At 41.0% G+C, this 57,671-nt stretch carries 55 protein-coding genes and 1 other annotated feature (2 of these 56 running past the window's edge); of the genes, 9 read left to right on the top strand and 46 right to left on the bottom strand.

Annotated features, from left to right (window positions below; translation table 11 throughout):
- Positions 1-188, top strand: the final stretch of a protein-coding gene (locus IW510_RS09880; RefSeq protein ID WP_202059126.1) for a tyrosine-type recombinase/integrase. The gene continues 943 nt to the left of window position 1, outside the view; the window shows 188 of its 1,131 coding nt (coding positions 944-1,131); the start codon falls outside the window, past its left edge; it ends in the stop codon at positions 186-188.
- Between the two features lie 85 nt (positions 189-273).
- Here IW510_RS09880 and IW510_RS09885 read toward each other — a convergent pair whose 3' ends face one another.
- The 6 genes from IW510_RS09885 to IW510_RS09910 all read right to left on the bottom strand — a co-directional run bounded on the left by IW510_RS09885 (position 274) and on the right by IW510_RS09910 (position 5,158).
- Positions 274-1,275: a MucBP domain-containing protein gene (locus tag IW510_RS09885; protein ID WP_202059128.1), complete on the bottom strand. Its 1,002-nt coding sequence runs from the start codon at positions 1,273-1,275 to the stop codon at positions 274-276.
- Between the two features lie 228 nt (positions 1,276-1,503).
- Positions 1,504-2,397, bottom strand: a complete 894-nt coding sequence (locus IW510_RS09890) for a ParB/RepB/Spo0J family partition protein (protein ID WP_202059130.1) — start codon at positions 2,395-2,397, stop codon at positions 1,504-1,506.
- Positions 2,390-3,151, bottom strand: a complete 762-nt coding sequence (locus IW510_RS09895) for a ParA family protein (protein WP_202059132.1) — start codon at positions 3,149-3,151, stop codon at positions 2,390-2,392. Before IW510_RS09895 ends, IW510_RS09890 begins: the two co-directional genes overlap by 8 nt.
- 18 nt (positions 3,152-3,169) lie before the next feature.
- Positions 3,170-3,886, bottom strand: a complete 717-nt coding sequence (gene rsmG / locus IW510_RS09900) for a 16S rRNA (guanine(527)-N(7))-methyltransferase RsmG (protein ID WP_202059135.1) — start codon at positions 3,884-3,886, stop codon at positions 3,170-3,172.
- Positions 3,887-4,136: 250 nt separating this feature from the next.
- Complete coding sequence (locus IW510_RS09905) at positions 4,137-4,571, bottom strand: GNAT family N-acetyltransferase (protein ID WP_202059137.1); 435 nt, start codon at positions 4,569-4,571, stop codon at positions 4,137-4,139.
- 20 nt (positions 4,572-4,591) lie between these two features.
- Complete coding sequence (locus tag IW510_RS09910) at positions 4,592-5,158, bottom strand: hypothetical protein (RefSeq protein ID WP_202059326.1); 567 nt, start codon at positions 5,156-5,158, stop codon at positions 4,592-4,594.
- A 162-nt stretch (positions 5,159-5,320) separates the two neighbouring features.
- Here IW510_RS09910 and IW510_RS09915 point away from each other — a divergent pair, with 162 nt between their 5' ends.
- Positions 5,321-5,662: a PadR family transcriptional regulator gene (locus IW510_RS09915; protein ID WP_202059139.1), complete on the top strand. Its 342-nt coding sequence runs from the start codon at positions 5,321-5,323 to the stop codon at positions 5,660-5,662.
- A complete protein-coding gene (locus IW510_RS09920; protein ID WP_202059141.1) occupies positions 5,662-6,228 on the top strand; it encodes a DUF1700 domain-containing protein in 567 nt (188 codons plus the stop codon). The genes IW510_RS09915 and IW510_RS09920 overlap by 1 nt, the downstream gene beginning before the upstream one ends.
- 330 nt (positions 6,229-6,558) lie before the next feature.
- Here the strand turns inward: IW510_RS09920 and IW510_RS09925 are convergent, their stop codons facing one another.
- Positions 6,559-7,530 carry a ribose-phosphate diphosphokinase gene (locus IW510_RS09925; protein ID WP_202059143.1) on the bottom strand — a complete coding sequence of 324 codons (972 nt, stop codon included), beginning with the start codon at positions 7,528-7,530 and terminating at the stop codon, positions 6,559-6,561.
- A 297-nt stretch (positions 7,531-7,827) separates the two neighbouring features.
- Between IW510_RS09925 and IW510_RS09930 the strand changes: the two genes are divergently transcribed.
- Positions 7,828-9,600, top strand: a complete 1,773-nt coding sequence (locus tag IW510_RS09930; protein WP_202059328.1) for an oleate hydratase — start codon at positions 7,828-7,830, stop codon at positions 9,598-9,600.
- A 120-nt stretch (positions 9,601-9,720) separates the two neighbouring features.
- Here the strand turns inward: IW510_RS09930 and IW510_RS09935 are convergent, their stop codons facing one another.
- From IW510_RS09935 to IW510_RS09945, 3 genes are read right to left on the bottom strand one after another with little or no spacing between them, the layout of a single operon-like run.
- Positions 9,721-10,668, bottom strand: a complete 948-nt coding sequence (locus IW510_RS09935; protein ID WP_202059145.1) for a metal ABC transporter substrate-binding protein — start codon at positions 10,666-10,668, stop codon at positions 9,721-9,723.
- The gene (locus tag IW510_RS09940) at positions 10,658-11,512 is read right to left on the bottom strand and encodes a metal ABC transporter permease (protein ID WP_202059146.1); all 855 of its coding nucleotides are present in this window, start codon (positions 11,510-11,512) and stop codon (positions 10,658-10,660) included. Before IW510_RS09940 ends, IW510_RS09935 begins: the two co-directional genes overlap by 11 nt.
- On the bottom strand, positions 11,505-12,254 hold the full coding sequence (locus IW510_RS09945; RefSeq protein WP_202059148.1) for a metal ABC transporter ATP-binding protein: 750 nt from the start codon (positions 12,252-12,254) through the stop codon (positions 11,505-11,507). The genes IW510_RS09940 and IW510_RS09945 overlap by 8 nt, the downstream gene beginning before the upstream one ends.
- A 408-nt stretch (positions 12,255-12,662) precedes the next feature.
- On the opposite strand from IW510_RS09945, the gene IW510_RS09950 reads away from it, so the two are divergent.
- Positions 12,663-16,349: a 5'-nucleotidase C-terminal domain-containing protein gene (locus tag IW510_RS09950; RefSeq protein WP_442896410.1), complete on the top strand. Its 3,687-nt coding sequence runs from the start codon at positions 12,663-12,665 to the stop codon at positions 16,347-16,349.
- A 227-nt stretch (positions 16,350-16,576) separates the two neighbouring features.
- Here the strand turns inward: IW510_RS09950 and IW510_RS09955 are convergent, their stop codons facing one another.
- From IW510_RS09955 to IW510_RS10090, 28 genes are all read right to left on the bottom strand, one after another.
- Positions 16,577-17,377, bottom strand: coding sequence for a hypothetical protein (locus IW510_RS09955; protein ID WP_202059150.1), 801 nt, complete (start codon positions 17,375-17,377; stop codon positions 16,577-16,579).
- A 33-nt stretch (positions 17,378-17,410) separates the two neighbouring features.
- Positions 17,411-18,781: a hypothetical protein gene (locus IW510_RS09960; protein ID WP_202059152.1), complete on the bottom strand. Its 1,371-nt coding sequence runs from the start codon at positions 18,779-18,781 to the stop codon at positions 17,411-17,413.
- 167 nt (positions 18,782-18,948) lie between these two features.
- A complete protein-coding gene (glmU, locus tag IW510_RS09965; RefSeq protein WP_202059154.1) occupies positions 18,949-20,334 on the bottom strand; it encodes a bifunctional UDP-N-acetylglucosamine diphosphorylase/glucosamine-1-phosphate N-acetyltransferase GlmU in 1,386 nt (461 codons plus the stop codon).
- 449 nt (positions 20,335-20,783) lie between these two features.
- Entirely contained in the window at positions 20,784-21,869 is a 1,086-nt protein-coding gene (locus tag IW510_RS09970; protein WP_202059156.1) for a DUF916 and DUF3324 domain-containing protein, read from the bottom strand.
- Between the two features lie 247 nt (positions 21,870-22,116).
- A complete protein-coding gene (locus IW510_RS09975; protein WP_202059158.1) occupies positions 22,117-22,692 on the bottom strand; it encodes a hypothetical protein in 576 nt (191 codons plus the stop codon).
- A 40-nt stretch (positions 22,693-22,732) separates the two neighbouring features.
- Positions 22,733-23,293, bottom strand: a complete 561-nt coding sequence (locus IW510_RS09980; RefSeq protein ID WP_202059160.1) for a WxL domain-containing protein — start codon at positions 23,291-23,293, stop codon at positions 22,733-22,735.
- Complete coding sequence (locus tag IW510_RS09985) at positions 23,277-23,585, bottom strand: LPXTG cell wall anchor domain-containing protein (protein ID WP_202059162.1); 309 nt, start codon at positions 23,583-23,585, stop codon at positions 23,277-23,279. The genes IW510_RS09980 and IW510_RS09985 overlap by 17 nt, the downstream gene beginning before the upstream one ends.
- A 20-nt stretch (positions 23,586-23,605) precedes the next feature.
- Complete coding sequence (locus IW510_RS09990) at positions 23,606-25,768, bottom strand: lectin-like domain-containing protein (RefSeq protein ID WP_236674697.1); 2,163 nt, start codon at positions 25,766-25,768, stop codon at positions 23,606-23,608.
- A 404-nt stretch (positions 25,769-26,172) separates the two neighbouring features.
- Positions 26,173-26,991, bottom strand: a complete 819-nt coding sequence (gene purR, locus IW510_RS09995; RefSeq protein WP_202059331.1) for a pur operon repressor — start codon at positions 26,989-26,991, stop codon at positions 26,173-26,175.
- A gap of 155 nt (positions 26,992-27,146) precedes the next feature.
- Complete coding sequence (locus IW510_RS10000; RefSeq protein WP_202059165.1) at positions 27,147-27,983, bottom strand: metal ABC transporter permease; 837 nt, start codon at positions 27,981-27,983, stop codon at positions 27,147-27,149.
- Entirely contained in the window at positions 27,956-28,636 is a 681-nt protein-coding gene (locus tag IW510_RS10005) for a metal ABC transporter ATP-binding protein (RefSeq protein WP_202059167.1), read from the bottom strand. Before IW510_RS10005 ends, IW510_RS10000 begins: the two co-directional genes overlap by 28 nt.
- 93 nt (positions 28,637-28,729) lie before the next feature.
- Positions 28,730-29,689 (bottom strand): metal ABC transporter substrate-binding protein, encoded by a 960-nt coding sequence (locus tag IW510_RS10010; RefSeq protein WP_202059169.1) that lies wholly within the window; start codon positions 29,687-29,689, stop codon positions 28,730-28,732.
- A 238-nt stretch (positions 29,690-29,927) separates the two neighbouring features.
- Entirely contained in the window at positions 29,928-30,779 is an 852-nt protein-coding gene (gene ispE / locus IW510_RS10015; RefSeq protein ID WP_202059171.1) for a 4-(cytidine 5'-diphospho)-2-C-methyl-D-erythritol kinase, read from the bottom strand.
- Between the two features lie 322 nt (positions 30,780-31,101).
- A complete protein-coding gene (locus tag IW510_RS10020; RefSeq protein WP_086348407.1) occupies positions 31,102-31,347 on the bottom strand; it encodes a Veg family protein in 246 nt (81 codons plus the stop codon).
- 123 nt (positions 31,348-31,470) lie between these two features.
- Positions 31,471-32,031: a sigma-70 family RNA polymerase sigma factor gene (locus tag IW510_RS10025; protein WP_202059173.1), complete on the bottom strand. Its 561-nt coding sequence runs from the start codon at positions 32,029-32,031 to the stop codon at positions 31,471-31,473.
- Between the two features lie 161 nt (positions 32,032-32,192).
- Positions 32,193-32,720 (bottom strand): NYN domain-containing protein, encoded by a 528-nt coding sequence (locus tag IW510_RS10030; protein WP_202059175.1) that lies wholly within the window; start codon positions 32,718-32,720, stop codon positions 32,193-32,195.
- A gap of 13 nt (positions 32,721-32,733) precedes the next feature.
- Entirely contained in the window at positions 32,734-33,585 is an 852-nt protein-coding gene (gene rlmB, locus IW510_RS10035; protein ID WP_202059177.1) for a 23S rRNA (guanosine(2251)-2'-O)-methyltransferase RlmB, read from the bottom strand.
- Positions 33,566-33,973, bottom strand: coding sequence for a Mini-ribonuclease 3 (locus tag IW510_RS10040; protein WP_202059179.1), 408 nt, complete (start codon positions 33,971-33,973; stop codon positions 33,566-33,568). The genes rlmB and IW510_RS10040 overlap by 20 nt, the downstream gene beginning before the upstream one ends.
- Positions 33,970-35,385 (bottom strand): cysteine--tRNA ligase, encoded by a 1,416-nt coding sequence (cysS, locus tag IW510_RS10045; RefSeq protein ID WP_202059181.1) that lies wholly within the window; start codon positions 35,383-35,385, stop codon positions 33,970-33,972. The genes IW510_RS10040 and cysS overlap by 4 nt, the downstream gene beginning before the upstream one ends.
- Positions 35,382-35,918, bottom strand: coding sequence for a serine O-acetyltransferase EpsC (gene epsC / locus IW510_RS10050; protein WP_202059183.1), 537 nt, complete (start codon positions 35,916-35,918; stop codon positions 35,382-35,384). Before epsC ends, cysS begins: the two co-directional genes overlap by 4 nt.
- A gap of 167 nt (positions 35,919-36,085) precedes the next feature.
- Positions 36,086-36,295 (bottom strand) — a binding site (T-box leader).
- A 13-nt stretch (positions 36,296-36,308) separates the two neighbouring features.
- The gene (gene gltX / locus IW510_RS10055) at positions 36,309-37,766 is read right to left on the bottom strand and encodes a glutamate--tRNA ligase (protein WP_202059185.1); all 1,458 of its coding nucleotides are present in this window, start codon (positions 37,764-37,766) and stop codon (positions 36,309-36,311) included.
- Between the two features lie 15 nt (positions 37,767-37,781).
- Positions 37,782-38,255 (bottom strand): 2-C-methyl-D-erythritol 2,4-cyclodiphosphate synthase, encoded by a 474-nt coding sequence (gene ispF, locus IW510_RS10060; RefSeq protein ID WP_202059187.1) that lies wholly within the window; start codon positions 38,253-38,255, stop codon positions 37,782-37,784.
- Between the two features lie 5 nt (positions 38,256-38,260).
- A complete protein-coding gene (ispD, locus tag IW510_RS10065; protein WP_202059189.1) occupies positions 38,261-38,959 on the bottom strand; it encodes a 2-C-methyl-D-erythritol 4-phosphate cytidylyltransferase in 699 nt (232 codons plus the stop codon).
- Between the two features lie 3 nt (positions 38,960-38,962).
- Positions 38,963-40,108, bottom strand: a complete 1,146-nt coding sequence (locus tag IW510_RS10070; RefSeq protein ID WP_202059191.1) for a PIN/TRAM domain-containing protein — start codon at positions 40,106-40,108, stop codon at positions 38,963-38,965.
- Positions 40,109-40,327: 219 nt separating this feature from the next.
- Positions 40,328-41,698 (bottom strand): DNA repair protein RadA, encoded by a 1,371-nt coding sequence (radA, locus tag IW510_RS10075; RefSeq protein ID WP_202059193.1) that lies wholly within the window; start codon positions 41,696-41,698, stop codon positions 40,328-40,330.
- Positions 41,699-41,909: 211 nt separating this feature from the next.
- Positions 41,910-42,386, bottom strand: coding sequence for a dUTP diphosphatase (locus tag IW510_RS10080; protein WP_202059195.1), 477 nt, complete (start codon positions 42,384-42,386; stop codon positions 41,910-41,912).
- A gap of 168 nt (positions 42,387-42,554) precedes the next feature.
- Positions 42,555-43,937, bottom strand: coding sequence for a hypothetical protein (locus IW510_RS10085; protein ID WP_202059197.1), 1,383 nt, complete (start codon positions 43,935-43,937; stop codon positions 42,555-42,557).
- A gap of 344 nt (positions 43,938-44,281) precedes the next feature.
- On the bottom strand, positions 44,282-44,761 hold the full coding sequence (locus tag IW510_RS10090; protein WP_202059199.1) for an ArpU family phage packaging/lysis transcriptional regulator: 480 nt from the start codon (positions 44,759-44,761) through the stop codon (positions 44,282-44,284).
- A gap of 358 nt (positions 44,762-45,119) precedes the next feature.
- Between IW510_RS10090 and IW510_RS10095 the strand changes: the two genes are divergently transcribed.
- Positions 45,120-46,232, top strand: coding sequence for a peptidoglycan amidohydrolase family protein (locus tag IW510_RS10095; protein ID WP_202059201.1), 1,113 nt, complete (start codon positions 45,120-45,122; stop codon positions 46,230-46,232).
- A 303-nt stretch (positions 46,233-46,535) separates the two neighbouring features.
- On the top strand, positions 46,536-46,967 hold the full coding sequence (locus IW510_RS10100; RefSeq protein WP_202059203.1) for a hypothetical protein: 432 nt from the start codon (positions 46,536-46,538) through the stop codon (positions 46,965-46,967).
- 91 nt (positions 46,968-47,058) lie between these two features.
- Here the strand turns inward: IW510_RS10100 and IW510_RS10105 are convergent, their stop codons facing one another.
- A complete protein-coding gene (locus tag IW510_RS10105) occupies positions 47,059-47,952 on the bottom strand; it encodes an aldo/keto reductase (RefSeq protein ID WP_202059205.1) in 894 nt (297 codons plus the stop codon).
- A 171-nt stretch (positions 47,953-48,123) separates the two neighbouring features.
- On the opposite strand from IW510_RS10105, the gene IW510_RS10110 reads away from it, so the two are divergent.
- Positions 48,124-48,462, top strand: coding sequence for a winged helix-turn-helix transcriptional regulator (locus tag IW510_RS10110; RefSeq protein ID WP_202059207.1), 339 nt, complete (start codon positions 48,124-48,126; stop codon positions 48,460-48,462).
- 341 nt (positions 48,463-48,803) lie between these two features.
- Here the strand turns inward: IW510_RS10110 and IW510_RS10115 are convergent, their stop codons facing one another.
- From IW510_RS10115 to mnmE, 7 genes are all read right to left on the bottom strand, one after another.
- Positions 48,804-50,063 carry an MFS transporter gene (locus IW510_RS10115; RefSeq protein ID WP_202059209.1) on the bottom strand — a complete coding sequence of 420 codons (1,260 nt, stop codon included), beginning with the start codon at positions 50,061-50,063 and terminating at the stop codon, positions 48,804-48,806.
- Between the two features lie 397 nt (positions 50,064-50,460).
- A complete protein-coding gene (locus IW510_RS10120) occupies positions 50,461-50,895 on the bottom strand; it encodes a TetR/AcrR family transcriptional regulator (protein WP_202059211.1) in 435 nt (144 codons plus the stop codon).
- Between the two features lie 14 nt (positions 50,896-50,909).
- The gene (locus IW510_RS10125; protein ID WP_202059213.1) at positions 50,910-51,359 is read right to left on the bottom strand and encodes a DUF2798 domain-containing protein; all 450 of its coding nucleotides are present in this window, start codon (positions 51,357-51,359) and stop codon (positions 50,910-50,912) included.
- Positions 51,360-52,004: 645 nt separating this feature from the next.
- Positions 52,005-52,361 (bottom strand): hypothetical protein, encoded by a 357-nt coding sequence (locus tag IW510_RS10130; protein WP_202059215.1) that lies wholly within the window; start codon positions 52,359-52,361, stop codon positions 52,005-52,007.
- Between the two features lie 186 nt (positions 52,362-52,547).
- Entirely contained in the window at positions 52,548-53,372 is an 825-nt protein-coding gene (locus IW510_RS10135) for a hypothetical protein (RefSeq protein ID WP_202059217.1), read from the bottom strand.
- Positions 53,373-53,802: 430 nt separating this feature from the next.
- On the bottom strand, positions 53,803-55,710 hold the full coding sequence (gene mnmG, locus IW510_RS10140) for a tRNA uridine-5-carboxymethylaminomethyl(34) synthesis enzyme MnmG (RefSeq protein WP_202059219.1): 1,908 nt from the start codon (positions 55,708-55,710) through the stop codon (positions 53,803-53,805).
- A gap of 19 nt (positions 55,711-55,729) precedes the next feature.
- Entirely contained in the window at positions 55,730-57,127 is a 1,398-nt protein-coding gene (gene mnmE, locus IW510_RS10145; RefSeq protein WP_202059221.1) for a tRNA uridine-5-carboxymethylaminomethyl(34) synthesis GTPase MnmE, read from the bottom strand.
- 335 nt (positions 57,128-57,462) lie between these two features.
- Here mnmE and IW510_RS10150 point away from each other — a divergent pair, with 335 nt between their 5' ends.
- Positions 57,463-57,671 carry the 5' portion of a heavy metal-binding domain-containing protein gene (locus IW510_RS10150; protein WP_202059223.1) on the top strand. It continues 139 nt past the right edge of the window, so only the first 209 of its 348 coding nucleotides appear in the window; its start codon is at positions 57,463-57,465; its stop codon lies off the right edge, out of view.

Consider the following 57,671-nt stretch of genomic DNA (forward strand, 5'->3'; position numbering starts at 1 on the left):
AACCCGTAACCAGCCATTACTTAAGGCATACACATGTATCCATTTTAGCTGAATTAAACATTCCAATAAAGGCTGTCATGGATAGGTTAGGGCATACTGATGCATCTACAACACTTGAAGTTTATACTCATGTTACAGATAAAATGAAAACAAGCTTGATAAAGAAACTGGATGATTTCAAGTATTAATTTATGCCCCTTTATAGCCCCTTTTTAATCAATTGCAAAAAAAATAAGCTATAAAAGCTTTACTCTGTATGCATTTCTATTCTTTTTAAACTAATACCATATGCTGATCCGTTTCACCCATTGATACAACGATTGGTAAATCTGCTGTTGTGAATGGCGCACCATTCATGCTGATTAATTCCAAGCCTGAGAATGATGCCGGTGTAAATTCGTATACTTCCCCAAATTTACCCGTATATGTCTCATCTGCAATCAACTGATTACCAGCTTGATCTAAATACGTAACAGTCAGTGTTGTTTCGATACGAGTATAAACAACATTGACGGTCTGTAATGTATCTGTCAATGTTACAGAAACTGTACCACCACTATATGTGTATCCAGGAATTACAGGCGGATCATAGCTAACTACGTCGCCTACTTCGCCGCCTAGCATAACACTTGGCGCTCCTGCTACTGCATTACCTGCTTCATCAACAAAGTTGATTTGTGCATCACCTGATGCGTTGAAAGCTCTCATTGTTACAGTGAAATCTGCTGATGCTGAAGTAACTTCTCCAACGAGTACAGGATTGTTGCTGGCATCTAATTCAACACTGAATCCTGATCCTACAGGCGTGTCCACAACAAAGTAGCCATTTGTTGGTAACGCAATTACAACTGTTGTTCCTTCTTCTTGAGCTATTGTTGATGACCCGATAAGCACACCTGTTGTTTCATCAACAAAGGATACTGTGAAATTCATGATTGCGCGAGCTGACATTTCCGCTGCGCCTTCAACAGTGTCTGCTGATTCCTCAGCTTCTGTACTTTCAACTGTTTCTTCTGTTACATCTGTTTCCTCAACTACAGTCTCCTCTGTAGTATCTGTTGTCTCCTCCGTTACTTCCGGAGCTTCTTCTGAAACCTCAGGCTCAGAGACAGCTGGCAGTTCTTCCGGTCCACCCTCTGGCAATTGATCCTCAAGTCCTACTGTTTCACTTGTCGGAGTAGGCTCTCCGGCAGCTTCCTCAGCAAATACCTGTTGAGTATTCAACATAATTGGACAACACAAAGATAACAACGCAACATAAACTTTTTTCTTCATTAAATGTTCCTCCCTTTTTTTGTTACTCTTTAATTTTAACATAACAAGTGTTTCAATCAACATCTTTTTCTATTTAAAGAATGAAAACCCTTAATTTAAGAATAAATTAAGCAATTATAAGCATTTCTTAAAAAGAATCATTCTTTCAAAAAATAAATTACACATGTTGTTAAATAACAAAAAAATGACACAGATTAACTAAATAATCTGCATCACCAAAACTTAATATCACTCTTCGTCAAATTGTATGTTTAGTATGTCCAATATTCTTGCCAAGTCGGAATCGGATAGATATTCTATCTCAATCTTCCCTTTCCCTTCCTTTTCCTGAATAACGACGGTTGTACCAAATTTATCCATCAAGCGATCTTCACTCTCACGAATGTAGTAAGGCTTTTCTTTTGCTGCTTTTTTCACTTTTTTCACAGCTTTTTTGCCTTCATTTTCATTTATCTCAGTAACTAGCTGCTCTAGTTGGCGGACGGTTAATCCTTCTTTGACTGCACGATTAGCTAAAGAAAGAATGGTTTTCTTATCCTTCAATCCTAACAGTGTTCTTGCCTGTCCCATTGACAATGTTTCTTGTTGGACCAAGTCTTTAACAAGGCTTGGTAATGTCAGCAAGCGTAGATAATTGGCGATATACGGGCGGCTTTTCCCTAATCGCTCAGCAACCTCTGCCTGTGTCAGCTTAAGATTTTTCATCAGCATATCATAGGCTTCGGCTTCTTCAAGTGCATTCAAGTCTTCCCGTTGCAGATTCTCCAATACTGCAATCTGCATCATTGCTTCTTCATCAAACTCTCTGACGATTGCAGGAATCGTTTCCTTTTCTGCAAGCTTGGAAGCGCGGAAGCGTCGTTCTCCGGCGATAATCTCGTAGCCCTTTACAGAAGACTTACGAACGATAATCGGCTGAAAAACACCTGACTGCTTAATAGAATCCGCTAATTCACTAAGAGAGCTTTCATCAAATGTTTTTCTGGGCTGATAGGGGTTTGGACGAAGCTCGCTTAAAGAAATTTCAATGACTTCCTCTTTTTTTACGTCAACCTCTTCCAAACTGGCAAAATCTTGAAACAAGGCATCAATACCACGCCCCAGGCCTTTTCCTTTACTCATTATCCAACACTTCCTTTGCTAGAGATAAGTAGACTTCTGCACCGCGTGAACGCGGATCATAATCGATAATCGACAACCCGTGACTTGGCGCCTCCGATAATCGAACATTTCGAGGAATAATCGTATCGTAGACTTTTTCACGGAAATACTTTCGAACCTCTTCAACGACTTCAGCGCCGAGATTCGTGCGGGCATCGTACATCGTCAGTAAGACACCTTCAATTTTCAAGTCCGGATTAAAGTGCTTCTGTACAAGACGAATTGTATTCAACAGCTGACTCAAGCCTTCCAATGCGTAATACTCACACTGAACAGGAATCAAAATGGAATCACTTGAGGTAAAAGCATTAATCGTCAGATGACCTAACGAAGGCGGGCAGTCAATCAGAATAAAATCGTACTCGTCCTGTACCTCCTCCAACGCAGATTTCAGTCTGGATTCTCTGGCAATCATTGATGTCAGCTCTATTTCAGCACCAGCCAGCTGAATCGTTGCAGGCACAATATCAAGATTCTCTCTGGTTGTTTTCAAGATTACTTCTTTCAGCGGTTCTTCATTCACTAATACGTCATAAATATCATGGGCAACATCCGGTTTTCTCACTCCGACACCACTTGTTGCATTTCCCTGTGCATCAATATCGACTAACAACACCTTTTTTCCATAGTAGGCTAAACATGCACCCAAATTAACTGTGGTGGTGGTTTTTCCTACGCCGCCTTTTTGGTTTGCTACAGAAATGATTCGTACCATGTCTTTTGTTCCTCCATCTTATTTGATCGGCTGTTTGTTTGGTAGTCCGGGTTTTCTCGGATATTTTTTAGGCGTTTCCTTTTTCTTTTGTATCATAACAATATGTCTCTCGTCATTCGTGATTGGTAATTCAAACGATTTCTCCTGCTCGAATTTCCCGCCCAACACAGCAATCGCCTTCTTAGCCTCCAGAATTTCTTCTTCACTCTTAGCCGCTTTCAGTGCAAGAAAGTAGCCGTCTTTCTTTACTAATGGCAAGCACAGCTCCGACAACACGCTCAAGCGCGCCACCGCACGGGCTGTCACATAATCAAAGGCTGCTCTGAACTCTGCTTTCTGACCAAAGGTTTCTGCACGATCATGATACAGTGCAACGCCTGTCAATGCTAACTCTTCTATTAAATAAGTTAAAAACTTGATACGTTTGTTCAGTGAATCCACGATTGTAACCTCTAAATCAGGGAAAACAATCTTTAATGGGATACTTGGAAAGCCAGCACCGGAACCAACATCACAGATTTTCTTTCCAGATGAAAAGTCCTCAAAGAGAGCCAGCGAGACTGAATCATAGAAGTGTTTTAGGTACACTTCCTTTTTTTCTGTGATAGCGGTCAGATTCATCTTCTCATTCCACTCTACAAGCACTTCATAGTAACGCTCGAACTGCTGCATTTGCTGATCTGACAACACAATCCCTTTTTCCGCCAAAAACTGCTTAAATTCTTCTGGTGTCATAGTTATCCTTCCTATTCGTGAAACACTAAAATGTTTCACAGTTTGCTTTCTTTACTTTAACGTAAATACCTCATTCATGCAATGGTTTTGATGATATTTAACAGGTTTCTTAATTTGACTAAACCACCTGTCGCTTGCCAATCAAGCAAAGTGCAGACGTATAGATGATACGTAATTCCAAGTCTCTTCTTTAAACAAAAAAACAATCGATGTCGCCTATAAAAAGACGCCACCGATTGGATTTTATTTTTTATTCTCCCAACTGCATATCCACATGAGGAATATCATCCTCCAGATAAACATCAGAAATCACCTTGAAGCCAAATTTTTCATAGAAAGCAGTCGCATATTCCTGTGCACCTAAAACAACGGATTGATTCGGATAGTGCTCTCTCACTGCCTCAAGAGTTTTTTTCATCAGTAGTTCCCCATAGCCGGCGCCTCTGTATTTTTTTACGGTCAGAACTCTGCCGATATGAATAGCATCATCTTCCTCAATAATCCGTGTGTAGCCGACAAGCTCCGTTCCTTCCTGCAGCCAAGTATGCAGTGCTGTTTCGTCCAGCTCATCCGCTTCCTGATAAGGGCAATGCTGTTCCACCACAAATACAGCGATCCGTTCCTTCATGATTGCCAATAGCTCTGCCGACGTTAGTTCAGCCAATGTTTTTACCTTAAACTCCATTTTCATCCACCTTTCTTTTTTTAATCCTCACATCTATACTTCTCAATATTTTTCAAATTACAGTCAATCTCATAAAGAAATGGGCTGCTGTAAACATAAACGATATCATAGTACAGGGTTGCTTTGACTTCAGAAAGATGTGCCAGAAGTCGCCATATATATGATTCATCCTCCCAAAAAACAAAAATAAATAAATTGTTTTCATTGAAAAGAGTATAGTTTCCGCTTTGGAGCTTCTTCAATTTATTGTCATAGGCTTCTGTTAGATTAAACAAACTGTTCCAATTTGTCAGAGAAATCCCAACACGTTTCATTGTACCGTCCGGCAAAGTTAAGGTCATCCGAATCGTATCTGTGCCGTGTTCCTTCTTTAAGCGCTCAATCATTTCCTGTTCACTTTGCGAAGAAATGTAGCTTTCCCCCAAAGCATGCAGTACGCCTTCTTTTAGGGATTGTGTCACCTCTACACCGATACTTTTCAACGGATTCTGGATATCCGGTTTATCCACAAGTGCTGCTTCGCTATACTTTTCAGGGAAAACACGCTGCAAAATCTCCAATGCTCTTCGTTCATCCGGCCGTTCCATCACATTTAGTTATCCTCTCCGTCCAATTTTTACCATTATACTATATTCTTGCAATATTGATTGTGATATTTTCTACTTCTCTCAGACTTTGTACTGATTTTTATTATATATACTTGTGTTCGTTTATACTGTGTTATACACTGTACTGTGTGAGGTGCATATATGAATATCAATGACTGGAAGTCTCAGGTAAAACGAGGAACATTGGAGCTTTGTATCCTATCTCTACTAGCTAAAAGAGATTATTATGGCTATGAATTAATCGAGGTGCTAAGCAGCTGGACTATCATTGCAACAAATGAAAATACTATGTATCCTTTGCTGCGTCGCTTGACGAAAGAAGGATACCTGGAAAGCTACTGGCAGGAGAACAATGAGTTGCCACGAAGAAAATACTACCGCATCACTGATTCCGGTATGCAGTACTTGATAGAAATGACCGCTTTATGGAAAACATTAACCAAGGCGGTCAGTGATATTCAGGATTATAAGGAGGAGTTATAATGAATGAAAAAGCAACACATTACCTGCAACAGCTAAGTAAACATCTGAATCAATTGGAAACCCAGGAGAAAATCGATATTCTTGAAGAAGTGGAAAGCCATATCTTTGAAGCAGTCAGTAACGGTGCATCGATAGACCAAGTTTTACAGGCGCTTGGTGACCCTAAGAAACTAGCACAATCCTATACCAGTGAAGCATTATTAAAGAAAGACTCTTTCAATTTAAACAGCATGGCCCAGCTAGTGAAATTCTACTTTATTACCGGCTTTTCCGGTATGTTCATTATCCCGGTAGTTGGTATCCTATCGATTGCGTTTTACTTTAGTGCTTTTGTTGTAATCGTCGCTGGTATTATCAAAACGATTGGCTTGTTCTTCGGTTACTCTCTGCCAATTTCAGTCATGAATTTTGGTTTCTGGCAGGCACCGGATTTTATGGTGCTACCCATTTGCCTGATTTTCGGATTGTTGTTTTACGTTGGCAGCAAAAAAATGTGGCGCTGGCTAAAAGATTATCTATTTTCGATTTCTGTAGCCCATAGAAAAATTAAAAGTTCGAATGAATAGGAAAAGCGGAACAGGCTTGTTCAGCTCCCGAACAATAAGACAAAACTGGCATGTGGTGCTCTTTACCATAGGACATGTTGTGACTTATTGTTGAGAGGAGCTAGCCTGTGAAGCTAGACAGAAAGAAAAGCGGAACAGGCCGGGAACTTCTGAGCAATAAAGAAAATTGGCTCAATGATTTCTTTTATCATTGAAGACAATTTATCTTATTGTTGAAGAAGTTGGGCTGTGATGCTGGACAGAAGAAAAGCGGAACAGGCTTGTTTAGCTCCCCACAATAAAAAAATAACGTACCGAAAGCAGACTGCTTTCGGTACGTTTTTAATTTGATTAACGATTTTTTGTTTCAAATAGTGGGCTGACCGGTTTGTTTTCGTGGATACGTTTGATAGCATCTCCAATCAGTTCGCCAACGCTGACTTCATCAATCTTATCGATTTTGCGATCATCTGACAAGTAGATAGAGTCCGTCACAACCAAACGCTTGATTGCTGATTCTTCAATACGTTCCAAAGCCGGACCTGAAAGAACAGGGTGTGTACAAGAAGCGTAGACTTCCTTCGCACCTGCTTCTTGCAAGGCATTTGCAGCCAATGAGATAGTACCAGCTGTATCAATCATATCATCGATTAATACACAGATTTTTCCTTCAACCTGACCAATAATGTTCATGACTTCTGCTACATTCGCTTTTGGACGACGTTTGTCGATAATTGCGATTGGAGACTTCAGATATTCAGCCAGCTTACGCGCACGAGTTACTCCGCCATGGTCAGGAGATACGACAACAACATCGTCCCCTTGAATCCCATGATCCATAAAATAATCCGCAATGAGAGGCGCACCCATCAGATGGTCTACCGGAATATCAAAGAATCCCTGAATCTGCACAGCATGTAGGTCTAATGTCAACATTCTTGTTACGCCGGCTTTTTCAAGCATGTTCGCAACTAATTTTGCAGTGATTGGCTCACGAGCACGAGCTTTACGATCTTGACGAGCATAACCATAATAAGGCATCACCACGTTGATTGTTTTCGCACTTGCACGTTTCAAGGCATCAACCATAATCAACAGTTCCATCAAATTGTCGTTTACAGGACTGCTGGTTGACTGAATTAAGTAAACATGGGAACCACGGATACTTTCTTCGATGTTAATTTGAATTTCACCATCACTAAACTGACTGACAGATGACTTTCCTAATTCCACACCAACAGCTTTTGCAATTTTTTCTGCTAACGGACGATTTGAGTTAAGAGCAAAGATTTTCAATCTTGGATCAAAATAATGTTTTGACATTGGGACCTCCACTTTCTATTACTGAACAATTGCTTCCTTATAAATAGTAGTCATTTTTCTCAAATAAATCAAGTGATTTTCCTGAGGAAGCCTTATTTTATTTATTCATTATCCGTCTTTAAACCGTTTTACTATTTTTGTTTGTTTTTTTACTGATTATTCTCTCTTTTTACTACATGTTTAAGGGATTTTTAGACACTTGATTTGGGGTGTCCAATTTCCAGAGGGTAACATTTGCACAAAATTTTAGAAGCTCGGATAATGGGGATAGTACCAAAACTGGAAAGGATGATTGATATGTATCGAAGTAATGGAAATTATGAAGCATTCGCACGTCCTAAAAAACCGGAGGGCGTTGAAAATAAATCAGCGTATCTGGTCGGCGCAGGTCTTGCTTCTCTCTCTGCCGCTGCTTTTCTAATCAGAGATGGCCAAATGAAAGGGGCAAATATCCACATTTTAGAGGAGCTGCCTATTTCAGGAGGAAGCTTGGATGGTATCTTAAATCCGACACGAGGCTTTATCATTCGTGGTGGTCGGGAAATGGAAAACCATTTTGAATGTTTGTGGGACCTTTTTCGTTCTGTTCCCTCGCTTGAAGTTGAGGATGCCTCTGTTTTAGATGAGTTTTACTGGTTGAATAAAGAAGACCCGAACTATTCTAAATGTCGAGCAATTGAAAACCGCGGCGAACGAATCCCTACGGATGGAAAATTCACCTTGTCTGATGCCTCCGCACAGGAAATGGTGATACTGTTCTTGACAGCCGAAGACCAATTGCAGGACAAAAAAATCACGGATGTTTTTTCTGATGAATTTTTCGAATCAAACTTCTGGTTGTATTGGTCTTCTATGTTTGCTTTTGAAAAATGGCACAGCGCAATGGAAATGCGTCGTTATATCATGCGTTTTATCCATCATATTGACGGCCTGCCTGACCTGTCTGCCTTGAAATTCACCAAGTACAACCAATACGAATCATTGGTTCTGCCTTTGGTCAGCTATTTAGAAGACCATGGCGTTCATTTCCAATATGACACTGTTGTGAAAAATGTGTTGACTGATTCTACCGCCGGAAAAATCGTTGCCCGTACATTGGTGCTCGAAGTAGGTGGACAAGAACAACAGGTTGATTTGACTGAAAATGATTTAGTCTTTATTACAAACGGAAGTATCACAGAAAGTACAACTTACGGAGATAATGACCATCCAGCCCCTGTCAATCATGACCTAGGCGGCAGCTGGTCACTATGGAAAAACATGGCCGCTCAAAATCCTGCATTTGGGAAACCGGAAAAATTCTGTGAAAATCTGCCGGAGGAAAGCTGGTTTGTATCCGCAACAACAACGACTTTAGATGATAAGGTGGCTCCTTATATCGAAAAAATCAGTAAGCGTGATCCGTATGCCGGAAAAGTCGTTAGCGGTGGGATTGTTACCGTTAAAGATTCTAATTGGATGTTGAGCTACACCTTAAATCGGCAGCCGCACTTCAAAGCACAGCCAAAGGATCAGCTCGTTGTCTGGATCTACGGTTTGCTTTCAAACAAGCCTGGTAACTTTATCAAAAAGAGTATCACTGAATGTACAGGGAGTGAAATTGCACAAGAATGGCTGTATCATATGGGGGTACCTGTAGAAGAAATTGCAGACCTTGCCAACAATTCTTGTAGCACAATTCCATGCTATATGCCATACATTACCTCCTATTTCATGGCACGTGCAGAAGGTGACCGTCCATTGGTTGTTCCGGAAGGCTCAAAAAATCTGGCCTTCATCGGTAACTTCAGCGAAACAGAAAGAGATACTGTCTTCACAACAGAATATTCTGTCCGTACTGCTATGGAAGCTGTTTACACCCTGTTGGATGTTGATAGAGGGGTTCCGGAAGTCTTCGCTTCTGCTTATGATGCTCGAACTCTTCTGAATTCTACAGGACGGTTGCTGGATGGCAAGAAATTGAAAGATATCCGTGTGCCATGGCTAATTAAAATTCTTGAGAAAAAAGGCCTGCAAAAGCTGCAAGGTACAATGGTTCTTGAAATGCTGAAAGAGGCTGGCTTACTGTAACTGCCAGACCTCTGCTTCACTGGAAATACCACAAGCTGAAAGACCACCGCTGCTCAAATAGTAAGCAGCGGTGGTCTTTCATGTTTTTAAACAAATGTGCTGAGGGTGTAACACAGAATACTACTGGGACAGCCCTTCATGAATTTTCTCCAGATTCCATTTCATCATTGTATAATAGCTGTCTCCATCCTCACCTTTTTCAGCAACTGAATCGGTAAAAATTTTGCTATAAATAGGTAAGTCTGCTTCTTTAGAAAGCCGCTCCATGCTGCGGGCATCGACAGAAGTCTCTACAAATAACGACGGTACATCAGAGGATTTAACTGTATCGATGATGGTTTTCATCTGCTCCGGTGTCCCTTGACTTTCTGTATTAATCTCCCAAATATAAGCAGCGGTCAGACCATAGGCTTTCGAAAAGTATTTAAAAGCTCCTTCACTGGTTACCAACAGCCTCTTCTCTTCAGGTATATCCGAAAATTCTGCTTTTGCTGTTTGATCCAGCTCCTTCAGCTTCTCTGTGTATGCTTCACTATTTTCCAGGTATTTTTCCTTATTTTCAAGGTCCTTTTCAGCAAATATTCGGGCAATTTCTTCACTGTAGGCAATGCCATTAGAAATATCCAGCCATGCATGAGGGTCCTCGGTATGACTGCTTTCTTGATTGGACAAATACATAGGTGTCACTGTTCGACTGACTGCGAAGTAATCGGTATTCTCTTTTTTTCCTGCTGTGTCCATCAGCTTTTCAAACCAGCCATTACCGGTTTCCAAGTTTAGCCCGTTGTACAGCACAACATCCGCTTCACTCGCTTTTTGTATATCCTGCGGCAATGGCTCATATTCGTGAGGATCGGTTCCTACAGGAACAATACTGTGAAGGGCAATCAGCTCTCCTCCTATTTCCTTTGCCATATCTGCAATAATCGAATTTGTAGCCACAACCTGCAGCTTCTCCTCTGAACTATTTTCTCCAGATGCATCGGTTTTCGACTGACCTGAGCCGCAAGCAGCCAATAAAACCAGACTCGCAGCGGCTGCTAAAAGTATACTTAGTTTACGCTTCATGATGTATATTCCTCCTTAAATCAAAAATAAGTCCTTTCGTCGGCGAGAATAGAAAGGCTGCGATAAAAAATACGGCAGCTGCCAAAACAATCGTTGCCCCTGATGGAAGATTGTAGCTATAGCTGAAAAATAAGCCAATCACCGCACTCAGCATGCCGAACATACTTGCCAAGCCAATCATTCTAGGCAGACTGTTTGTCAGCTGATAGGCTGTTGCTGCCGGCGTAATCAACATGGCGATAACCAAAATCGTACCAACCGTCTGCAACGAAGTCACAGCCACCAAGGTTAGCAAAAACATAAGCATATAGTTAATCCCCACGACATTCATTCCATAAGATTGCGCAACCACCGGATCAAAGGAGGTCAGCTTCAATTCTTTATAGAACAGGAACACCAGCGTCAACACAATGACTCCGACAATCACCGTCAGCAGCATATCAGAATCTCGGACAGCCAATACATTTCCAAATAATATGTGGTACAAATCGGTAGAGCTTCTCGCAAAGGAAATCAAGATAATCCCCAAAGCGAAGAACGAGCTGAATACAATTCCGATTGCCGTATCATTCTTTAGCCTGCTGTTTTTGGTAACAAAGCCAATCAGGCCTGCAGAAACAATCCCAAACAGTGTTGCCCCGATAATATAGCTGGTTCCCAGCATGTAAGACATCGCTACTCCCGGAAGAACCGCATGGGAAATGGCATCCCCCATCAAGGACATTCCTCTTAAAATGATGAAAGAGCCGATGACACCTGCTACAATTCCTACAATCACTGAAGTAAACAAGGCGTTTTGCAAAAATTGGTACTTCATCAACCCATCAATGAATTCATTAATCATTTTTTCTCTCCCCCATTCGCAACATCTCAGTAATTTCTTCACCATATCCTCTTTGTAAATTTTCAGCGGTAAAGGTCTGCGCTACCTCTCCATAGGCAATCACCTGTTTGTTCAATAAGACAAGATCATCGAAATAATCGTTCACCTTATGCAAATCATGATGAACAATGACAATTGATTTTCCTTCATTGCGAAGCTGCTTCAGCAAATCAATAATCGTTCGCTCACTGGAGGCATCAATACCGACAAAGGGTTCGTCCAGAAAGAACCAGTCTGCCTCCTGCGCTAATGCTCTGGCTATGAATACCCGCTGCAGCTGACCGCCGGATAATTCCCCAATCTGTCGCTTGGCAAACTCAGTCATACCAACTTTTTCAAGGCAATGCCATGCCAGTTCCTTTTCTTTCTTTCCCGGTCTGCGAATCAATCCGACCTTAGGATATGTTCCTAAGAGAACAACACCAAACACATCAATAGGAAAAGATAAATCTGCATTCTGGCGTTGCTCAACATACGCAACGCGTTTCTGATTATTCTTCAAGGGCTGATTCAAATAAGTGACATCACCACTGCTTTTCGCAATCAAGCCTAGCGCCGCCTTCATTAAGGTCGACTTTCCCGCACCATTTGGCCCGATAATTCCGGTTAGCTTCTTCTCTCTTAACACTAAATCAACTGCTTGAATTGCTTGCTTCCCCTGATAAGCAACAGAAAGATTGTCAATCCATATATTGTTGTTCATTCTAAAACACCTCGATTTAAGTATATCTACTATTATTTTTAGGTTAACCTAACTTTTTTATAAATTATACCTTAATAGATAAAAATGTCAAATCAGACCTCTCAAAATTTAAGTTGACTGCCAATCCCCCTCACTGTTTTCGATAAGAAAAGCTAATCGAGCTTGTGAAGCTAGACAACCTCCTGATGATTCCCTGTTAGTAAAAAAACAGATATCTAAATTTCTTCAAGCAAAAATTCAAGGACAAAAAATGATTTTTATTACAAACCATTACACTCTCCAGCTAATAAGAATCTCTCCATATCACATACTTTTTTTGATAAAACAACAAAATAGTGTTTAGAAAACGCTATATTTTTGTTAAAATGACTCTGTAATGAAAAAAACTCATGAAGGAGCGTTTGTTTTGTGAAAAAGATAGGGAATAAGAAGTTCAGACACATTCTTCAATTACTCACTGCCTCGACACTGCTGCTGGGCGGAATGACAACAACAGCACTTGCTGAAGAAGGCGATTCCGTTCAAAAAACCGCTGTAAACTCTCAGACATTAACCATTCTGGGAACCTCTGATGTTCATGGTCAGCTATGGAATTGGTCCTACGAGGACGATAAGGCTGCTGCAGTCGGACTTTCTCAGGTAAGTACCGTTGTTAAAAATGTTCGGACAGAAAATCCGAATGGCACCATCTTGATCGATAATGGGGATATGGTTCAAGGAACGATTTTAACAGACGACCTGTACAACAAAGAACCGCTAATCAGCGAACCCCATCCAATGATTAAGGCGATGAATGAAATCAAATACGATGCCATGGTACTGGGGAACCATGAATTCAACTTTGGTTTGGACTTAATCAGTAAGATTAAATCCGAAGCGAATTTTCCGATTCTATCGGCAAATACGTATTTAAAAGGCACAGAAAACCGTTATGTCGGTGGAACAACGTTGAAGGAAATCGACCTTGATGGGGATAAGGTAACTGATGTTACTGTCGGTATCATTGGACTGACTACACCGCACATTCCAAAATGGGATGGTGCCAAAGTCGACAGTCTTGATTTCAAAGCCTTACAATCAGAAGCTGAAAAAGCAGTTGCTGAGCTGGAGGGTAGTGCAGATATCGTTGTTGCTTCTATCCACGCCGGAAGAGCAGACAGTGATCCAGCTGCCAGCGCAGACCAAGTAATCAACAATGTTGCAGGAATCGATGCCTATATCCTTGGACATGACCATCGTTCTTTTGCCGAACAAATCAAGAGTCCTAGTGCAAGTGGCACGACAGCTGTCGGTGCACCCAAAGATACTGGTATCGAAATGGTCCGTATCGATCTAGATATCGAAAAAGTGAATGGCGAATGGGAAGTGAAAAACAGCACACCTTCGATCATTGACACAACGAAGGTTGAAGCGGATAAAGAGTTGAAGGCGGCAACCGAAACCTACCACAATACAACACGTGAATTCATCTCTGAAACAATCGGTACTGCGACTGACAGCTTCTTACCAAAAGAAGAAGTGGCAGGAATTCCTGAAGCTCAACTGCAGCCGACAGCCATGATTTCTCTTATCAATAACGTACAGAGAAAATTCACAGGCGCTCAGCTTGCTGCTTCTGCACTTTTCAAAGCAGACAGTAAACTGGAAAAAGGAAATATCTCTTATTCAAACGTTTTTGATATTTACAAATACCCAAATACCTTAGTCAGTGTCAACATTACCGGTGCAAACCTGCTGACTTATATGGAAAATCAGGCAAAATACTACAATACGCCTGAGGCAGAAGATTTAACCATCAGCTTTAACGATTCGATTCGTGTATACAATTACGATATCTTCTCTGGTGTTGATTACAAAATCGATATCTCCAAGCCTGAAGGGGAACGAATTATCAACCCAACAATTGAGGGAAAAGCTGTTGATCCTGCCGCAAACTATACCATTGCGATGAACAACTATCGCTACGAAGGCTTGTTGGCAGCAGGTATTGTCACAGAAGAGCCAATCGTATCTACTGACCCTGAAACACTGCGTGGATTTATTGCACAGTACATCAAGGAAAAAGGCACGCTTGATCCGGAAAAAGAAATCGAGCGTAACTGGGAAGTCATTGGATATAATTTCGATGAAGACTGGCGGGCACTGGCTGTTGAGCTGGTGAACAATGGAACACTCAAAACCACTCCGTCAGCTGATGGCAGAACGCCAAACGTCAAAGCCATCACAAAACAGGATGTGAAGGATGCCGGCTTCCAACCAACAACTGTGAATATCATGCATACAAATGATATCCATGGACGTTTAGAAGCAGCGGATGGTGTGTTGGGAATGGCACGTCTAAAAACCTTTAAAGACCTGAAAAACCCTGCCCTGATGATTGATGTCGGTGACGCTTTCCAAGGTCTGCCAATCTCTAATTTCTCTGAAGGAATGGACATGGTCGAAATCATGAACGAAGTCGGCTATGATGCAATGGCTGTCGGAAATCACGAATTTGATTTTGGCTTGGAACGGACACTGGCCTACAAGGACAGCTTGAATTTCCCACTCTTATCTAACAACACTTACAAGGACGGAAAGCTTATTTTCGAACCTTATACTATTATTGAAAAAGACGGGAAAAAATTTGCCGTAATCGGGGTAACCACTCCGGAAACAGCGACGAAAACTCATCCGAACAACGTGGTTGGTGTAACCTTTGCTGACCCAATCGAAGAAACGAAAAAAGTTGTCACCGCTCTTAAAGATGGAGATGAAGCGATTGATGCCTTCATCATTGCGGGGCATCTTGGTATTGATGCAACGACACCAAACGAATGGCGCGGCGATACCTTGGCCGAAGCCATGAGTAAAGCCTTCCCAGACCTGAACATGGTCGTATTGGACGGACATTCGCACACCGCTGTTGATGGTGGAAAAATGTATGGGAATGTTCTCTATACACAAACCGGGAACTACCTAAATAATGTTGGCTTGGTAAAAATTGACTTGAATGATACAACGAAGAAATCAGCGACATTAACTAAAGCAGCGGATTTAGCTGAATTGGAAGAAAATGCAGCTGTAAAAGCCTTGGTTGATGCAGCCAAAGCGAAGTTTGATAAATGGGGATCGAAAGTCGTTATCGAAAACAATCCTTACCTGTTCAACGGCGAGCGTGAAAATGTTCGTACCAGAGAAACCAACCTTGGTAACTTGGTTGGAGATGCCATGATGAACTATGGACAAACAGGCTTCAGTGAACCAACTGACTTTGCCGTAACAAACGGCGGCGGTCTGCGTGCCAATATCGAACCAGGTGCTGTAACGTTAGGCGACATCATTGCGGTATTGCCTTTTGGAAACAGTATTTCTCAAATCAAAGTTACCGGAGCTCAAGTCAAAGAGATGTTTGAAATGTCTCTTCGCTCATTTGCTCAAAAAGACGAGAATGGCAACATCATTCTTGATGATTATGGACAGCCAAAACTTGGCGCAAATGGTGGTTTCCTTCATGTTTCCAGCTCTATTCGTGTCTACTATGACTCCACAAAACAGGGAACATTACTGGTGAAGGACGAAGGAAATGACACAGATAAAACCATTGTCGGAAACCGTGTTCTTTCTGTTGAAATACAGAACAAAGAAACAGGAAAATTCGAAGCTATCAAAGATGATGCTAGCTACAACATGGCAACCAATGATTTCCTTGCTGCAGGCGGTGACGGATACAATATGCTGGGCGGAGAAAGAGAAGAAGGACCCTCTCTTGATACTGTTCTAATCGATCACTTGCAACAAGCGGCAACAATCCGTGTGTTGGATGCTGCAACCAACATTGACCTAAGTCAATACGAAGAACAGTTCCCAGGCAAACGAATCGTTTCAATTGCTGAAGCTGACTTCAATAAGATTCCCGGCGATGGCGACGGAACAAAAGATTCCGGAACAGATGACAGCACAACCGGCAGCCAAGATAAAAATACTGACAAAACGGCCGGAGGCAACTATCCAAAGACAGGGGAACGAATCGTTTCTTACCTAGGTATCGGATTATTAGCTGCCGGAACTGCAGGCGCAGGTTTCTACCTGTATAACCAAAGAAAAGTATCTTAGGCAGCTAGAAAAACAGCCCAAGTATACTGGTTTGTATCGAAAATCACAGCGAAGCGAAAATTGTAGATACACTTTTTTCAGCAATCGTTACACATGTTCGCTGAAGACAGTTTAGTTTATCGCTGAGTGAACGGAACAGACAATCCAGTCTAATCAAAAACACCGGTGAAAATTTTCCTCTAAGGAATTTTTCACCGGTGTTTTTTTGCAATATAGCCACACAATTATCAATGACTGGCTAAAGACAGCCTTCTCTTCCAGCTCCATAAACGCCATTTTTTCCAAAGCGTTTTTTTCTGTGCCTTTTTTAACATTTCAGGAAGAAGTCTTCTGCAAAAGAACTCTTCTTTTGTCACCTCATGCAGCTTCAATACTCCATAAATCTGCTGTGCTGCCAACCGCTCCAAAACAAAGCCGTTGCGATTACCCATTAATAAAACATTGTGTATCCATACCGATATTGTATCATCTTCTAAATAACGAGAAAGATCAGGATCATGCTTTAGCAAAACAAACAGGCTCTCATAGCCATTAGGAGAATTGGCAAAATAATTATCCAGTGTTTGGAATAAGTCTGTTTGAAACATAGCCAGTCGTTCATGATTAAACAACACTTCCTCTTGCCAGGCCTTGCATTTTACAGCACCTTCTCTATCCTTTACCAGAAAATAGTAATAGTCCTCTTCGTCTGCACTTAGATATTTTTCCAGCTGGGTCAAAATTAGTACAAGCTGCTTTTGACTAAATACAGCATCGTTGAACGTCTTCATTTGCTTTACATAAACATTCCTAAATCCTTCAATAACATGCATTGTTACCTTCTTATATTCCAATTGTATTAGGCAGTACACTTGCTCAAGAAAATAAGGGGTACAGGCAATGGCAGCAAAACTTTCTTCATAAGCCAACCCTTCTATTTCTTCTCTGCTGCCTGTTTCAAGTATATCCGTAATTTTTCCCAGATAGTAGTCAACGGTCTCCAAATACAACTGATTATCCATTGCCGTTTTTTCTTGTAAATTTCCCAACTTTCCCTACTCCTTTTATTCATTTTCCATTTATTACCACTCCAGATAATCTGAGGATGTGTACGAACCCAGATTTTCTTTAGGGTCCTCAAGCATCCTGCGACCAAAAGGTGTCGTATATTCAGTTACTTGATGATTTTCAACGACCAATAACAGCTCATCCATTCCCTTATCGATAGCGATGGCATAATAGCCGTCACTCAGTCCAGAAAAATCAATGGATTCACCTAAAGCTTCATAAAATTTTTCAATGTTTTCCTCTCGCTCATCAAACTCATGATCGTCTTTAAATGGATATTGTATTGGCATAGTGGCCATAATTGTTTTAGTTGTCATCAACTGTTCGATTGTCAAGGCGGCGTAGCCGCCGAATGCTGATTTATTACTATCTGCCGCAGCTGAATTCTCCTGCGCCAGCTTTTCGATTTCTTCTGAAAGCTCCCCTTCTACTATAGATAAATAAGGAGAATCATAGGCTGTCCGAATGTCATTTTTTTCCACCGGTGTTTCGATACCGATTTCTTCTTCCAATCCACTATCGATAATTGCCTGTTCAACTGCCTGTTTAAATGCAGCAAGAAAATCCTTTGCTTCTTGGGAATGTGCCGGCACCTGCAAAATCGTTGGCACGGATTTTTCATATGTTGTCATACTGCTATCCTCCAAGACCCAGTCAGATGTTTCATCTTCACGCGTCAAGAAGCCTTTCCCATAAACCTCAACGTTCCCTTGAGTAAGCGTATAGTCCAACTGTACGCGATTTTCTGATCCATACGATTCAATGACTTTAACAGCACCTTCTGTACCAACTGCTTGCAGCTTACGCTCAATTACTTGTTCATAAATCTCGTTTTTATCATTTGTTGCATACGCAATCATCCCCAGACGTCCACCAACAGTTACAGCAATCACCGTAATCGGCAGTAACACGCCATAAAGCACAGCCTTTCCTTTCATTTTTGAAGGGAGGCTTCTCGATTCGCCAGTAGAAAGATCAACGACTCGCCAGCCTGAAACAGCAAGAAAGATTGCTGTAATCCCCACACCTATCGTACCCGGTGCTGACAGCGAAGTATAAGGAAACATTGCCGGATAGCCTATCGTAAAGCTAATCGTCAACAGCAAAAGGAAAGACACTACATACATACTCAACCAAAACTGCAGCAACTCGGATGTTTTCCTGAGTTTTCTAATAAAGCTTACAGCAACCACCACATTTAAGATAAAGGATAGAACATAAGCGATAAATACATACCCCTGAAGTACATAGGCATAGATTAAGCCATAAGGTATCCCCTCATCCATTCCAGAAATATCCAGCTTCAGCATCCCATAAATAAACGTTGCTAAAAATAACAGTACCGGAAACAACACGATACCTCTCACACTCTTTTTAAATTTCATGAATCAAACCCCTTTTTATTTTTTCAATTTCTCCATCCTATAATTGTACCGTAAAACAGCAGCCTGAAACAACCAAGCTCGCAAACAAAAAAACGAGACTATGACAATCATCAAGCTGAAAATTGTCATAGCCTCGTTTTCACTATTATATTTACCTATATATTTACCTATTCTTTTCCTTCGAAGTATGGAAAATCTTTTGCATAGCCTTCCTTGTTGACTTGTCGTGAGCGGGCAATCGCCAAATCATAGGATTGAACATCGTTTGTGATTGTTGAACCGGCGGCAATCACAGCATGCTTATCGATTGTCAACGGAGCAATCAAATTGGAGCCTGAGCCGATAAACGATTGGTCACCGATTGTCACACGATGCTTATCCTTTCCGTCATAATTGACTAGAACAACGCCACAGCCTACATTGATGTCTTTACCAAGGTCAGCATCACCAATATAAGACAGGTGTCCAACCTTCGTATCTTCATCAATTGAAGCATTTTTCACTTCAACAAAATTCCCAATGTGTGCCCGTTCGCCAATAGCTGCGTTCGGACGTAAATGTGCAAATGGACCAATGTCCGCATGACTGGCTACGGTACTTTCCTCTACAACAGAATGAGTAATCTTCACGTTGTTCTTGATGACACTATCAACAATTTCCGTTCCGGAGCCGATAAAGCAATCTTCTCCAATCACCGTTTTCCCTTTGATGCATACACCGGCTTCGATGATTGTATCTGAACCGATTACAACCCCTTCATCAATATACGTATTTTCAGGATCGACAAATGTCACTCCATTAGTCATATGCATTAAATTCAAGCGCTTGTACATAATCTTATTGGCTTTTGCCAAAGCAATACGGTCATTAATCCCCATCGCCTCATCAAAATCATCCATTCGGTATGCAGCAATCGTTGCACCATCACGCTTCAATATCTCGATAATATCTGTCAGGTAATATTCCCCTTGCGCATTATTCGTGTCTATTTTCGAAAGTGCTGAAAACAAGGCTTCATTATCAAAACAAAAAGTACCTGTATTGATTTCTTTTACTCGTGCTTCTTCTTCTGATGCATCTTTTTGTTCAACGATTTTCTCTACAATCCCCAAATGGTCACGAATGATTCGTCCATACCCTGTTGGGTTGTCAGCTTGTGCAGTAAGAATCGTCGCACTTGCATGCTTCCCTTGATGATAGTCAAAGAGGTTCGTTAGCGTGTCTGCTGTTAATAACGGTGTATCTCCTGTGATAACAAGCGTCGTTCCCTGTTTCCCTTCCAAAAGCTCAGCTGCCTGCATCACAGCGTGTCCCGTCCCCAACTGCTCCTGCTGCAACGCATAGTGCGTTCGATTGCCTAGATGTTCTTTTATAGCCTCTGCTCCGTGACCGACAACGGTTACGATTTCTGAGGGATTGGTTTGTTCTACTTGATCTACAATGTGTTCCACCATCGGTTTTCCGGCTACAGAATGAAGAACCTTATATAATTTCGATTTCATACGTGTACCTTTACCGGCAGCTAAAATAATGACATATCTGCTGTTTTCCATCTTCGACACTCCTAAAATTTGTCATATCCATCTGTATATGAATCCTGTAAAAGATTTTCTACGCAAAAAGCGACCTTTGTTTTGAGTATAGACAAAGGAATAGTCATGATAGACCCCATTCTTTCACTGAATTTATATATAGCGAATCTGTACTCTTTCTTAGTTTAGCTTACAGCACCATCTTTTTCAACCAAACCAATTTAGAAATATCATAGACCAATTAGGATATACCTGAAAACACCAGCGACAAATTGGCTCATTATTTTTAGGAAATTCGTTGTTAATAATACACACTTACTGAACTACACAGGCTGCGTTTTTCCTCGGTCTTTCAGCAAAATTTCTGAAGCATTCGGATACTCCAAATTGATGGCTATCAATACCGTCTACTTGATAGCTATTTTTTAACTGGCGATACGCCTCAGATGAAGGCGACATTGCCTTCTTACCTATTCTCTGCTGCGTTTTTTGGGTCTTTTTTTCCGTTTCTTCTGTTTCTTAAGGAGTTCCCGCTGAAGCACCAGTGCTCGCTGTCGCCGCATAAAGTAGAAGACCAAAACAATAAGAACAGCAATAGCTCCGAAAAGAATATATAAGAGGCGGTCATCCGTACTGTCAACTGAAGTTAGACCTAGCGCTGATTTATTAACCTCTTCCGCATTTTCCTTTGTGATGGTAAACGTTTCGTTGAATGACCACTCATTTCCCGCCTGATCTGAAGCAGTCAGCTCCAGCTCATATTTTCCAGCTTCCAACGCTTGATTCTCCCAAGGAATAGCATAATCAAAATTCGAGTTAGGGGCCATGGAAATTCCTTGCTTCTTCGCAGACTTCAACACCTGATTCTGGCCTTCTTTTCGAATATCCGCTTTGACAGTCAATTCTTTTATGTTGACTGGCTGCGTATTTTGTAAATTAACAGAAACCTGCGGACGGTAATTATTCAAGCTTGGAGTGACACCATTCAGTTTCATTTCAGGCTGAACATCCTCTTCTTTTTCCCGCAGTACGACACCAAGTGCATAGGAATATGTATTGTTAATCTGACCGTCTACTTTTTCAGGTGCTTCCTGACGAACATGAAATCCGCCTAGAATCAGCCCTTCAAAGGGTTCTTCTGGAACTTTCAGCTTGAAAACCGCGACTTTATTGGCGTTAGGACCAACAGTAATCGTCTCATCGTGGGTGACCAGTTCAGAGAAAGCGTGGCGCAAGGTACTATCCTTCTCCTGTTCTTTATCGGGACGTGTATAATCGATAATCCCATTATTATTGGTGACAGCTGTATTGGCCTCAAGAATAAAGGTTTGTTCCTTGTCTGACGAATTGAATATATTCACTGTCAGTTCCTGCTCCTGCCCCGGTGTAACCATTAAGTCAAAGTATGTAGCGTTGCCTTCTCTCTGATTTTCCGGAAGATTGGCACTGATTGAATAATCCACGGTACTATCTGAAGCTTGGACGATATCCAGAGAAAAAAATAAGAAAAACAGAGAAAAAAGACAGCTAAGTGTGCGTATATGTTTTTTTGTCATAACATTCCTTTCTATGAGCCTGAGACCTACTGACAGTCCCAGACCCATTCTAGCCAAATCCAAACCAACGATGGAAGCAATATTTCTATCCACTATATGTTAGCGGCACTGCGCAAAGCTACATGCGCCCACTTTCTTACTTTACCTGACTACAATACCGTAAGAATAAACGCATAAGAGCAAGAACTACTCTTTTATAATAGGTTTTCTTGCCTTCTTCACGCTTCCAACAAGCAGAGAAACTGCCTTACATTCCACTGATTAGGGTATAATCGATTGTTCCGCTATAGCTGCCCTTGATTGCTGTTTCAGCAACAGAAATCTTTGCTGCAGCTGCTGCGAAGCTGGTTTTCCCTCTTCCTACTGACGCTTGTCCTACAATGTTGGCTGTTCCTAAAATATCAACCTCATTGTTAACAATCACATGGTTTTCTGTCGCAGTTGTTGGTGTACCCAATGTCAGCTTGAAGTTTGTCGTTGGTAATACTACATCCCCTGCAGTTTTTAGTGTTGAGGCCATAGCCGTCACGCGCCAAGGCAATGAAGTATCACCATCCTCTAAACCACGTCTATCATCTACATCGACAGTGGCTGAGCTTGTTGCTGCCAGCTCATAAAGTCCATTAACCGCCTCCTGAGAAAGGTCCAGCTCACTAAACGTCATTGCACCTCCCGCAGTCATCTTGAACACAGGGGTGTTCCCGCTATTACCACCATCATCAACACCAACTGTTGTCGTTGTCTGATTGACCGCATAAGCAGAAGGTCCTGCCAATACTGCTGTTCCTAGAAATAGTGCACTTAATCCAATAATTTTTTTCATTACGTGTTCCCTCCAAAATTTAATCAGTGTGTTTATCGCTTTATATACTATCTACCAACAGCCAGGTTTTTTCTGACTGGAAGCTGCCCTGAGGTTGTTTTGGCGGTAGGTAAAGCCAAATCTCGTGAGCCTTGATTGTGTAAGTAAATATTCCTTTTTCTGTTCCTTCGCTGACTAGAACTTTTCCAAACTCCTCTTCTTCGCTACCAACAGAGGTGTATTCCTGTCCAACGATATCTTGTGCTCCGGATACCTGTCCGACTCCCAAATGATAACTGACTCCCTGAAGCTGCTCATTCTTTTCATTGGTAAATGGTGAAAGCTTCAGATTCAGCTGCCAGGGAGAATTTTCAGCTCTGGAATCTTCAATTTCAAGAACCAAATCTGTACCGGCATAATAATTATCTGCCGATTTTCTTAACACCTTTTCTCCAAAACCAACATAGCTGATATGGTTTATCCTTAAGTGGCCGGAGGACGAATTCGAATCAGTTACAGAAACCTGTGTACGCTCCTCCGCACCTTCCCCGTAAGCGGGTCCGGCGATTATCAAGCCATACACAAAAACCAGAGTTAGGAATAGTTTATGGTATTTCATCATAGCTGAATCCTCTCCTCACATAGAGTAAGCCAATGATTCCAAGTCCCAGAAGTATGTATTGCATCTGTATCTTTTCTCCTGTTTTCGGAAAAGTACCATTGGTTGTGCGATATGTCTTTTTCTCTGATGTTGAGGACTGTTCCGTATTTATGGTAGGCGCTTCTTCTTGGATTGTGATTCCTACTGTGCTTTTGCCACCAGATGCATCAACTGAAGCAACAGGCGTAACGAATAAAAACAGCAGCCAGAGCCAGAGACTTGCACTTTTCCAAAACTTGCTTCCTTTAATCATTCTTCCACATCCTTTGCCTGTCATATACCATCTTGAAGCGTCCAGTTGATAATGGCCGAGTAGCTCCCCTGAATAACCGTATCTCTGACCTGAAGTACAATTCCTTCATTTTCCTGCCACGTTTTGCTTAGTGAACCGTTTTGACGAATCGTAAGCAGCTGCTCATTGGGATAATTGTTATCTGTACTCCCCGCACCGTTTTCGGCGTTAAACAGCTTTCCGGAAAAGCTTTGTGATTTTCCCGTCGCAGTCATTGGCTGGAGCAATGTGGCCTGAAGTACCCAAGGAGAAGCGGAGGCTGACCGCAAATCAGACACCTCTACCGTCATTTGATTCCCATTTTTGCGCGGATACTCTTTCTTTCCATTCTCAATCTGATTGATTGCTATTTCTCCAAAATCGAGAATATCAGGAACGGTAACCAACGTTAAGGTGCCACGGACTGTGATATCCTTCGTAAGCTCATTGGACGTTTTTTGATTTTTATCTTGCGCCTTTACGGTCAATCGATAGCTACCCGCTGCTAGTTTTCCAAAGTTCACTTCAGCTATTCCCTGTCCAACATAATTTTCTGAAGCATCTGTTGTAAACGTTCGCTCCTGTTTGAAATCCTCTAACTGCCCTGTGCTTAAATCATTTAACGAAAAAGAAACAACACCTTCATCGAGCGCGTTCCATTCCTCCCAATCCACTTTGGCTGTAAAATCCTCCATAATTGGCAGCTGTTCAACAGCTTCCAGCTTTCGCAGCTCAGGAGCTAGATTACTATCCAGATAAAATGAACCTGCATGATAAGGTAATGTTAATGTCTCACCTACATTGTTTTGTGCAGTTACCAGCGTCTCACCGCTATCTACCAGAACTTGTAACGGCTTCCCGGGAATTTTTTCTTCCTGCTTCGTCTTCACATCAAAGGATAGCTCCAGTTGGTCTCCTTTAACCAAAGACAGTGGCTGCTTACTCGAAAAAGTCCACCATTCCTGCTGCTGTTGAATCATTCCCTCTACAGGCGAACCATTTTTAAGCAGCGTAGCATTTGCGGTATCCTGTGAAAACAGCAGGTATGAATCAAGTTTTTTCATGATTGCCAAATTATTCAGCTCACCGGTTCCTTTAATTTCCTTCAAAGCAATTTGATAGGTCAGCTTTTCCCCTCTGGCAACCACCTGATCCGTAACCGACTCGCCCGCTTCATTGACAATTTTCTCATCCACCTGAGCGAAAATCGGTCTGGGAAACTCTTCAAAGGCGACACGAGCGTCCATCTTGGCTAAGCCTGTCGACCCGGTAAAGCCCCAATAGACGATATTCGTTCCAAAGGTTGACTGAACATTCAGCGGAATCGTCTTTTCTGCTAAATTATCCAGCTTATATGTCAACTGCTGCTGCTCTGAATCCCAGTCAATCGAGAATTGGTGCCAACGGTCATCACCAAATGTCTCCACTGCTTGAGCATCCTTGTGGTACTGAGTACGATTTACACCATTTTTTCCGTAGGTGGATTCCTTTCCCGGCAAGCCCCAGGCAATATGTCCGTAAGGTTTTGTTCCATCGTTACTATTGGTTGTATCCTTATCCATACCGTTCTTATTGATATGATTATCGAATTCAATTGCCAGAGAATTCGTGATTGCCCCTTTTATGCCGCCTGTTGTATTCGCCTGAGCCCAAACGCCTAGTGACGCACCACCACCAAAAACATTATTTCCTCTGGATGATTTCGCAAAAGCATTCTTCCCCTCACGGTCTGCATGCATCACAAAAGCCATACCATCTCCGACCTTTTTCTCCTCCGGCTTAGCACCGCTTCCGGTATCTTTTCCAAAGTACAGCCACATACTGGTGGAAAAATCATAATCCAAATTCATCCGATAGCTGTCTTCTGACCAAATCGCACCATTTCCATAGCTGGTCCCTTTTTTCGTCACATTGACGATGTCATAGCCTTCTGCATTCGTTACATTGCTCACGACGCCCTGACCGGAAGTAACCGGATGAAAATAGTTGTCCAGCTTAATCAATCGATCCTTTACCTGATTAAGATCAGAAATCCCGCCTAATGCCTCTCTAGGTCTAACCAGCCCATTTTCAATAGGCGGTATTTCTTCACCAAACACGGAAACAGTGCTTGAAAACAAACAGATAAAAAAAAGAATGACCATCATCCTTTTCGATTGCTTCATTCTCAAAAAAGCAGCTCCCTCCTTTCCCAATAATTATTTTATTTTCTCGACTGACTCAATCAGTATATAGCCGTCTTTTCTAAATAACAAACCGATAAAAAAAAACAAACATCCAGATTTTTTTCTAATCAAACCATTATTTTTTAAATGTTTTTCTAATAATATAAAATGCACATTAAACAGATAATAATATATTAAGAGATTACTGTATTAACAAATGAATAGGGAATTTTTTTCTGATATGTGAGAATTCGTTCTATTTTTCACACACTGTTTTCAATCTGTTATTTAAACAAAAAAATCTCTCTCTTTTTTAAAAAAGAGAAAGATTTTTTAATTATTACGATTTAATAACCATTCTTATTTTATATATTTTTTCAATTGAATACCTACTTCAATTACTATCAATCCTTGAAGTAATTTCCGGCAACAACATTGATTGTCTTCGTCTGAGTATCAACATCTTTAACATACAGTAGTGAGGTATAATCATTGATTGCTCTTTGACCATTAAATTTGGACTCTGCAAAAACAGTGATGCCAACCAATTCAGCTTCGAATTCTTCAATCAGGCTCTTCATTCCGTTGACGGTTCCGCCACCCTTCATGAAGTCATCCACAACCAGCACTCTTGAACCACGAGCCAAGCTTCGCTTGGAAAGCTCCATTTTCTCTATTCTTTCCGATGACCCTGAGACATAGTTCACACTCACTGTTGAGCCTTCCGTAATCTTAGAATCTCTACGGACAATAACAAAAGGAACATTCAAGTAATAAGAAACAGCCTGTGCGATCGGAACACCCTTTGTCGCTACAGTCATCACCGCATCTACCTTTTTATCCAAATACATTGAAGCGATAACTCGTCCAATTTGACGGAGCAAATCCGGCTGTCCTAATAAATCTGACAGGTAGACATATCCGCCCGGCAACAAGCGATCCTGCTCTGAAAGGCGATCCCCCAGCTCCATGATGAATTGCTTCGCTTCTTCATAAGGCATCTTCGGAATGAATTGCACACCCCCGGCAGCACCCGGAACTGTTTCCAGTAATCCAGTTCCTCTTTGTTGAAATGTTTTCTTGATAATCGCAAGATCCTCACTAATTGAAGATTTCGCGGAATGATATCTTTCTGCAAAAAAAGTCAACGAGACCAATTTATGTGGATGATCCAACAAATAATGAGTCATGTCAATCAAACGTTCACTTCTGCGTATTTTCAAATTTGTCACTTCCTTTTCTCTCTATCGTTCCCTATTATAAGGGTTTAGACTAAAAAATTCGAGCATTTTAAGCAAAAAAACTAAAATAGTTCGCTATTTATAGAAAAAAAAAGAAGATAGGCAGAATAACTTTCGTTTTTCCACCTATCGATTCATTAGCGTGTATTGATTTTTCTATTTCTTAAGGTCACTGTAATCAAGTGCCGAACGATATTGATGACTAAGAAAATACCGATGAACATCAGCGTGATTGTTGCGCTTGGCGGAGTTTCCAAATAATACGAACCAGTCAACCCAACCAGCATTCCAATCAAGCCAACGATTGTACTAATCAAAATCACCGCATTGAAGCTTTTTCCAATTCGCATCCCTGTTGCGGCAGGAAGCACCATGATTGCAGAAATCAACAGCGCACCGGCAATGGGAATCATCACCGCAATCGCCACACCTGTAATCACATTAAACAGCATTGACATCCAACGAATCGGCAGACCGTCCACGTGGGCAGTATCCTCATCAAAGGTCAGCACGTACATCGGTCGTTTAAACAAGAAGAACAAAACGATCAGTACGACGAACAAAATAGCAAGAATGATGACCTGCTCCCAAGTGATAGTCACTATAGACCCAAACAAATAGGATTGAATGCTAGTGGCTGAATTCCCACTGTTCATGTTCATCAATACCAAAGCCAGAGCCAGTCCGCCTGACATCAAGATAGCAATAGATATTTCTGAATAAGTGCTATAAATGGTCCGTAAGTACTCCAGAATCACAGCAGCAATAATCACAACGACAAGCGTCATGATGCTTGGATTCAAATTGAAAAACAAGCCTAACGCGACACCCGCCAATGAAACATGCGAAAGCGTATCTGCCATTAACGACTGCCGACGAATCACCAGAAAAACACCTAACATCGGTGCAATAACTGAGATAAATCCGGCTGCGAGAAAAGCCCGTCTCATGAACTCATATGAAAACATCTCCATTGGGAATCCTCCTTTCGCACCAATCGAATCTGCCGATCAGCATATGCTTTGATATCCTCATGGTCATGAGTAATCATCAAGATTGATTTCCCATGATCGTGGGCATTATGTCTAAGCAGACGATAGAACTCATTCCGAGATTCCTCATCCATTCCAGTCGTCGGTTCATCCAATATAAATAAATCCGGATCGGTCGCAAAAATTCTTGCCAGACTGATACGCTGCTTTTGTCCCCCGGAAAGCTCACCAATTCGCTTATGTCTCATATTCCACATACCGACAGCCTTCAACGCTTTTTCAACATGAAGATTATCCTTCTCAGATAATCGCTTAAACCATTTTCCTCTTGGGTATCGTCCGGAGCGAACCAGCTCCAAAACAGTACTTGGAAAACCTGCGTTGAATGATGCAATTTGTTGAGGAATATAACCAATGCTGATTTTTTCCCCATTAGCATTTTTATCAGCTAAAGAGACTGTTCCGCTTGTTGGCTTAAGCAGTCCCATGGTACTTTTAATTAATGTTGATTTTGCAGCGCCATTTTCTCCGGTTAGAATAACAAACTCACCTGGATCAACATGATAAGAGACATCTTCCAGTACAGGTTCATCATCATAATAGAATGTCAGGTTCTTTACTTCAATATAGTGCATCTTCCTTCGCTGCCTCCTTTTTGTCATAAAAAACTACTCAAACTGTCTCTTTTCCGCTTCATTTTTTAATCGGAAAAAAGACAGTCTATTGATTTATTTGATGCTTTTTTTCAAGGCTTCCAGATTTTCCTGCATCACAGAAATATAGTCTTTCCCTGCTTTTTGCTCATCCTCTGTCAGGCTTTCCAATGTTTGAAGTACAGAGAGCTCAACACCCGTTTCTTTGGCCAGTGTCTCCGCAACTTTCGAAGAAGCTGTCGCTTCAAAGTAAATAACAGATACCTCATGCTCATCAATGAATTCTTTCAATTGGGCCAATCGACTTGGGGACGGTTCTTGATCCGGTGAAATTCCAGAGATAGATTCCTGTGTCAATCCATACTGATTCGCAAGATAACCAAACGCCGCATGCTGTGTAACAAAGGTTTTGTTTTTCGCACCTGCGAAGGCTTCTTTGTATTCCGTATCCAAGTTCTGTAATTTTTCAAGATAAGCCGCAGCATTTTTTTCAAATGCTTCTTTTTTGTCAGGATATTTTTCAATCAATCCATCACGAATTGCTTCGACCTCTTTTTGAGCTAATACAGGATCTAACCAGACATGCGGGTCAACATCGTGACTATGGTCATGACCTGCGTGGGCTTCATCGTCCTCGTGATCATGGGCATCCCCTTCCATCAGCTCAATATTTTGGCTGGCTTCAACAACCTTGACCTTTTCCTGATCGACATTTGCCAGAATATCCTCTGCCCAAGTTTCAAACTCAGTACTATTATATACGAAAACATCTGAATCCGAAATTTTAGCGATGTCCTTTGCGCTAGGTTCAAAATCATGCGCATCCGTACCCGACGGAATCAGTAATTCCACCGTTCCTTCATCCCCTACAACCTGTTCAGCAAAATTATACATAGGGTAAAATGTCGTCATGACTGTAATATCATCCGTCGTCTCCTTGTTTGATTCAGCTTGATTCCCGCAAGCAGCTAGGAAAATCGAACTCAATAAAAGAACCCCGGCGCCAACACTATATTTTAAAAATTTTCTTCTCATCTCATTTCTCCATTCCGATTTATTTTTACAAACCGTAAAAATTACGATTTAAGAGCAAGAACTACTTTATCAGAATAAAAAATGTACGTCAAGACAAAGACGAAAAAAAAATCCTTCTTTTCTATTTATTTTCCAACTAGGATAAACAATCAAGTCTACTACTGCTTCTTTCTTTCGCTTAGAGGGCAACATAAAAAAACCTGAACACCACCAAAGAATTGTTCAGGTTTTTATTCGCTTATTTCAACGTTCGAACAAGATAGACTTCTTCACAAAAGCCTTTCAATCCGTTATAAATACGCTGTGCTCTTGTTTTCTTATCGCACAAAGCAAAAACAGTAGGTCCACTTCCGCTCATCAATGCGGCATCAGCACCAAATTTCATCATGCGATCTTTGATTTGCTGAACAACAGGATGCTTTTGAATCGTTACGCTTTCTAAGGCATTTCCGATTGTCTGAGTCATCGCTTCATAGTCATTGGCATTAACCGCTGCCTTCAGACCGGGAATATCCGGATGCTGAATGCTATTGAATGACAAGCTGCCAAATATTGATCCTGTAGAAACACTCATTTTTGGTTTCACCAATACAACCCAGCATTGGGGCATCGGCGGCATTTTTTCAATCTTTTCGCCTCTCCCGGTAACGAACGCTGTACCGCCCTCGATACAGTAAGGAACATCGGAACCAATCTCACTGCCTAAGTCCGCTAATTCATGATTGGATAGACCTAGATTCCACAATCGATTCAAGCCTCTTAAGGTTGCGGCACAGTCACTGCTGCCGCCGGCAAGTCCGGCTGCTACAGGAATTCTCTTTTCTATATAAATCCGCACACCTGATGTTATCTGAAACCGTTCCTTAATTAGCTCCGCCGCAGCGAATGCATGATTCTTCTGATCCACAGGGATAAACGAGTTGTCTGTCTCAATCATGATTTGGTTCTCTGTCAGCGTCTCAAAAAAAAGACGATCTGCCAAATCAACACTAGCCATCACCATTTCCAATTCATGATAGCCGTCTTCCCTCTTATATAGCGCATCCAGCCCTAAGTTAATCTTTGCCGGTGCTTTTTCAATTATCTCCATTTCTCCACCTATTTCTATACATGCCAGTCCTTATAAACAGTCTTCTAAAATTCTAACATATGTCCTTCTGGAAGTACATACAGAATAGCATCAGTAAATATCCTAGATACACGTGCATAAAATTTTGCCATTTACACTGTAGACTATTGGTTTATTGCCAAAGAAACCCATCAATGCGACTGGATAATTAGAAAAGCTGACTATACTGACCCTTGCTGTCATTGGAGAATAATTGCAACTGAACTCTTAGTTTTATACTCCCTGTGCGCACAAAAAAAAGCTGTGTAAAACAATCGTCTTACACAGCTTGATTTGTTCATTCTTAGACAGCTTCGCCGATAAATTCAATCTCGACAGTTCGCGTCAATACATCTGAATAGCTATAAGAAACTCGTTCGAACGAATTTTCATCTGGATCCAAGTCTACAACAAAAACAGAAGGGTATGTCTCAGTCAGTACGCCTGTACGCTCTGTTTGTCGCTTTCTCCCCGTTTGCGCAGTCAATGTGATTTTACTGCCAATCCGGCATTCCAAATCTTGTTTTATTGAAGCTAAAGTTGTTGGCATTACACTCACCTCAATATACATTATACCGCATTACTAAGGAAATTACAAGTTTACCATAGCACAAATATAATTGCAACTCTGAACAATCTGATATGTTATTAATAGGAATTTTCTTTCTTTTTTTTAATCGGAAATCAATGATTTTATTTTTTTCTTGGCACGATCATACGCACTTCGAACCTTTATCAGCTGTACATCATGTGTCTCAGCAATCTCTGTAAGCTCTTTTCCATCAATATACTCTTCGAATGTGACACGCTCAAAGGATGAAAGAATATTAGGAACATCCTCCAGCCGTTCTCTGATAATTAAATAATCCAAGGCTTGTGCTTCTTCGATTTGAAATCCATCAAAGAAAGTTTCTCCTTGTGTATCAATTTTTTGATCCAGAGAAACAGCGGACATATCACCTTTTCGTTTGAACGCACATTGCTTTCGCACTAAGCTGCGTACATGATTCTCAAAGTTAAGCTTAAAAAAATTTCCAACAGTCACTTTATGCCCTTCTTTAAACTTTTCCAACGAACGAAAAAAGACAATTCTTCCCTCCTGCAGCCAGTCCTCCTGATCAAAGCCCTTTAAAAAATACTTTGTCTGCATTTTAAAAACAACTGGATGATACTGACGGTATAGTCGATCAAATGCTTCGAAATCCCCATTAACAATATCCTCAAACCGATTCACAAATACTCCCCCTTTTTATTATTCAAAAAAAGAAGAGAAAAAAAGAAGAAAATACATAAAGAACTATATTTTCTTCTTTTAGAATATTTTTTTATCTAATGATATGTTTTTTGTAATTTAACTTTTATTTTTCGTTTTTTTGCGTAGTATATAACTGTATGCTAGTCTTTCTTTGACAGCTCATCTAATGTATCCGATAATTTCGACAGCTGCTCCAAGCTCCACGGTGAATTTCTACGGAAGCTCTGGAATTGAATATCAGTCGCATGGATAGCGATTGTCCGTTCTGTCTTTCTCACCTGATCGTACAGCTCTCTGGCGGATACTCGTAGTGCTCCTTTTGAAAAGATTAACCACTGCTCTGCCAAATCACTGGTTGCTACTGTAACCTGAGTCAGCAAATCATTCTTTTCCCCGGCAGTCCGTTCAATAAAGCTGTCCGCTGTTTCATCCTCTTTTGTAAAGATAACCGTCAGCTGATATTTTTTGTAGCTTTGCTGGATTCCCGGCACAAGCTGTGCATCAAATACGACCATGATTTCAATACCTTCATATTTGGCATAGTTAGACAATCGATGAAGCAATTCTTCTCGTGCATCTGCCAGTTTATTCTGCTGCTTCAGACGAACCAGCTCCGGCCACGCACCGATCATATTGTATCCGTCTACGATCAATAATTGCTTTTTCATCGATGCTTCCTCCTCATGCTTTGGTATTTCTTCCTCTGTAGACTTCATACATCAGCAAACCGGCAGCAACACCGGCATTCAAGCTTTGAACATGCCCAACCATCGGGATTGTCAATAACTCATCCACCTCTTTATGAAGTCCTTTGCTCATTCCGCGCCCCTCATTCCCAATGATTAGTGCGATTGAGCCTTGTGTATTCCATTGACGGTAGTCGGTCCCATTCATATCTGTTCCAAAAATCCAGAAACCGGCCTTCTTCAAGTCGGCAACCGCCTGAGATAAATTGGTCACTCGAGCGATTGGAACGTGCTCTACGGCGCCTGTAGAGGCCTTCACAACGACTGAAGTTATTCCTACAGCACGATGCTTTGGAATAATGATTCCATCTACACCGGTTGCATCTGCTGTTCGCAAAATCGAACCGAAGTTATGAGGATCCTCCAAGCTATCTAAAATCAGGAAAAACGGTGTTTCTGATGTGGTTGCTTCTATCAGCTGATCCAAGGTCAGGTACTCGTAAGGTGTTGTAGCCAGTACCACTCCTTGGTGGACACCATGATCGCTCAATGTATCCAGTTTTTGCTTCGGCACCCATTTCACAGGAACCGCGTGCTCCTTAGCTGCGGCTTTCAGTTTCTCCGTTTTTTCACCTGAGCTGTCTTCCTGCAAGAATAATTTGTTTCCTCGATCATTCCCCAGTGCTTCTAATGCTGCATGGTGACCAAAGACAAACTCACTGTCTTCTGGCTGTTCTGGAACCTCAGCTTTTTGTTTTTTATTATATGGCTGAGATTTATGAGGTTGCGTTCTATCCGAGTTCTTTCCTCTTGTCTTCGAACGAGGATTATTTCTGTTTTGCTTCATTTGCTTCGCCTACCTTCTTTATACACCAATCAATCAATTCTTCCAAGCGTTCCGTCTGCTTCAGCAGGTGAAGATACCCCATCAATGCTTCAAAGCCTGTAGCAACTCTATAAGTCGTGATATCCGCATTTTTGGCGGAGGTATGACTTTTCGCATTACGACCTCTCTTATAAATCAGCTCTTCCTCTTCCGTCAACAAATTCTCAGCAAGCATGGCCTGAATCAAAGAGGCTTGCGCCTTTGCCGACACATAATTGGTTGCTGTGCGATGCAAAACATTGGGTTTTGTCTGTCCTTCAGCGACCAAATAGTCTCGAATATAAATTTCATAGATGGCATCACCGACATAAGCCAGTGCCAGCCCATTCAATTGCGTGTAATCTCTCATTCTCCGCGTCTCCATCTCGTTCCCTGTGCTGTGTCTTCCAAGATAATCCCCTGATCCTTCAGCAGGTCTCTAATCTCATCACTGCGGGCAAAATTCCGGTCTTTTCTTGCTTGATTTCGTTCAACAATCAATTGATCGATGTCATCATCTAACAGCTCATCTGTTGAAAACACAATACCGAAGATTTCCAACAGCTGTTTATATAAGGTCAAGGCTCTTGCAATAACCTTTTCTGAAACAGCTGTCTGTTCGCTGTACTGATTCATCCACTTTGCCAGCTCGTAGACAACCGTAATCCCATTGGCAGCGTTCATGTCGTCATCCATCTCTTCGATAAAGCGGGCTTCAAGCACTGCCAGCTCCGCCAACATCTCTGATTCGTTCCCTGCTGTTACAGCAGCATCTGCCTGTCTGAACGACAGATTATCAAAAGCGATTTTCAGCTTCTGGTAATTCGCAGCTGCTTCCTTCAAGGTCACCTCACTGTAACGAATTGGCCGACGATATTGAGTCGTTGCCATAAAGAAACGCAGCACCTGTGGATCAACCTCGCGAATCATCTCGTGTACAGTGATGAAATTTCCAAGTGACTTACTCATCTTTTCGTCGTCTTCACCGATTGTTACGTACCCATTGTGCATCCAATAGTTTGCAAAGGGTTTGCCTGTTTTTGCCTCACTCTGAGCAATTTCGTTCTCATGATGCGGAAACTCCAAATCCTGTCCGCCGCCATGGATATCAATGGTCTCGCCTAGATGCTTCGTTGCCATTACCGAGCATTCGATATGCCAGCCTGGCCGACCAGGTCCCCATGGTGATTCCCAAGAGATTTCTCCCTCTTTTGCTGCTTTCCACAAAGCAAAGTCCAGAGGGTCTTCCTTTTGCCGCTGCTGCTCTTCTCCTGTTCGCTGACTTGCTCCAACCTCCAGCTCGTCAATCGACTGATGACTCAGCTTACCGTAGTCTTTGAACTTTCTTGTGCGGTAGTAAACATCACCTTGGGACTCATAAGCATAGCCATTCTCTACCAAGGCTTGAATAAATTGAACGATATCAGGCAAATGATCCATCACACGAGGATTTTGCGTAGCCGGCTTCACATTCAACGCTTCGGTGTCTTCCTTGAAGGCTTGGATGAATCGATCCGCAACCTCAGAGGCTGTCACACCAAGCTCCTGTGCTGCTCGAATAATCTTATCATCCACATCAGTAAAATTGGATACATAATTTACTTCATAGCCACGGTACTCCAAATAACGGCGAATCGTATCAAAGGCAATCGCACTTCGACCATTGCCAATATGAATGTAATTGTAAACGGTCGGTCCGCAGACATACATTCGAACCTTCCCCTCTTCCAGAGGAACAAATTCTTCTTTTTTTCTGGTCAATGTATTATAGATTTTGATCAATGTTCTCCTCCCACTTTCTCTCCTTTTATTCGAACAACTTTTGCCGGAATCCCTACTGCTGTAGCATCATCCGGAATATCAATCAACACAACAGCTGCTGCACCGATTTTAGCACGTTCACCAATAGTTACCGGTCCTAAAATTTGCGCATTGGCCGAGATAATCGCTCCTTTTTTTACTGTTGGGTGTCGTTTGCCTTGGTCTTTTCCGGTACCGCCTAATGTTACGCCATGAAACAGAATAACATCCTCCTCTATTTCAGCGGTTTCACCGATAACCACGCCCATACCATGATCGATAAAGACACCTGGTGCAATTTTTGCTCCTGGGTGAATCTCAATTCCTGTGATGAACCGCCAGAACTGCGCATGCATTTTTGCAAGCAAATAAAGACGATGGTTATACAGAAAATGAGAGATTCTGTGACAAAATAATGCGTGTACCCCAGGGTAAGTAAGTAGAACTTCTGCTGTTGAACGAGCTACCGGATCGTTCTTCTTCACGGCAGCAACAGCTTGTTTTAACCAACCCATCAACTAATTCCCCCTATTTATTGCAATCTCTAACGAAACCTCCAACCGGTTTTAGCATTTCTGTCGACAGCCCTATTTCCAACAGCTCATTCTTCCCACCGATAACATTTTTTTACAAGCAGTATTCCTTTTTATATAAAAAACGCCCTTTAAATGAGTATCTTCATTTAAAAGACGTTTCCACGCGGTTCCACTTTTCTTCACAAAACAAGATTGTTTTGCCTTATTACAGGTAACGTCTGTCTACGTCTCCAGCTACTTGAACTTCGCCGGAACCACTCAAAGATGCATTTCAACGGCTTCTGCTGACTATTTCCACCAACCATAGTCTCTCTGTAAGCAAGTTGCCCTTTACTTCTTCTTATCTGCGTGTTTGTTTTTATATTCAGATTATAAAACGTTGATTAAGTGAGCCAACGCTTTTTCTTTACCTAAAAGCTCAATTGTTTCTGCTAATTCCGGACCATGCATTTGACCGGAAACAGCAACACGGATCGGCATAAACAAGTTCTTTCCTTTAACACCGGTTTCCTTTTGTACTGCCTTAATCGCTGCTTTGATTGTTGGTACATCCAATACTTCAGCACCTTCCAACTGAGCTTTGAAGGCTGTCAATACTTGAGGAACTGTTTCACCTGCAAGCACTTCCTTCGCAGCGTCATCCAATACAGGATGCTCATTGAAGAACAAATCGGATAAGTTAACAATTTCAGCTGCATAGCTCATTTGCGCTTTATACAAGCTTACCAGCTTCTTCAGCCATTCAATTTTTTCAGCAGAAGGCTCTTTCTCTACTCGACCATCCGCAATCAAGTAAGGAATACACATATCAGCCAGTACATCTAAATCCACTTGCTTCATGTATTGATTGTTGACCCATTCCAGCTTTTTGCCGTCAAAGGCTGCCGGAGACTTACTTAAGCGCTCAGGATCAAACATTTTAACCAGCTCTTCTTGTGAGAAGATTTCTTCTTCCCCAACCGGAGACCAGCCCAGCAGTGCAATGAAGTTAAACATTGCTTCCGGTAAATAGCCCAGCTCACGGTATTGTTCAATAAATTGAAGAATCGTTTCATCACGTTTACTTAGTTTTTTCCCTGTTTCAGAATTGATGATTAAGGTCATATGACCGAAGCTTGGCGGTGCCCAACCAAATGCTTCATAAATCATTAATTGTTTTGGCGTGTTGGCGATGTGATCATCACCACGTAAAACATGAGTAATCTTCATCATATGATCGTCTACAGCTACCGCAAAGTTATACGTCGGCATGCCATCACGCTTTTGAATGACAAAATCGCCACCCGTATTATCTGATTCAAAGACGATTTCCCCTTTGACCATATCTTCAAATGAATAAGACGTGTTCCGAGGGACACGGAAACGAATAACAGGCTCTAAGCCCTGTGCTTCTTTCGCCGCTTGTTCAGAAGGAGTCAAATCCGCACATTTTCCGGAATAATGAGGCATCTCTCCTCTGGCACGCTGTGCTTCACGCTCAGCTTCCAGCTCGTCTTCCGTACAGTAGCATTTATAAGCACGATTGCTGCTCAACAACTGATCAATCAGCGGTTGATAGATTTCTTTTCTTTCTGATTGGCGATAAGGGCCGTACTCACCAGGATTTTCAGGAGATTCATCCCAATCAATTCCTAGCCAAGCCAAATTTTCCAGCTGACTTTTTTCGCCGCCTTCAATATTTCTCTTTTGGTCAGTATCCTCTATACGAATAATAAATTCACCGTCATTATGACGGGCAAATAAGTAATTGAATAACGCTGTTCTTGCATTTCCAATATGCAGATGTCCTGTTGGACTTGGTGCGTAACGTACACGAACTTTTGTCATAGTCTTTTCCTCTTTCTATTTTTCAAGTAAAGCGACCGCCATCGCTCCCATACCTTCTTCACGTCCAATGAAGCCCATTTTTTCCATTGTTGTCGCTTTTAGATTGATTTGATCCTTCTCAATCTTACAGGCAGCAGCGATGTTTTCCTTCATTGCTTCCAGATAAGGCTTCATTTTCGGTTGTTCTGCTAAAATTGTACAATCAATATTGTTAATAGTAAAGCCCGCAGCCATAACTTTTTCATTCGACTGACGTAATAATTCCAATGAATCTGCGTCCTTGAAAACAGGGTCTGTATCCGGAAATAGATGTCCAATGTCACCTAACCCGGCAGCTCCCAGCAGTGCATCCGTGATTGCATGCAGCAGAATATCCGCATCAGAGTGTCCAAGCAGCCCTTTATGAAACGGAATCTCTACACCACCGATGATGAGCTTGCGGTCCTCCGCCAGCTGATGAACATCGAAGCCCTGACCAATTCTAAACATGTTTTTTAACTCCTTTTTCGTTTGACAATCGCTTCACCAATTAACATATCGTCCGGTGTCGTCAATTTAATATTCTCGTAGCTCCCCAATACCATCGTAACAGGAAGATCACTGTATCGTTCCATCAAAGAAGATTCATCTGTCCCCAAAAATTCCTCTTCTTTTGCCTTTTTATGCGCCTCCAACAAGTCCTTGCCATAAAAAGCCTGTGGTGTTTGAATCTGCCATAACGTTTCTCTTGGGATGGTTTCCTGAACCGTTCCATTAAAGACTCTCTTAATCGTATCCTTAACAGGCACACCCAAAATTGCTGTACTGGTCTCCAACACCTTCGCATGAAGTGCCTTTAGCTGAGACAAGGTAACAAACGGTCGGGCGCCATCATGAACCATGACGATATTCTCCGAATCCTTCATTTCCTGAAGACCGTTATACACGCTGTATTGTCGTTCACTGCCTCCGGCAACAAATGTGACAGGACAAGTTTTTTTGCCCTTCATCTTACGTACCGTCTCTTTCAGAAGCTCCTGCTCGTTTGCCTGAGTGACCATAATAATATGCTTACATGCCGGATCGTCATAAAAGGTTTTTAACGAATATAAGATGATGGGCTTGCCCATAAGCTGCAGTAAAATCTTATTGCGAGAAGCCTTCATCCGTTTTCCCTGCCCAGCTGCCAATAAAATAACTTCATATTCTTTCATAAATTACTTCTTTTCTTTGCCCTGATCGTGATTGCTTTTATGCTCATCAATGCCGCGACCTGAATGTGCAGGCTTGGCAAAAATCATCCGACCCGCAGCAGTCTGCAGTGCACTGGTCACCACAACCACTAGCTGTTCATTCATATAGTGCTGACCATCTTCGACAACGACCATTGTCCCGTCGTCTAAGTAAGCCACCCCTTGTTGACGTTCTGTGCCGGCCTTTACAACCATCACATTCATTGTTTCACCAGGGATAACGACTGGCTTCACTGCATTAGCCAGAGCATTGATATTCAAAACAGGGACATTCTGAAACTCAGAAACTTTGTTCAAATTATAATCATTGGTTACAACAACGCCATCTAAAAGCTTCGCTAATTTGATTAGCTTGCTGTCTACTTCTGCAATATCCTCAAAATCGCCATCATACATTTCAACAGAAATGCCAGGTTCCTTCTGTAGAGCGTTCAAGATATCCAGCCCACGACGTCCACGTACCCGCTTCAAGCTATCACCTGAATCAGCAATATACTGAAGCTCATATAAAACAAAATTAGGAATCAAAATGACGCCTTCCAAAAAGCCCGTTTTCGCAATATCATAAATACGACCATCAATAATCACACTAGTGTCCAGAATTTTATACTTATGAAAATGATCCTCAGCCTTACGATCCAAGACCTCTCCTTCATTATCAGGTGCCGGTTTCTTCTGTCTGGCTGTAAAAATTTTCTTCCACTCTTCGATTCGAGTTGTTCCCATTCGAAAACCTAAGTAGCCTAAGGTAATCATTAATAGGATTGGCAACAAGCTGTTGACAATCGGAATCTCCAGATTGTACATCGGAATAGAAATGATTACACCAATCGTCAATCCGATAATCGCACCTATACTTCCAAACAATAGATACGTCAAGCTCAATTCATTTAATGATTTCTCTACTCTTTTCACTGCTGAAACAATATATTTCGCTAACACTAAAGATAAAATAAAGAAAATAATTGCACCAATTAAACTGTTAGTAAAATTATTATTCAGCCATTTGTTATCTGCTTGCTGAGCCATCGTCCAAGCCGCCGGTAATAAAGAGATTCCCAAGCTGGCACCGATAATGACCATCAGCACAGTGATTACTCGCTTTTGCACATGTTCTCCCCCATTCTTAGGTTTTATTTTTATTGAGACTGAGGCAGTGACAACCTTAGTGAGGGTCAAAAAGCAGCCCACTTGGAGCTGAATTCATCTTCCTCAGTTCTTCACTGATACCCAGTCTCATAATTCTTATCTGTATTGTACTAATTGATACGTATAAGCGTTACGTTTCTATTCCTGCTGCTAAGATTCCAACAACAATTACGCTGCTGTCTACTGGAACACTTTCCTCAAGGTTTCCCCAATCGTCGCCACACCAATGACTTCGATATTTTTAGGAGGGGTCCAGCCGCCTAGATTATTTTTAGGAATATATACTTTCGTAAAGCCAAGCTTTTCTGCTTCCTTCACGCGTTGTTCGATACTATTCACGCGACGTACTTCACCAGTCAATCCAATTTCTCCAATGAAACATTCCGTGGGCTTTGTTCCCTTTTCTTTATAACTGGAAGCAATACTGACCGCCACAGCCAAATCAATCGCCGGCTCGTTCAGCTTTACACCGCCAGCTGCTTTCAAGTACGCATCCTGACTTTGAAGCAGTAGACTTGCCCGCTTTTCCAAAACTGCCATAATCAATGATACACGATTAAAGTCAAGCCCCGTCGTTGTTCGCTTCGCATTTCCAAACACAGTTGGTGTGACTAATGCCTGAACCTCAACCAAAATTGGTCGACTACCTTCCATTGCCACAACGATGGCGGAGCCTGTCGCTCCATCTAACCGTTCCTCCAGAAAGACCTGTGAAGGATTCGCTACCTCCTCCAGACCATGCTCACGCATTTCAAAGATACCAATCTCGTTTGTCGAACCAAATCGATTTTTTACAGCGCGCAAAATTCGAAATGTATGGTGCTTATCGCCTTCAAAATAAAGAACTGTATCCACCATATGCTCCAGCATCCTAGGCCCGGCAATCGAACCTTCCTTCGTCACATGCCCGACGATGAATATGGCAATTCCGTTCGTTTTCGCCAGCTTCAACAACTCAGCAGTTGTTTCTCTTACCTGACTGACACTCCCGGCAACACTGGTTACATCCGGCTGTGTCATTGTCTGTATTGAGTCGATGATGACATAATCCGGCTCCAGCTGCTCAATCGCACGGGTTATCTCATGCATGTCTGTTTCTGCATAAAGATAAAAATCAACATTGGCTTTACCTAATCGTTCTGCCCGCAATTTAATTTGATCGGCACTTTCCTCACCGGAAACATACAACACCTTGCCGCCAACCTCTGTCAGCTGTTGAGAAACCTGCAGCAACAGGGTGGACTTTCCGATTCCCGGATCACCGCCAATTAATACCAGCGAGCCGGGAACGACTCCGCCGCCTAGTACACGGTTTAGCTCAGGAAGCTTCGTTGCTACCCGAGGCTCCTTTTTCGGTACGATTTCCGTCAAACGCTGAGGCTGTGTTTTCTTTCCGGAAAAACTAACCCTCGCTCGTCGGTCAGAAGTGTCTTGAATCGTAACCTCTGTCATGGAATTCCATTGACCACAGTTGGGACAGCGCCCCAAATATTTAGGAGAAATATACCCGCAGGATTGACATTCAAACTGAACCTTTGCTTTTTTTGCCATTTAAGTGCTCCCTGCTATATTTATTTCATAATGACTGTTACATAATAACTGTTAATAGTTTAACATACTATGTTCCTTTTACACCAAGAGTTGGAGATTATCAATTGAAGTTTAAAGAGATTTTAATCTATCGAACATTCGTTGAAAAATCCATTATCTTCCTTTATCCGTGAACCTTGGTATAAAGTCATTCTACCGATTGAATCAGCTGCTACTGGCCTGAAGAACCAAAACCGCCTGTTCGTTCTGTTTCTACATAATCCTCGTCCGCCAATAAAAATGGTTTGAAAATCCCTTGACCAATGCGTTCGCCCTTCTCGATACGAACCTCCTCATAACCAAAGTTCAAAAATTGAAACATGATATGCCCTTCGTTATCGGGGTTATTATAGTAATCTCTATCAATCACACCGACACCATTCGCCAACATCAAAAAGCGTTTTAGTGGGTTAGAAGAGCGGCTCACCAGCTCAAGATATTCTGACTCTCCCATATACGCCTTAATACCGGTTTTTACTAAAGTTGGCTTAGGCGCTGTTCCGTTTTCTCTTTGCTGCCAAATGCTGGGTATAACAATCGTTTCCGCAGCTTCAAAATCATAGCCGGCTGCTCCTTTCGTTGCACGCTCCGGAAGGTTGATTCCCTCTGCTTTATAATCTGAAATAATTTCAAAACCACGTTGTTTCATAAATAAATATGCCCCTTTTTCCTTATTTGAGAAAGTCCGTCTGATTACGTTCTTTCATCGCTGTTAAAATACGCTGTTCTTCTTGAGAACTTATGTTCATTTTAACATACTATTTTAGTATACGTTATCTTGGAAATGATTTGTTTTTATGGTTGGAGCCTGTGTTAATTATTCTTCAAGTGATATCTTTTTATTTTTAAACAAGCGCTCATATAGAATAAAAAATAACAAATATAAAAGTAATCCTATACTTAGATAATGAATGGTGTCCACAATTCTCAAAACATGTACATCGCTGCTTTTATGTGCGGTGATTTGCAGAACAGTGCTCATGGACAGACCAAACTCTTTGACCATAATCCCCAGACCGGTCATCAGCAAAAATTGATGCGTGATACTTCCCTTTGCCTGTGTCGCATACTTAATGATAATCTGCTGGTTTTGCGGGAGCTCTTCATTTTGCGCGTATAACTGATTCAAATAAGTGCTGGTTCCGCTTATGAAGAAGCTGAAGAAGAAAACACCAACCGGGAAAATCATTGGTAAAAGCAGCAGCAGTAAGGAAACAATCAGACCGATAATATGGATTACTTCTCGATCAATCGAAGCAAATAGCTGATAGACATAACGCAGCAATAATTTTGACAACAATATCCCTAAAACATAAGGAACATACAGATATAAAGCAATCTTATTATTTCCAAAGTAAAAGGCCGTATAGAAGGTTCCGAAAAGCAAAATATAATTCGTACACATCCCATTGATGAACGAAAGCATATTCAACCATATCGGCAGCTTCCACTTGCGATGCACGCTGTTAATATACCAAGCGGCGATAATCAAAAAGGCTGAGAAGCCAAGCACTGCAATCGTCAAATACTCAGAATCAAATAATGCCCTTGCCAGACGAATAATAATCAGTAGAATGAAGTACACTAAAAATAGCAAAAATTCCTTCATAAAAAATGTTTTTTGGTCGATTTTATCTACTTTTCTATCTGGAATGGGGTATCCGTTGATTCTTCGAAAAGCGGCCAGATAAAGGAGGGTATATTCACTAAAAATCACAGCTCTTTTCCCGGGAAAGTCCAATATCAGAGCACCTAAGAAGATACCCATGAGTACAACCAAAAAGACAAAATTAAGAAAACCTGCCTTCTCCTGTTCCACACCCAGTTCTTTTCGTTGGTATTTGATTGTTGTATTTGCGGGAGGCAACCATGCTGCACTTAGACCAAGCAGTACAGCTGATAGAAAATAGCAGGGCTGCCACCACTCTCCTAAGATACCAAAGAAACTGCCAACTCCACCACAAATCAACGAGAGTATCAGCACATGGAGTGTTGCCAAACCTAAGCGAAAGCTTTTCAATAGAAAAATTCCTGTCATTCGAACGGTATAAAAAAGAACAAAAGGCAGTACACTCTCCAGATTAGACCCTGTGTGCATATTTAAAAAGACTAAATACGGAATAAAAGTAATCGTATTCGTCAGTACAAAGGGTACTGCCGGAAACAACTTTTGCGTCATAGGCTTAGCAGAAAACATCATTTCAACTCCTTTAACTTTGCTTATATATAGTCTATCACTCTCCCTGAACAAAATCGAAAAAAAAAAGCTATTTCTTTCATAAAAATAACGAAACAATATTATTCAAACCGATTTTAATGATAGAAAGCAGCTCTTGTAAACACCTCGCTTTTCTATCATAAGCAGCATACGCTATTCTATTATCCATTCATTATAAAATAAAACCAACCATAAGGGAATAATTTATTACATTTTTACTTAATGCAATTTTTTTCTATGTGTTCAAATACAAAAAAAGTTGATTTCGCTATCAGATAAACATCCAATCTTTAAAATCAACTTAACTATTTTTTTATAGAATGCTCTTAGCTCTCTTTGACGGGAATCTCCCTCTTGTCTTTTCTTTTTTCCAACAATTGCCCACCTTCATAAGCTTCAGCAAAGTGCAGCAGTGCTTTGTCCAACTCTCGATAAAATTTACTTTCACTAATATGGTACTTCAGATAAAGGGCTACATTGGTCTCTTTTTTGTGAATAAACCTGTCATAAATCAACTGACGCTCAAACAAATCCAGTTTGTTGATGCCTTGCGCTATATTCTTAAGCTCCAGCTCTATATCCACATCTCCGTGAATGGTTCTCCCCCATGTTTCTTCAACAGTAAAGTAATAATCTGATGTAATTTTGGGTATCGAGGCTGTGCGTGCAAGACGAATTAAACGAGTGTACATGTTCAGTGTTTTTTTAGCATTGGTTTTCGTCTTCTTTTTGTCAATCTCCGGAAAAATAAGTATAGCAACCACTCCCTTTATTTTGTTGAAACGATTAAGGAAAATATCCAGCACTACTTAGCCGCAAAAACCGTTTTTTCTTTACGGATTTACAGGAAGAAGGATCATTCAGTGCGTACCTCCTTGCCTCGGCTTTATTTCCAATAACGGCACACAACTATTCCGACTACAGGGTCTACCTACAGCAGTCAGAATCTAAAACTTATCTATAGTTATACTAACACTTAAAAAAGGGAGCAAAATTCGGAATTCGTCCCTTTCGTTTGCACGCTATTACGATTTCTGACACCCCCTTTTTGGAAAGAATATGCCATTAATTTGGGAGACTCATAAAAGTTTTAATCATTAAAAGAGCGGTATGCTAGTTTGTGAGGTTAGGCCTAACCATCTTAAAACAGAGGAGAAAAATAATATGGGTAGTATTAATGCAATGATTCAATGGATGAAAGTTCGAGAAGGAAAATATGATTATGCACAGGTTCGACCATGGTCGGAAGGGTATTACGATTGTTCAGCATCAGTTATCTCTGCTTTACGAGCTGGCTCTTTTTTGCCGGACGGACCTAACGTAGGTTGGACAGGTACTTTATTTGATACCACTTTACCGGGAATTGCGAAACAAATTTCACGAGCAGAATGTCGCAAAGGCGATATCTTTTTATCTAATCCTTACGTTAATGCCGGACATACAGGAATCTTTTTAGATAACAACACAATTATTCACTGCAATGCTGGTGATTGGACTATCAGCACAACCGTAGCAGATGGAAGAATGGGGAATGCCCCTTTTTATTACTACAGACTAAACAACATAGATGAGGATAATGTTGGCAAAGCAACGATTGATACCAACAACGTAAACTCAGCAGCCTTTCATATTGCCGGCTGGTTTGTTCCTCAAAATTCTGTTGCAGGACAAAGTATCTGGTTATACTTTATGGATTCTACAACAGACAAGGAATTAGCGCGTGTTCAAGGGACTAGAACATTCCGTGACGATGTTGCACAAGTATTCCCGAATCCTAATGGCAACCATGTTGGGTTCTCATTCAGCGCTGTTACACCAAGAGTCCTGATGGGTAAAAAATACTATATCATGCTGCGCTATTCCAGTGCCAAGGATGAAATCTACATGCGGGAAAAAGTCTACACAGCTCCTGCTATTGTGAATCAGGCGACATTGGATGAAGCGACTGTTAGCGGAAGTACACTGACACTCAGAGGCTGGCATGTTTCAAGCTTACGTCAAAATACTTACAAGCACCTATTCTTTCTGCTTGAAAACGGCAAAGAGGTTGCTCGCTTTGATGCAACTGCAGATTCGTTCCAGAAATCAGATGATGTAGCCAGCACCTTCTCTTCAACGATTGGGCAAAGAAGCACTTCCCGATTCAATACAAAATACACGATTCCTGCCTCACTTAAAGGCAAAACAATTACTGTTTTGAGTCGATATGCCGAAGGAACATTGGGCACACATTCAAACTCAATCAATTACACCTTTAGTAAACAAATCAAGCTGTAAAATAAAAGCGGAACAGTCATCAGATTTTTTCTGAATGATTGTTCCGCTTTTTATGTAAAAAATGAAATAGGCAACATCAAGAGGATATAAAAGGTAATCGGACCTCATACATGTATGAAGTCCGATTAGGAAAGTATTAAATGAAAAAGTTTGGTTATTGGGTTGACTATAGAATACCTCGCTTAGCTTAAACCAACCTTAAACTTACAAAAATTTCTAAAAAAATCTTATGGTAATCACTTTCAGCTTCTGCTACCATGACATTAATAAATAGAATACATCGAACCAAAGCGAGGAATAAAAATGAAAAAATGGCTCTTACTATCTGCTCTTTTCCTATTGACTGCTTGCTCCTCTAATCAAGAGATGCCACAGCAAACAAATGCGTCCACCACTATCGAGAACTCCACTATCTTCAGTTCAGAAGAGGTTGGGCTAGTTTATGACGTAGAAGATTCAGAAATTGTCGAGCATATCATAGAAAATATTTTATCAAACAAACAAGCAGAACGTAACACCTTCACCTTTCGCATTTATACAGCTAACGATTATCAAGATAGAAATCTCTGGCTTACAGAAGCTGTCACACAAACCAGCAACAGCTACTGGCTTTATATCAAAGAAGCCGATAAACTGACAGAAATCAGTGAACAGGAATTTCATGGAAAGCTAACAGGGCTTCAAAAGCAAAACCATAGTGAAGTACCAATCTATGAAGAAGATAATCTTAATTAATCATAGCTGATTACAGAATTTCTCTAACTAGTTAGCTTACACAAATCACTTCTTGATTAAGAGCGCCCGTAATTTCATGAGCTTTGCCGATTTATTCCATTGACGACCTCATTGCTTCTCTTAAATGCTGAACTGATGAGGTCGTTACTAATGCAACACTTCCACGAAACTGATCCGTGATGTAATCCAAGACCCAACGATTTGGCTGCTTTTCCATTGCCAGTAATTGTTCCAGCTTCTGCCTATTTTCCGCTGTATCATACGCCGGATTGATTATTTCTGATGTGTTGTACTGCCCTTTCAGTAGGGGAGAATACGCAACTAACCGCAGCTCAGGGTGTTCCGTCAAGTAGCTTTTCATATCGGCATTCAACGCAATCTGAGGAAATAAATCGGCGTCCATTACGGGTGAAAGATAGCTGTATCTTTGCTGGATTGCGCTGAAAAAAGGCCAATCAAATTCTTGACATATTTGCCGCGCCCGCTCGATACGCCAACTGTAAAAGTTACTGCATCCAAGCTCCTTTACAACGCCTTGCTTTACCAACTCCGACAATGTGCTCATTGTTTCCTCCTGCGGCGTATTGAAATCATCAACATGCAGATACAGCAAATCTATCGTCGTTTGCAAATGATTCAGAGAGCGTTCTACTGAACGCAGAATCGTTTCTCTGCTCAGCCCTTCCATGTCAGAAAATCCTTTTCCGGCACCTGTATTCCGTGCACCAAGCTTTGTCGCAATAACCATTTTTTCACGGTTACTGCTTTGTGTCAGCCACATGCCAATGGTTCGCTCGCTTTCGCCACCATCGCCACCATTCCATTGCGCGTAGTTGTTAGCTGTATCGATAAAATTTCCACCTAACTGTGTATACTCTGACAGTAAAGAAAAGGCTGCTTCTTCCGAAACCTTTGTGCCAAAATTAATAGCGCCCAATCCAATACGACTGACAGTTAACGATGAACCAATTGTTGTTGTCTTCATTTTCCATCCACTCTTTTCTTTTACTCACGGTTCTCTTTCAGTATAGGGTACGGCTAAAGACCACGACAAGAAGGCACTTTATTGTGGTATACTTACTAAAAAGTGGCCTTTGTACAGGCAAAGGAATCAGAAGCATCCTGATTTCTGCAAACTGGAAAAGGAGCGAGTCACATGAAGCAAATGGACTGGGAGGACACTTGTCCTTTAGTAACAACACAGCGAATTATGGCTGGAAAATGGAAGCTTTCAATCCTCTGGTTTCTGGCAGAGCATCCTGTTATGCGCTTCAACGAATTGAAGGCTGCCTTTGAAGACCCAACCCTGACTCAAAAAATGCTGACACAGCATTTAAAAGAGCTTCAAGAGGATCAGCTGGTCACACGGACAGTTTACAATACAGTCCCTCCAAAGGTTGAATATCGTTTGAGCGCGCTTGGAAAAAGCTTTATCCCTGTTATGCGAGCGATGGAAGCATGGGGAGAAACCTATCAAGAACAGGTAGATAAATAGAAAAGCGGAACAGAGCGGAAACTTCTAAGCAATATAGGAACTTGGCTCTTAATTGGCTAGCTCCTTTTTAAATGGGGTAACTGTTTCTTTAAGCGAAGCAGTTACTTTTACCTTCGCTTCGCATACCATTCTACTAGTAGCTCCTACACTAGTAGAACTGGCAATGCTCTTTATCATCGAAGACAAGCTATCTTATTGTCGAAGAAGTTGCTCTGTGAAGCTAGACAATGTCCTCAGGATTCCCTTGGTATTGCTGAATTCACAGCCATAAAAATTTTATAATCCCTTTATAACTAAAAAATCCTGCAACCGTCTTTTTTACAGACAGCTGCAGGATTTATTTATTTTTGTTCTCTTGCGACCTGTACATCTGAGTCCTTTGTTCCTTTAAACAGATAATAACAAAGATAAGAAACTAACAAGACGATTACAGCAATGAATAGTACTGGCAGGAAGATATTTGTTGTTGTTTCTTTGAACAACAGACCAATCATCATTTGCCCCAACGGAACAGCACATTGTGCAACAGCAATGATTGTTGCCATAACTTTACCAATATTTTCTGTCGGTGTAATTCGCTGAACAACAGCAATTAAATAAATGGAGATACTGCTCATCAGCATACCAATCGGAACCCCTGTAACTACAAAGAACATAAAGCCAATCATACTGCCTGTACCACTTCCGGCAAAAGTAAGCCCTAAATTCATGACGATTAATAACAACCCGGAAATCGTAAAGGTCCAATAGAAGTTACTGAACTTCAATTTTTTCGTTAGAGGTCCCGCAAAAACAGCACCTAAAATATTGGCTAGACTGAACAGCGACATACCTATACCATAGACAGAGTCATTGACCTGTAAAACCACTCTCAAAATAATCGGCGTGCCAACAATGAAAAATGGCGTCAGAACAAAATTAATCAGTGCCGCAATTAATATGGTCTTCAAAATAACCTTATTATTGCGAACCTCACGAAAGCCTTCCACCAAATCCGAGGTAAGTGTTTGAACTATCCCTTTTTCCATCGCTCTTTTCTCAAAAGGAATGCGCAGGAAGGATTCAATCACTGCGGCAATCACGAAAAAGATAATACTGCTTGCCACCATCATTTGTGCACCTAAAAGGCTGTAAAGGATGCCGCCAATGATTGGCGCAACTACATTTGACATAGCAAGAACACCATTGACTAGGCCATTGATTTTTTCCAGCTCACTTTCCTTTACCAACAAAGGAATACTTGCCGTTACAACCGGCGTGTCAAAGCTTCCTACAGCTGATAGTATAAACAATAAAATACCTATCATTAAAATTGACTGATTAGTTCCCAACACTAAAAACAACAGTAACGCCAATACAGCATTTGCTACATCCATCAATACCATCAGCATTCGTCGGTCAAAACGATCGGCAATCGCGCCGCCAATTGGTGAAAACAATACCGGGATACTTGATATCGCCAATACAGTTGCAAAAATATCCGCACGCCCTGTTTGATCCAATACATACAACGATAATGCAAAACGTAAAATTGCACCGCCGAAAACCGAGATAAACTGCCCCAATATCAAATATAAAATGTTCCTTTGTTCTTTTTTCATTTCTAGCTCCTTCATCCTTATTTATTCCCCAACAATAACATCTGTTTTCTTCACGCTATCAGTGTAACATTTTCCTAGCATTCCTCTTTCAGCCTGCAGCATGAACTTTTCTGAGACTTTAGCCCCAAAAGTAACGTATCGCTCCATAGCATCCAGCACAAAAAGAAGAACTGTACTGAAAACAGGTATTTTCAGTACAGTTCTTCTTAAAATATGTTTCGGTTATCCTCTCAAAATAACCTTTCTATTTTTAAACGATTTCTTTGTTTGGTACTCGGTAGTCAAACAGGTTCAACTGTGTCTGTAAGATTTTTAAGGGAATGTCGCTTCGACTGTTAATCGTGGTATATAAAGCGTTTGTAATCATCTTGCCCAGAAATTCCTGAAAATAGCTCGTCTAACAATAACAGTCTGCTTTCCAATCGTAATCAGAAAAATACGTGAAAAATAATTTTTCCAAACGCTTGTCCAAACAATCAAAATTAGGCTCATAAATAGTTTGATTCACCTCAAACAGACGACTTAAATTCAAACAAAAATCTGCATCCTTTGTGAGCTGGTCTAGTGCAGACATCAACAGCAAAACCTTCTGAGGTTTCTTCATTTTAACTAGCAGAAGATGTTGTATTTGCATAACCAGGAGACTATTTAAATGATTTAAAAAATCATACTTATCTTCATAATGAGAATAGAAGGCTTGTCTTGAAACCCCAGCTTTACTCGCTAGCTCACTTATTTTTATCTCGTTAAACTTTTTTTCCTCCAAAAGGTTGAACAACGAACGTGACAACAGATACTCTGTTCGTTTATACCTTACATCCTTTTCGCTCATCGCTCATCAACCCTTTATTGCATCTTCTTTAAGAGTACTCGTGAAACAGGTCCGACAATTAAAAGCTGTAATGGAAATGCACATACGGCATTCAGTCCCATTGCCTGAAAATAGTTCATAAGTACATTTCCCGAAAAGTTCTGCTGCATAATTAAACCAAATAGGGACATACACAAAACCATGCCAAAAACCATACAACCGGATATGACTAAAGCAGTCAATGGCATTTTTCCTTTGTTCTTTCCTAACAGCTTAAATGCGATACTTTTTGCAACTGGACCCACGATGATTACATCCAGCAGCAATGCCACTGCAAAAGCCGGTAAAAATCCTGGTAGTATGCCATTGAGCGTTACCCCCTCCAGACCAGTGTGTAGAAATGTATTATAGACACTCATTCCAAAAACCATCATCGTACACATCATCAAGGTGAAAACAATTTGTTCTTTTTTATTGGTTGGCAAAAAAATTCACTCCTTCGTTTCTTTCTTTTTAGAGGTCTGATGACCTTTTCCCTAGAATAAAGCAAGCCACTCTGCTTAATCACTGGGATACATTTGCTCCTCTTTTTTGAGCAACGTCTACTATGGTATCAAAAAATAGATTTCTTCGTAAGCATTTTTTTACCCTTTTTTTAAATCTATATGTAGCACCTCTACAGGCTCAGAAAGTGCATACAAAAAAGACCAGAAGAAAATTCTTCTGATCTTAGTCATCTGATTCAGTTATTTAATTAGAAGAATAAGCTGAAAAAGTTTAAAGTTGCGCTTAACCAGTATTGAACAACACCACTAATGAAACCCATTTACTAACCCCTCCTGTCCTATTTGTAATGTAATGATAACATAATGATTATTTTTTGTCATCTATTTTTTTCAAAAATATACAAATAAGTTGTTTTTAGGAAGTTTAAATTGTAGGGTGGTTCTTGTTACTCGTTTTTTTACTATTTTTTTATCGTTCTGCCATTCAAGAATGTTTCACATGAAACAAAATAGAAAAGTGAGCATTTCAATAACCATTGGAAGTATCAATTCGAACGCTATGCATATACTTAAACTAGTTATTTTACCCTCATAAACTTTATTGCCTCATCATTTATTAATTAACTAAAACTCGGACCAGCTGTCTTCTTTTTTCTTCGGTTCCTCCACTTGCTCGACCTCTACTCGAATTTTTCTAATACCAAATAAGCGAGAAAGAAAGGCAAATAACTTTTTGAGAAATTTAAAAACAGATAGATTAGCTAAGCTATACAAAAAACACACCAATCCAAGAATTGTAAAAAATAAAATACCCGTAATACTCCCAGAAATTTTTATTAGCTTTTCAATCATTACCAACGAAAAAGCACTTACAATCAGCAAAATCGCACCCCACGCTCGTTTACTGCTTGCTTCCTGCTTACGCTTAGCCAACTCTTTCTCCTTCTTACGTATTAACTTTCTTTTCGCTTTCTCATTCAACTTACTCTACTCCTTTTTACAGCAACATTTCTTGGTTCTTTCCATCACCTGGATATGTGCCCATTATCTACACACTTCCTCTATTCTAGCAAAACGAGACCGCTCTTACACCTGTTCACATGAAAAACGTGTGACAATTATCTGCCACACGTTATCCCTCTTATCTATTCAAATCTTTTCAGCCGGCTATTTCCAATGCAGCGGAATAATCGCTTCTCCGATAAAATAGAAATAATCTTCTCCGCTATCTCTTCTAGCTGACCAAGAATAGTGTAATTCTGTCGTATCAGAATCCAATCCTTCCCAGCTTAGAATGCCATTTTCACATGAAAAGCCTTCATCGTTTGACTCGTATTCTACTTCTGTATCAGCAAAATGATTCGATAAAATAATCGGATCTACTAATTGATATTGAGTCATGCCATCCTTTAGTACAATAGTCTGGCTGTATCTTGGTTCTTCATTAATCCATAGGCTTGTTAAATTCGTTAAGCCATCAAGTACTGTCAAATCCAAAATAGGTCTAAGCGCAGTGTCATGCTCATTCATTCCAGCGCTTAAATCCAAATAAACTTCCTCTAACTGATCCATATTCTTCAGAAAATCAATTGAATATGTCGGTGCCTGATGGTCTGTAAATTTCTTCAGTTGAGTGAGCTTTTCCAACGGTCTGTAGTCAACCGCCATTGTTCCCTCAGAATCATAACCAGTAAGGTTTTCCAAGAATTGAATACCTTCTAAGCTATAAGGAGAGGATTCATCACTCAGGTTACCAGTTACTTCACGCAGCATGTCTTTCTCCATCAAACCATACTCTTGAAAGAAATCATCGGAACGAACGCCACTTAAATGAGCAATTTGTTCTCTTAATCCATAGCTAGGGATATAGGCATACGGCGAGTGATCTCTATTGTACTCGTCATATGCAGCTGTAGCTGTCATCCCTTTAGCAACCGTTATTGTCAACAAACCCAAACCAATTATACTTAACATTTTAGTACTTTTTTTCATTTTATCATTCTCCTTTATTTTCTTTTAGATATTAATTTTACCATATTATTTTAAAATTTAGATATTCAATTTTCGAACATATCTGTCAATTTTTTGAGAATTACAGTCAGAAAGTGACGTGGACATACCATAAATACTGAATTTATACTTACAGCTATAGATTTCCTTTGGAATATAGCTATATAGTTCTATTTTCCATATCTATATTGTCGTATTTTCATCTATTTTTTTATTAAAATAGAATGATTTATGTTTTTAAAAAAATTTTATTTCTTCATCTTTTTTGAACGTGCTTCTGAGATTGGGTTTAGACAATAATCAAAGGTATTTCTTCTGGACCCGTGAGATATACAAAAAAACTCCATAGAAGCTATAAAATGATTATAGTTCTATGGAGTAATTTTTATTTAGCATATATGACTGCTTGCTATCAAATATCCTTTGTATCTACTTTTGCAATCTTCCCTTGCTCGATATACACCATCAGAATACTCAAGTCAGCAGGATTCACTCCGCTAATTCGACTTGCTTGAGCAATGGTTTCCGGTTGAATCTTCTGCAGCTTTTGTCTGGCTTCTGTTGCTAAGCCGTTGATTGCTTCATAATCGATGTTTTCCGGAATCCGTTTCGCTTCCATTCGTTTCAGTTTCTCTACTTTTTCAAGAGCCTTTTTGATGTAGCCTTCATACTTGATTTGAATTTCAACCTGTTCGATTACTTTAGCGTCTAATCGTTCGGCAGGTGCATCAAGAAACTGCTGTACCTCCTGATAAGTCATTTCCGGACGTTTCAGGAAGTCTCCGGCGAGAACACCATCCTTTAATGGAACAGAGCCCTTTTCAGTCAAGAATGCCTGTACCTCGTCTGTCGGTTTGATTCTTACCGTGTTCAGGCGTTTGATTTCCTTTTCAACTGCTTCTTTTTTAACTAAGTAGGCATTATATTGCTCTTCCTTCACTAAACCAATCTCATGTCCATGCTCCGTCAAACGTAAATCCGCATTATCATGTCTTAAAATCAAGCGGTATTCTGCTCTTGAAGTCAGTAGGCGATAGGGTTCATTGGTTCCTTTTGTCACCAAGTCATCAATCATCACACCAATATAACCGTCACTGCGTTTCATTACAAACGGCTCTTTTCCTTGGACCTTTAAAGCTGCATTAATTCCAGCAATCAAGCCTTGTCCGGCTGCTTCTTCATAGCCGCTTGTGCCGTTGGTCTGACCGGCAGTAAACAGGTTCTCGATTACTTTTGTTTCCAGTGTCGGACGCAGCTGATGCGGAACGACAACATCATATTCAATCGCATAACCCGTACGCATCATCTCGGCTTTTTCCAAGCCGGCAATTGAATGAAGAACATCTGTCTGAACATCTTCCGGTAAAGAAGTCGATAATCCTTGTACATAGACTTCTTCCGTATTCAGCCCTTCAGGCTCCAGAAACAGCTGGTGACGAGGCTTATCAGAGAAACGAACAATCTTATCCTCAATTGAAGGGCAGTAGCGGGCACCTACTCCTTCAACAATCCCTGTAAACATCGGTGCGCGATGCAGGTTATTTTGAATGATTTCATGTGTTCCTTCATTGGTATACGTTAACCAGCAAGAACGCTGATCCATGTTATAGGCGCTGTCCGGTGTGCTGAAGCTGAAGTGATTAGGTGCTTCATCTCCCGGTTGTTCTTCTGTCACAGAATAATCAATACTACTTGATTTTACACGAGGAGGAGTCCCTGTTTTGAAACGATCCATTTCAAGCCCCAGCTCCTTCAAGTGGTCTGCCAACCCAATCGATGGTAATGAATTATTAGGACCGGAAGAATACTTCAATTCACCAATAATGATTTCACCGCGAAGCGCTGTCCCTGCTGTAATAATGACAGCTTGACTGTGATATTTTGCCCCGGTTGTAGTCACAACCCCTCGACAAATCCCATCTTCTACAATTAATTGCTCGGCAATCCCTTGGCGTAGTGTCAAATTCTCTGTCTGCTCTATGGTATGCTTCATTTCTGAAGCGTAGGCATGCTTATCAGCCTGTGCACGTAACGCGCGAACAGCAGGACCTTTCCCTGTATTCAGCATACGCATTTGAATATAGGTCTTATCAATATTTCGACCCATTTCGCCGCCTAATGCATCGATTTCTCTAACCACGACACCCTTCGCCGGTCCTCCAACGGAAGGATTACAAGGCATAAAAGCGACCATATCTAAATTAATTGTTAAAAGCAGGGTTTTACTGCCCATCCGTGCTGCAGCCAGGGCGGCCTCTGAACCGGCATGTCCTGCGCCAACAACGATGACATCATACGTTTCTGCATTAAATTGATTCATCTCTATTATTGCTCCTTCTCTATTTTCCTAAACAAAATTGGCTAAACAACTGTGTAATCAATTCATCCTGTACGCTGTCTCCAACAATTTCTCCCAGATAATCCCAGCAGCGTGTCATATCAATTTGTACCAAATCGACAGGCATGCCCGCTTGAATCCCATTAATAACTTCCTCTAAGGATAAGACTGCTTGATCCAACAACGCAATATGGCGAGTATTCGACACATAGGTTGCATCCTTTTCTCCGGTTTCTCCACCAAAAAACAAATCAGCAATCTTTAGCTCCAATTGTTCCATTCCTGTACTTGATAAAACGGATACTGGTAAGATTTCCTCATTTTCTGCTAATTGGCGCAGTTCATCTTTATCTAGCATTGACGGTAAATCCATCTTGTTCAAGAGAATAATACGCTTCAAGCCCTCAGTTGCTGCAAGCAGCTGCTTATCCTCCTGAGTCAATGCCTCATTTTGATTCAGTACCAGCAAAATCAAATCTGATTCAGCCAGTGCCTTCCGACTACGCTCAACACCGATTCGCTCAACAATGTCTTCTGTTTCACGAATTCCAGCTGTATCAATTAATTTCAGTGGTACACCACGAACATTGACATATTCTTCGATGACATCACGCGTTGTACCCGCAATGTCTGTAACGATAGCCTTTTCCTCCTGCAGCAAATGATTGAGCAGACTTGATTTTCCTACATTTGGTCGACCAATGATCGCTGTACTCAGACCCTCACGCAGGATTTTTCCTTGCTTCGCAGTCGTTAACAGTCCTTCAATCTGGGCTTTGACAAACTCCGCTTTTTCCAATAAAAGTCTGGTTGTCAGCTCTTCGACATCATCATACTCAGGATAATCGATATTTACCTCTACCTGAGCCAAGGTCTCCAAAATTTCCTGCCGCAGCGAACGAATCAACCCGGAAAGATTGCCATCCAGCTGATGCAGCGCAACCTGCATTGCCTTATCCGTTTTTGCCCGAATCAAATCCATCACAGCCTCTGCCTGAGATAAATCCATCCGTCCATTTAGAAATGCTCGCTTAGTAAATTCACCAGGCTCTGCCAAACGGGCACCTTCTCTCAACAGGAGCTGCAGCAGCTGATTGACAACTACAATTCCACCATGACAATTGATTTCTACTACATCTTCTCTCGTAAAGGTTTTTGGTGCTCTCATGACTGACACCATTACCTCATCAAGTAATTCTTCATTCTTCGGATCGATAATATGACCGTAATGAATTGTGTGTGAAGGAACATCTGCCAAGGCTTTCGTTCCAGACTGATACACTTTATCAGCGATAGCGACGGCATCCTCTCCGCTCAATCGAACAATGCTGATTGCTCCTTCTCCCGGAGGGGTTGAAATCGCGGCAATTGTATCAAATTCCAATGTCACTTGCTGCATGCTGTTCTTCCTTTCTCTATGTACAACTTTTCTTAAAAATAACTATTCTTTATTTTAAACTACAAAAAAAGCGCCCACTCCACCCCTTAAATTGGGTGGATTTAGCACTTTGACTGCTTTATCCGTCTGTTTTTTACTGGAAATAGAATAGCATATTTTCTATCGAATGGCAACTTGAAAAAGAGCATCTTCCTTGTAAAATAACTATTCTTAACCATTTTCTGCTTCGTTTAAGCTTACTGTTCACAAATCTTACGGTTGCATTTATTAGCTTTGCTTTTCTCTCCCATTATCATTACAATAGGGGTAAGGAAACACCAAAGGAGGAGAAGAGTATGCCTTTTTCAAGTAAAAGAGACAGCGAGCGAGAACGCAAGATTATGGAAAACCGATTCAACAGCATTACTTTATCAACAGGAAATGTAAATAAAAAATACATTTTGCGGGATATCATCTTTGCTACAGATCGAGTGGAGATTGATTTATTCGCTGAAGAAACCAACCCAAACGAAGTTTTTCAAAATGTGTGCAAAAAACTAAAACA

Source organism: Enterococcus sp. BWR-S5 (assembly GCF_016745255.1).
Lineage (GTDB): Bacteria > Bacillota > Bacilli > Lactobacillales > Enterococcaceae > Enterococcus_L.

Excerpts from the sequence above, each read along its gene's own strand:
- IW510_RS09885 (WP_202059128.1), bottom strand. The coding sequence starts at position 1,275 with ATGAAGAAAAAAGTTTATGTTGCGTTGTTATCTTTGTGTTGTCCAATT.
- IW510_RS09890 (WP_202059130.1), bottom strand. The coding sequence starts at position 2,397 with ATGAGTAAAGGAAAAGGCCTGGGGCGTGGTATTGATGCCTTGTTTCAA.
- IW510_RS09895 (WP_202059132.1), bottom strand. The coding sequence starts at position 3,151 with ATGGTACGAATCATTTCTGTAGCAAACCAAAAAGGCGGCGTAGGAAAA.
- rsmG (WP_202059135.1), bottom strand. The coding sequence starts at position 3,886 with ATGACACCAGAAGAATTTAAGCAGTTTTTGGCGGAAAAAGGGATTGTG.
- IW510_RS09905 (WP_202059137.1), bottom strand. The coding sequence starts at position 4,571 with ATGGAGTTTAAGGTAAAAACATTGGCTGAACTAACGTCGGCAGAGCTA.
- IW510_RS09910 (WP_202059326.1), bottom strand. The coding sequence starts at position 5,158 with ATGGAACGGCCGGATGAACGAAGAGCATTGGAGATTTTGCAGCGTGTT.
- IW510_RS09915 (WP_202059139.1), top strand. The coding sequence starts at position 5,321 with ATGAATATCAATGACTGGAAGTCTCAGGTAAAACGAGGAACATTGGAG.
- IW510_RS09920 (WP_202059141.1), top strand. The coding sequence starts at position 5,662 with ATGAATGAAAAAGCAACACATTACCTGCAACAGCTAAGTAAACATCTG.
- IW510_RS09925 (WP_202059143.1), bottom strand. The coding sequence starts at position 7,530 with ATGTCAAAACATTATTTTGATCCAAGATTGAAAATCTTTGCTCTTAAC.
- IW510_RS09930 (WP_202059328.1), top strand. The coding sequence starts at position 7,828 with ATGTATCGAAGTAATGGAAATTATGAAGCATTCGCACGTCCTAAAAAA.
- IW510_RS09935 (WP_202059145.1), bottom strand. The coding sequence starts at position 10,668 with ATGAAGCGTAAACTAAGTATACTTTTAGCAGCCGCTGCGAGTCTGGTT.
- IW510_RS09940 (WP_202059146.1), bottom strand. The coding sequence starts at position 11,512 with ATGATTAATGAATTCATTGATGGGTTGATGAAGTACCAATTTTTGCAA.
- IW510_RS09945 (WP_202059148.1), bottom strand. The coding sequence starts at position 12,254 with ATGAACAACAATATATGGATTGACAATCTTTCTGTTGCTTATCAGGGG.
- IW510_RS09960 (WP_202059152.1), bottom strand. The coding sequence starts at position 18,781 with ATGAAATTTAAAAAGAGTGTGAGAGGTATCGTGTTGTTTCCGGTACTG.
- glmU (WP_202059154.1), bottom strand. The coding sequence starts at position 20,334 with ATGGAAAACAGCAGATATGTCATTATTTTAGCTGCCGGTAAAGGTACA.
- IW510_RS09970 (WP_202059156.1), bottom strand. The coding sequence starts at position 21,869 with ATGACAAAAAAACATATACGCACACTTAGCTGTCTTTTTTCTCTGTTT.
- IW510_RS09975 (WP_202059158.1), bottom strand. The coding sequence starts at position 22,692 with ATGAAAAAAATTATTGGATTAAGTGCACTATTTCTAGGAACAGCAGTA.
- IW510_RS09980 (WP_202059160.1), bottom strand. The coding sequence starts at position 23,293 with ATGATGAAATACCATAAACTATTCCTAACTCTGGTTTTTGTGTATGGC.
- IW510_RS09985 (WP_202059162.1), bottom strand. The coding sequence starts at position 23,585 with ATGATTAAAGGAAGCAAGTTTTGGAAAAGTGCAAGTCTCTGGCTCTGG.
- IW510_RS09990 (WP_236674697.1), bottom strand. The coding sequence starts at position 25,768 with ATGAAGCAATCGAAAAGGATGATGGTCATTCTTTTTTTTATCTGTTTG.
- IW510_RS10000 (WP_202059165.1), bottom strand. The coding sequence starts at position 27,983 with ATGGAGATGTTTTCATATGAGTTCATGAGACGGGCTTTTCTCGCAGCC.
- IW510_RS10005 (WP_202059167.1), bottom strand. The coding sequence starts at position 28,636 with ATGCACTATATTGAAGTAAAGAACCTGACATTCTATTATGATGATGAA.
- IW510_RS10010 (WP_202059169.1), bottom strand. The coding sequence starts at position 29,689 with ATGAGAAGAAAATTTTTAAAATATAGTGTTGGCGCCGGGGTTCTTTTA.
- ispE (WP_202059171.1), bottom strand. The coding sequence starts at position 30,779 with ATGGAGATAATTGAAAAAGCACCGGCAAAGATTAACTTAGGGCTGGAT.
- IW510_RS10020 (WP_086348407.1), bottom strand. The coding sequence starts at position 31,347 with ATGCCAACAACTTTAGCTTCAATAAAACAAGATTTGGAATGCCGGATT.
- IW510_RS10030 (WP_202059175.1), bottom strand. The coding sequence starts at position 32,720 with ATGAAAAAGCAATTATTGATCGTAGACGGATACAATATGATCGGTGCG.
- rlmB (WP_202059177.1), bottom strand. The coding sequence starts at position 33,585 with ATGAAGCAAAACAGAAATAATCCTCGTTCGAAGACAAGAGGAAAGAAC.
- IW510_RS10040 (WP_202059179.1), bottom strand. The coding sequence starts at position 33,973 with ATGAGAGATTACACGCAATTGAATGGGCTGGCACTGGCTTATGTCGGT.
- epsC (WP_202059183.1), bottom strand. The coding sequence starts at position 35,918 with ATGGGTTGGTTAAAACAAGCTGTTGCTGCCGTGAAGAAGAACGATCCG.
- gltX (WP_202059185.1), bottom strand. The coding sequence starts at position 37,766 with ATGACAAAAGTTCGTGTACGTTACGCACCAAGTCCAACAGGACATCTG.
- ispF (WP_202059187.1), bottom strand. The coding sequence starts at position 38,255 with ATGTTTAGAATTGGTCAGGGCTTCGATGTTCATCAGCTGGCGGAGGAC.
- ispD (WP_202059189.1), bottom strand. The coding sequence starts at position 38,959 with ATGAAAGAATATGAAGTTATTTTATTGGCAGCTGGGCAGGGAAAACGG.
- radA (WP_202059193.1), bottom strand. The coding sequence starts at position 41,698 with ATGGCAAAAAAAGCAAAGGTTCAGTTTGAATGTCAATCCTGCGGGTAT.
- IW510_RS10080 (WP_202059195.1), bottom strand. The coding sequence starts at position 42,386 with ATGAAACAACGTGGTTTTGAAATTATTTCAGATTATAAAGCAGAGGGA.
- IW510_RS10085 (WP_202059197.1), bottom strand. The coding sequence starts at position 43,937 with ATGATGTTTTCTGCTAAGCCTATGACGCAAAAGTTGTTTCCGGCAGTA.
- IW510_RS10095 (WP_202059201.1), top strand. The coding sequence starts at position 45,120 with ATGGGTAGTATTAATGCAATGATTCAATGGATGAAAGTTCGAGAAGGA.
- IW510_RS10100 (WP_202059203.1), top strand. The coding sequence starts at position 46,536 with ATGAAAAAATGGCTCTTACTATCTGCTCTTTTCCTATTGACTGCTTGC.
- IW510_RS10105 (WP_202059205.1), bottom strand. The coding sequence starts at position 47,952 with ATGAAGACAACAACAATTGGTTCATCGTTAACTGTCAGTCGTATTGGA.
- IW510_RS10110 (WP_202059207.1), top strand. The coding sequence starts at position 48,124 with ATGAAGCAAATGGACTGGGAGGACACTTGTCCTTTAGTAACAACACAG.
- IW510_RS10115 (WP_202059209.1), bottom strand. The coding sequence starts at position 50,063 with ATGAAAAAAGAACAAAGGAACATTTTATATTTGATATTGGGGCAGTTT.
- IW510_RS10120 (WP_202059211.1), bottom strand. The coding sequence starts at position 50,895 with ATGAGCGAAAAGGATGTAAGGTATAAACGAACAGAGTATCTGTTGTCA.
- IW510_RS10135 (WP_202059217.1), bottom strand. The coding sequence starts at position 53,372 with ATGAAAAAAAGTACTAAAATGTTAAGTATAATTGGTTTGGGTTTGTTG.
- mnmG (WP_202059219.1), bottom strand. The coding sequence starts at position 55,710 with ATGAATCAATTTAATGCAGAAACGTATGATGTCATCGTTGTTGGCGCA.
- mnmE (WP_202059221.1), bottom strand. The coding sequence starts at position 57,127 with ATGCAGCAAGTGACATTGGAATTTGATACAATTGCCGCGATTTCAACC.